The sequence below is a fragment of the Bradyrhizobium sp. 154 genome (assembly GCF_023073875.1).
In the GTDB taxonomy this organism is placed as follows: domain Bacteria; phylum Pseudomonadota; class Alphaproteobacteria; order Rhizobiales; family Xanthobacteraceae; genus Bradyrhizobium.
In genome coordinates this window covers 1-51,848 of sequence record NZ_JADPKG010000026.1, presented here as the reverse complement: position 1 = coordinate 51,848, position 51,848 = coordinate 1, and the positions used below count along the sequence as shown (strand labels likewise).

Below are 51,848 nucleotides of genomic sequence, written 5' to 3'. Positions count from 1 at the left end.
GATGATCTGCTCTTCCGTAAAGCGGCTGTGCTTCATGCTCTGGTCCTCATATGGGCCAGAGCGAACTTCAATCTGGATTAAGTCCAGGGGGCAAGGTCAAGTGCGATTGGTTGCGGCGTCGGTTACTCGGCCGCGGAGGCTCTTGCTCGACCCGCGTTTACCCTAAGCACCACCAGAACGGCGGTTACACTTGTGACAGTTACAGCGGCCGACCTGGGCTTCAAGGGCGAGACGGTGCCGTTGCGGCAAATCTACGAACTCGCGCAGCAACTGGGCTTCGGGCTTGCACCGCCCGAAATCGCCCCGCAGCTTAGACTTCAATATCTGGACCAGCCTGTAGGTGAGTTTCTGGTGATCGGGATGAACCCGATCCGGACATGGACTGGTGAAGAAGTCATCCTGCCCGTGGCAAATGGCGGAGCGGGCCTCATTCTCATCGGCCACGATGGTCGCCTCGATGCGGAGATACCTGTGACCTCCCGCTTCGTGTTCCTGCGCTCCTTGCCCATGGCGCCAGCGGCGCTGATTCGAAACTGACTGTCCAAGATGGCCGAGGTGATAAAATGCTGGCGATCCAATGCGATGAAGTACGTTGCGGTTCCATTCTGTGCACTGCTGCTGTTCACGACCGCGATACTTGCGCGAGATGACGGGCGCTATGCGAACTCCCCGCTGAAGTCGTGGTTCGAGGGTCACCGCGGGGACATACGACATGGTAGCGGCCTTCCATTCCCACCGGCTGCCGGGACGTATTCTAGGATCCAAGGGCGCCCTAACCGCCCCGTCGGCGTTCTCCCTTTCTGAATCAGCGATCAAGGACTCGCGGACTATTCAGGCCATTCGAGCCGTTAGCCCGACCCCGAGAATTGAGTTCTGTGTCGGGATTTTAGGCGGCGAAGCGCGAGCTCGAACGCGGTCTGCTCCGCCCAGACCCGCAGCGTCGGCTTGCGGGCGTTCTCGAGCAAGAGCGCGAGCGCCGGCGCCCGGATGGCCGGTAGCTCCAACCCGAGAACTTCCAGCAGAGCATGACAATCGTCGACGGCCCGGTGCGCCTGGTGGAAGAAGCCGGCGCCGTTCAGCAGATATCCGAGCTGCGAGCCCGCGAAGCCGTGTTTGCGCCAGTCGATCTCGCTCGTGCTGCAGCCCCACGCCTTCTGCTCGAACACGGGCCAGTAGCGTTCGAAAAATTTCCGATCGAACCCGCTGTTGTGCGCGATGACCACGACCACCGAATCGTCGACGAAGGCGTTCACAGCGGCCTCGTCGATCTTGTGGCCAGCCACCATTTCGTCGGTGATGCCGGTGATCGACGTCACCTCCGCCGGGATCGGCGCGGACGGCTCGTTGAAGGCGGAAAACGTGTCTCTGACGCAGACGATCCGCCCGTCCGGCGTGTAGTCGAACTTGACCATCCCGAGCTCGCGCGCGGAAGCCTACGATATACTGCGCGGCATGGCCGGAAAGCTGGAGAAGGCGCTGGTGACCGCGTTCAAGCCGGTCGCGCTCACGAGGTGAGCGCGTCGACTGCGCCGCAACCTCGGCTACTGCGTCGCTCGGTACGGTCGCGGGAAAATCGATCTGCTTCAAGCCAGACTAATCGGTGCCGACTAATCCGCGCTGCACCAAACTTGCGTCAGAGCGCATTGCCGCATCTAGAATGTTCTGGAAAACTTCTCGCCGATGATTGGGTCGGTGCCACCGAATTGGTTCGGTGGCCGCTATGGCGGGAAAGATCAGTATGGGCGCGCGGCGCGAAGTGGTGTCAGCGGTTCCTTACTACGATTCGAGCTGCGTGATGTGTCGCCATCCTAAGCATGTGTGCACGCTATATCGACGCTGTTATCATCGCTCTAGTGCAACGGACCTGAATGCCTTGATTGCCAATGAATTCTACGGAGGTGAACCGCTTCGCTGGTCCGCACCGCGTGAACTCGGAATGCATGTGCCCGACGAGCCGGTAGTCTGCTCCTCCTGCAGGAGCGCGCCTCCTCGGATTACTTGCTGGCTTCAACGATCCGACGAACACGCCTGAGCCTTAGGTGCGCGGAGCGTAGTAACCGTATGTTCCGCTTTGGTGTGTAGCTGTTTACGCCGCAATCGTTGCAACGGCTGCGTTCGCGCTGAACTTCAGAACATGGTTCGAAAAGCAGGTTCGTCTTGATTTAACGCTCATGCCCGATGCTGTCCTGATTGGCGGCCAAGTAGCGCACAGCAGTTAATTTTGATCATCCGCGCATTTGCTCATGCACCTATGGCGGAATTCGGCAAGCTCTTACTACTTGCGCTAAGGCGCGCCTCAATTAGACGATGATCCGGGCTTTGCATCAGTTCGTTCCAAATTCGGGAACGCGGCGAAGCAAAAGTCCCGAGCGTTGCACATTTACAACCCGCACAGCCATTGGAGATACTAAGCTCATCAATCGAGACGGGCCGAAACATACTCTCATAGCTTACTTCATACGAATAGCGGGGACGGAAAGTGTTTGATGTCTATCGCAATGATAAGCGCGACTTTCTCGTTCTAAGCACAGGCGCTGCGATACCCGTAGTTTGCTCTCGGAATAAGTGGCGCAAGAGCAGAAAACGAGTTCTCAAAGTCAGCGACGAGATCAAGTCAGCCGTTCAAAGACAGGGCTATTACGTTCGCAGCTTGCGGGTCACCAAGGAGCGGATGATCTAGGTCGAGCAGGCCGGCGGTTTCTCGGTGTGCTACCTCTACAGCATCACCCACCATCAAGCCTTCATTCTCGCGTCTTCCGCATGGTCAACCGATGCGTTGGCGCCTTGCAGCCGATGCCGGTGTCTTCCCGTACTATCCCGCGCCCATGATCCGCAACACAGATGCCGGGGACCGAGAAGTCGCTGAAGTTCGTACGCTTCATTTGTCCGGATGGCGCTGCGTCTGCTCCGGCGTGCTATGTCCCGCTGTCTGCGAGGTTCGGTTTGTGGTCGCTTCAAACACGGCGATACGCCGATCGAATTGCCATAGCTCGATGTCGTTGGCATCAACTAGCTGCTGAGCGCGTTCTCTTGCGTCCTGCTCGTCGGCACACTGCAAACTGGCCACGCTTATAACGTGGCGGTGCTGATCCAGAAGGTAAGCTCGGTAGTGCGCCATCCCCACGCTCCCCAACGCCGAGAGCAACATTACTCCAGTGACGCAAAGGAAAACCACGGAAATCTGAGTTGGGGAGTTCACGCTTGATGTCTATCGCTTTCAAAAAGTCCATGTGCCCTCGAACGCCCGCCGATTGCACACTCGCGTCAAAATGCCAGAGTGGTAGAATAGACCGCAAGAATTCGCACCAAACAGAGTGCATTCGTGAGTGCTGCAAGTACCGGCGACGCGCGAGCGATGAACATCTTGCGCGAACTGCACGAGGCCGAGACGGAGCTGGTCGGCAAGACCGTCGTCTTGGCTGACGGCAAGGCTGGCACAATTGATCGCGTCTTCCTCGATGATGAGCACGGACTTCGCATCTCGGTCGCGGGACATGAAGGTCGCTGGCCGGTTTCGACGATGAAACACATTGAGGGCTGATCGGCCGTGCGCCCGGTGGCAGCGTTACCCTCCCAGCAGCGCGCGCTCGACGACCTGCGATCAATCAGTGAATGGTTGACTTCACCGGGTCTGCCGATTGATCGAGAGCTGTATTCTCCTCGGCCTCTCGCACTCGGCCTCGAAGGGTCTCAAGTTCGGCAAGCTGAGAAAGAAGCGCCTGAGCGCGCAGGCACAGGACAACGCGGTTGTACGCCCGATTACGGTTACTCATTGCACGCCCCCGATGTTTGAAGAGTTGGCTCCTTGGGTCGGTTCTCATCCCCGTATTGCAAGGGTTTTCTCACCCGGCCAGATCAAGCGAGCTGGTCGAGCTACCGACGTTGCATTCCCGGAAGTGGGACGACAGCTCAAGCTCAGCCAAGTGTTCCCAGCATTCCGCGTCCGCGAGGAGTTTCCATTTGTTCATGCTGTTGTACGCGGCCTGTTGACGGCACAGCGAACCCATCGCGCGCAAGCGTCGCACCTTCTCCACTGCGAACCTCCTTCAGGTTTTTTCCAAAACATTGTTGGTCTCGGATGGAAAGTCTCGCAGATTAAAATGACGGGTGATAGTCCGGTGTTTGACTGGTTTAAATGACAGCGCAATCGTCTGACTTTTCAGCGGCGTAGTATTTTCAGAAAGCGCTTGATTGCATCCAATGCTTCGATCAAGGACGGCCGCACTGGTCGAGGTGGCAAGCGTGGCTTGCGAGGGGGCATCGTGATCACAACAAACAAAACGTTGATCAGTAGCCATAGCCCAAGAACTAAAAGGGTAGTCCGCACGCGAACGTCCCAAATTTAACTAAATATAGGGGCACCGCGCGGGACAGTAATGACCGCTTTGCCTCTCACGGCCAGCACAGCCAACCGATTGTCGGCCGTGCCACCATGGCTGGAATTGCATCATGCAAAAGGCCACCAACTGAGAGCCTCTGAGGTCCGTCGGCTTCACTCACGTTCATAGACGTATAAACAGCGCCCTTCAGCAGTCCGTCCACGCCTGAACACGCGTATTGCACGCTGCTAAGCGCATGACCGTCGCGGTCGCCTATTTGATCCTGGATTGGCGCACCAATAACGCTGCACTCGTAACGACCAACTGGATCTGCCACGGCAACTTCGTTTGCGGCAAGGAAAGCAAGCACGAAGCAGATAAAGGCGGACGGTATTCGTAGGACATGGATATCAATCATGGGAATGCTCCATCGGAAAAAAGGACAGTATGAATGCGGATGCATCCTAGCCCTTCTGCAACCGCAAGCAAGCTTATGCCGATCGTCCCTACGCCGAAGTTGATCGAATGCCGCCGGCCGCGGTCATTGCGCTACCGCGATGCGGAATAGAGTGGAGGCGAACGCATCTGGTGGCTGAAGACGGCTGCCTTCGAAGGTGAGTTTTAATGTTGGAGGCTTGAAACTTGCTGGTTTCTGCTGGGGTTTGTTTCAGCCAGAAGAAACACCGTCGCGGAGGAGGAAAACATGAACCAGCTAAATCGGCCATTGAGCAGGAGCGCAGTTATAGCTGGCAGCGTCGCTGCTGGTCTTCTTGCGCTCTCCGGTACGGGCGCCTCGGCTGCCATTGCGTGTAGGGGAGACGTTTGCTGGCGTGTTCATACGCCCTATCTCTACCCGCCGTCTTCGACAATAGTCATCCATCCTGACTATTGGAGGCCCCCAACTCCGACAATTGTCATTCGCGAGCACTGGCGTCCGGTGGAGCGCTTCACGCGGGAGTACATCGTGCGGGAGTATGGCAGCTTCGACGATCCCGAATGGTAGCCCAAGCCGCATAAAGGCAGACTGGAAGCCCCAGTACGTACATGGCACCCTGGGGGCGGGACTCCGATTGTCCTGGGTTGTTGCCTGTCTTAAGCTCGACCGGTGTGCTGTTGCGCCACCGATGCCACGATAGTTCGCCGCAGGCAAAGAAAGGCCCCAGTCCGGGGCTGACTCGAGACTGGGGCTAGCTGGTCTACTCGGCACCCATTGTTGGGGGATGCTCGCTTTAAAGGGGGCGCGCTTTGGTTCAATCTGAGCTCTCACTCGGATCGGCTGTCTTGCTCAGCCGCGGTCGCGGTGGTGATGCTCATGATGATGGATGAGGCCCCTCCAGACTTCGCGATGGCGGTTGACGTCAACGACGTCGAAAGCAACGCCGTCAGCGCCGGCGGGGTCACGACGGCGAACTTGCCGCAGTTCTTCACGCGCGGCCGACCGAAGCACTCGAAGCGAAGTTAATCCATCTATTTGCGCAGACAGCTCAGCCGCCAAGCCGCCTGAGTGGAGTTGCTCATGAGTACTGAGCCGAATCCCGACCGCACCGTGATCCTATTGTTCGCGATCGCAGTGACAATCACAGCCTTCGCAGCATTCGTCACCACGTTTGAGCGGGTTGGGAGCACCACACATGATGCCAAGACTCTCTCCGGCACCACAGGCTTCGCCAGCCCTCGGCGGCCTCTCGATCGCGGAGCGGGGCGACCAGCAGTGCGGAAGCAAGCAGGGCGCCGCTTCCGTGCGCTGCGGCATAAGATCCGCTGCCGGACTTTCGAACGACAGCCGACCCGAAAGGCAACGAAACAGACGAGCAACGACAGTATGGTGTCCGCCTTTCCACGTTCACGCTACCGGTCGTCTTTTGAGGCTTGCATGTTCCTACCTCTAATTGCATACTTTCCCGTTATCGCCTGCACATCGTTTCAATAGAATTGTTCGAGGCGGTGATGAGTAATCGAGGTCAGGTTTTCAACTTTTCGGCTATTCTGCGCGAACGGGTCGAGGGGCTGCTCGCATTTTTCGGGGAACTGCAGACGCTCCGAGGGCGCCTACGCGCCGCTAACGCGAGACGGATTGGCAGTGGTCGGCGTATCCGGAAGTCGGCCCGCAGAAGGAGAGTTCTTCGGCGGCCGTAACTACCGTTCAATGCGACAAGTGGTCTTGTTTAACGGTACATTGCGGAGAGCGGCTAGTGCTCACCTTTCAGGAAAAATACTGCGCCTCTGTCACTAGCCTGTGCAAGAATCTCCCATTCTGATGCGAACCTAAGCCATGATTCCCGATCGGCCTCGTTCTCCGCCAGGCGGGCCGATTGGCGGCATTCCTGCGCCTCCTTTCGCAGCCGCTCGGCATCTGTAGGCTTCAACTATTCACCATCGGTATGGCACGCGTCTATTGTTGGAAAAACGCCGCTTGCCGTTAGCGGGTTTCTAAAGGTTTCCGCTTCATCTCGGCAGCGCGCACTTCTACAGACATGCGGCTCGTTCCAAGAGCTTCGACGATCTCTTGCCAGGACTTTCCTGCCTCTCTCATCTCTAAGAGTTTGGCTTCATCCTCGCGCGTCCATCGGCGACGTTGGGTCGTCAATTCAAGTATCCGTCTTAGTGATCATTAGGCTCACAGCTCTGCTGAGCTTGATCGCTCTACTACGGATGGCTTGGACGGACCGCTTCAGCGACCTAGCCAGGTCGTACCAAGAAGCTTCTTCAGACATCATGGTAAGCAGTTTTTGTCCTCTTCAGCCATCCAGCGCTTGCTGCCCTGTGCTCGGGAACTCAGTGGAAGAGCCGACTTCTGACGCTCGTTGGTCCCACACTGATCTATTCAACAATGCATGATTCCTTGCTCCCGACGCTTAGGCTGCTATTGCTTGTGGCAGGCGGCACGATTTTGTTGCCCACGCTGACGTCGCTCGCGGTTGGAACGGACATGCCTTCCTTGTGGGCTGTGCAAGGGCTGTTCTCGTTTATCCTCGTGATGGTATGCAGTGCGCGTTCCAGAATATCGCAATTTCATCGTGTAAACCTTGCCATCTTCGTTGCAGCGGTAGCACTGCTTGCCGCCTTCGTGGGCGCGCCCGTGCATGCTGTTTACCGCAATACTCATGGCTACGAAGAAGGTCGAAGCTTCTACAAGTCGGCCGCCCTCGAGGTGACGCGGCTTTGGCACCTCAACACGAGGATGCCACTTAGAGCCATCAGTGGAGATGATGCGTTGGCATTCGGGGCCGCTTTCTACAGTGCTGACCACCCCTACTACGCACCTCCCGCTGCATTGCAAGTATCGCGTACCACGATCCGAGAGCGCGGTTGGGCTGCCCTCTGCTTTGCCGACCAAACAGATTGTATCCAACGGATGAAAATCATAGCAGAGCGTGCCGGCCCTCACATCCACACTCGATTTGAGGTGCAATCCCATCTTTTGGGTATCCCGGGCGTAAAGCGAGAGGTCGTCGCGATCATCGTTCCGCCCTACGAGGACGAGCTCTCGCCAACTCCCGCCGGCAGCTCGGAAGACTTCAGCGCCATCCGTCGGTCATCCGAGCAGCGTTCCGGCGACCAGCACCGGAAGACCAACCAAAAACAGCCGGCTCGTTTCCGGGGTAACGAGCCCCATCCCGCCGAGGGCCAGTAGCGATATGGCGAAGGTGCGACCGCCGTCGGCTGCGATACGGAACGATGTTCGTCTCGGGGCCAACCGCGCATTACACACCACAGGGTCGGCAGAATACCGCCAAGCCCGGTCGAGCCGCCAAGCACCCCATTGACGAAGCCAATGCCAGCGTCCGCGGTTCGCCCCGCCCCCTTCAAATCGGGCATTTTCGGGCGCAGCAAATTGTAAAGGCTGAAAGCGGTCAGCAGCAGCCCGACAGCCGTCCTCAGATGCAAGGCCGATGCAAATTCAAGAACGACGATGCCCACGGGGATCCCGACGGCGCTGCCAACGACGAACGGTAACAACCGCGACGGAAGGATTGTGCGCCGCAGCCGCCAGGTCGAGTAGCCCTGCACCAGAAGCGCATAGGCCAAGATCAATGTTGTCGTCTGTACGGGTGTCAGAGCAAAAAGCCAGATTCCGGCGGCGACCATGCCGAATGCAAAGCCCGCGAGCCAGGTCACAAAGGCGGCAGCGAAAGTACCTAGCAGGAAAATCGCAAGATCGAACGAAATCGCAGAACTCATGACGTGCCCCTTAATGTGGTCAATTGATTGTCGACGGTGGACAAGCGATCAGCCGTGCGTCTCTTTGTTTCGACGCAGCAAAGAAGAAACGCTGTTACGGGGAGGACAACATGAACCAGCTGAACCGGTCGTTCGGCAGGAGCGCAGTTTTAGCCGCCAGCGTCGCTGCTGGTCTTCTTGCGCTCTCCACTACGGGCGCCTCGGCTGCCATCGCGTGTAGGGGAGACGTTTGCTGGCGTGTTCATGTGCCCTATCTTTACCCGCCGTCGCCGACAATTGTCATGCATCGGGACTATTGGAGGCTCCGACCCCGACGATTGTCATTCGAGAGCACTGGCGTCCGGTCGAGCCCTTCACGAGGGAATACGTAGTTCGAGACTATGACGATTACGGAGGCCCCGACTGGTAAATCTACGAGACTTCGCTCTTCAGCGGCCTCTCAGCTTGTGAACGACTTGTGCGGATTCGCGCGCGCGTATCTGGTTGGTGGGTCGCGTTCGAATGCTGGGGGGCGAGATCGATCCACTGGCAGTGCAACTGTCCAGCGGCTGCGCCAACGCACGCTAGAGTCGACGCGCTCAATGCCGGGGACTGTGTTACCAGGCCGCACAGGGATTACTCATGATAGGCCCCTATTCGAAATGAGCACAGATGCACGGGCCTGGATCGTAATCAGTCGCCGCTTACGGCTGCTGCACGGGTGAGCCGCGCAACGCGCCGCACTCTATCCCAAACTTCTATAATCGGATGGGCTTCGAGAAACTTCTCGGCTCGGTGCCTTGCTTCGTCATCGCCCGCACATTCCAGTTCGTAAATGGCCAGCGCCACTCCGGACAAATCTACTGCGTACGCTACGTAGCGCATTGGAACGGTCTCTCGAACCCGGCGGAATGCCCGCGAGTAAAACGGCGCAATTCTGACTCGGGATCGGGAGAATAGTTCCTGGCTGGCGGCTCAGCTGGTTCTTCTCCGTGGCTAAGCCCTGATCTATTCGAACCAGCCTCTGTCTCGCGGTGTGGCAGGGTTCGCCAGAGCCTCCCCTTGCCTAGATTGCACCAACGGTCTCGCTCGGAATCACTCCTCGAGAACGCGATCGTTTCCTCTGGGTCCCGGAACGGTCTGACGCTCTGGGGCCAGAGCAACAGCGGAAGATGGCCTCATAGCCGCGCGCCATATTAGAAGATCTGGGGCGGCATTCCTGGCCCGCGATTGATACCGACGTATCAATTAATAGAACGCGACAGCAACACGTTTCTCTTTGCGCCAGACAACAGCGCAGCGGCGCAAGTCACCGTCGGGAATAACAGTCAGCGCGAATTCGTCGGGAATTTTTTCATCTGCGGCAAGATCGAGGGCTGCGCCGAAGGCAGATATGCTGCGAATAGTGCAATCGGTTTTCGAACGGCCGAAGCTGATCAAGCCGACTCTTGCAACTTCTTTCGAACGAGGGCTGTTGTCATCCATAGTGTCCTCCAATTTCCGAGGAGCGCAAATTACGCATGGCAATGAATCGGCGGTGATGGTGCATGCCTTCCAGTGTCACCGAAGAGTTGGTTCACAGTTGTGCCAGTCAGTCCAACAACGCCCCGTCGGCAGCGGCAGGGCTTGCTTGCCTCAAAGAAAATCCCGCAGCCGAGCGATTTCGGATATCTCTTCTGCGGTCAGTACGGCCGTAATAAGTTGCGTTTGCGGAGCAGTATGTATCTCATAGAGATGACGCTGGCTGGCGGGCTTCGCTAGGAGACCCCGGATGCATGCGTCCAAAGTGCCCTCGATTACGAGATATGGACTAAGCGATGCCGCTGCGCGTTGATTTCCAATTGAAGGCCATTTTTTTAGTGCTGCCGCGGCAGTGAAATCGATTTGCGCGCGCTGCTTCGAGCCGACCGGCGCCCCTGACGCCCCTCTCCGGCAATCCGCCGATTCCGTTCTTTTCGCAGCTCTAATCATTGCGCGGGCCAGGGTCCGGACCGGGATGTTTGCGCTTTAAACTTTCCGGCTTCGTCAATAACAATTTTAGAAACACCACCGCCGGTGCTGCGGGACTTCCCCCGAACTGAGCAGCAATCTCTGCGCTCGGCACTTTCACGGCCGAGGTTTCAAGTTTGCCTATGTCGTTTTCAGTCGGAGGCCGGATGTTACGTTGAGGCATTGTCCTCTCCTCCAATGCAAACGGTCCTCAGGCTTTTCCTAAAAGGAAGACTGCCGGAGCTGAAATGGCGCTGGAACATTAAATGTCGTAATTAAATCTGAGATAATATATGATGTTTTAATTGGATAATAAAGATAATAATCGATGGATTAACGCAGGCTCGAATGCCCGACGCCACCCCTTTGTATTATCTTGCATTTTTGGTGCCGCGCCGGGTGAAGAGAGGCGCTAGTTCCCTTCGCAGCGGAGAACGGTATTTAATTTGACAATTTAAATAGGCTCGCACCATAGCGTCTCGGGCTGGCAGCGGGACAAGTTCTACCCAGCCGCCTATGGCGATGGTTGCAGGAGGAGGTCTCGGTAACCCTCTCTTGGGAATCGCGCGGAATCGCGCGACAGGATGACCGCCTATCTTCTCCGCGCCCGCTTGTCCCTTGATAGGCTAGCGCACTTTTTTCGTCGCGCTATGCGAGCCTCTTACCGCGTGGCAATCAATCCGCTCGCAGTCGCAACTATCCAACGGTTACCCCAACGCACGATAGAGTCGATCCGCCCGATGCCGGGGATCACGTCGCCCCGTGCAGCCATTCGAATCCCATCGGGCCCTTCGAGCACTGCCGTTCCGCCGCGAACGTCAAGGACTGCCCAACCTCCAATAGTGTTGGTCTTGTCTCGGGGACCGACAGGAGCTGCCCCGTAGACCCGAGCGAGCCGGTCACAGACACGTCCGCCTCGACAGCCGAAGAAGCTTGGTTCGAAGCTTCCGCCGATTGCGCCCCACTCGACGCTTTGGGCAGGGGCTTCGGAGCAAGGCCCGCGCTTATTGTGGAGGGCTGACCTACACCAGGCGGTGTTCGCGAGGCTGATGCTGATGCTATCTTTCGGGCGCTTTCGATCCTACCGCCTGACTTCGTGTCCGGCATGCGGCGCGAAACCGTTTCTACCTGAGCAATTGGGTGGAGAACCGAGATAGTTGCAGGACCGTACCAAGCCCCAGCCCATCCCAACCCGAAGCCCCCAGCCAATGCGGCCACGACGAGCCAAATGGTGCGATTTGGATGGCCGCTTGGCGCCAATAGCGCCAGGATCTCATCTCGATTCGAGGTCGAGAAATCTGATTGGTCGAGAGTGACGGGCCAGGTCGCGAGCTCGCAACTGCCTTGATCCACGACCGTCTCGAACCTCTCCAAGGTATTCGCATGATGCAGTGGCATGCTCGGGTCCCTTGTGGCCCCCAATGATCATGCTGGGAACTAAACCAACCCTTAACAGCCGATGCATCTCGGCACGAATAAGACAGTGGTGCATCGCGCAGAAGACCAAAGGAGTGATCTACCGGATGCCCCCGCAGCGCTCAATTGACTGCCGACTTTTGAACCGAAGCCTGGTCGATTAGGAACTCATCCAACTTCCCGCCGCCTCGAAGCTGCGGCCGCAGCCACCGAGGCAGCCTGCCGCGACCGGACCATGTCTCCGCCGGGTTCTTCGGATTGCGATATTTGGGACGAACGGGCGGGTATGGACGGCGCTTACGATCGAGCCGTGTGGCCTCGCCGGCCAGTCCCATCCTGTGGAGCCGTTCCTCCAACTTCGCTTTTTGCACCAACATTTTTTGAGTGAGGCTGGCGGTGACCTGTTCGTGAAGTATCCAGAGCTCGTCAAGGGAGAGCGAATTTAAATGCGCGGTGTCCATGGCTCGATCCAAATTCTTGGGAGAAGGCCCAGGCAGACAAGTCGGGAATGAAGGAGCAGACAAGCCACCAGCTAAATATTAGCCGTACAATCCACATTTAAATGCGGAGGTAGCAGGGAGAAAGGCACCACGGCGGTAATATCGTGGCGAAGCTTTTAATGGTGCGAGGGGTAACTCTCGCTAGCGGCTCGCAGACCGATATCGTGACATCCACAAACTTAACGCCCTGACCGGTTGGGCTTTCGCTGCTGATGACGCTGGGGGCTTCTCAATCTTAAGCTCGAGCCGCACGGTTCGGCACGCCGCGAGATTACGCGGCTGAGCCATCGATGAGTTCTAGAGCGCTGGTATAGCCGAATTGCCACACGTACAAAGGTTCCGCGTACGTGCACTCACTTTTGGCACTGCCTCACACCCACGTCGGATTACGATTGCGGTCCCGTTGGGGGACTGGCCATGCGGTACAAAGTCTTCGTGGTGGAGAGCGGCAGGCGAGTCATTTGCGCCGCAAAGCTCGACTGCATTGACGAACAAGCTGCGAGACGTCGAGCCGAGCAAATGTGCGGCGAGCACGACGTTGAGCTTTGGGAAGCCGATCGGCTCGTTGCTGTATTTCGAAGTGCCACGTCGGCCGACACGAAGGGCGGCCGCTCTCCTGAATAGATGGCCGGTCTAGCCTCCGCGGAGTTAGTGCATGCTCTCATCGATCGAGGCGCGATTCGCTCTTCTCATACTCGCGGGCCAAAAATCGGTTTCCCTCTCTTATCGGAACGGCGCCGCGGTCGCTGGTGCGCCTCAAGATGGTCGACGGCGTTTTCGTGCCTGGCACGTCGTGTAGCAGAAGTCGCGGAGCGTTGCACATTTACAACCCGCACCGCGGTTCGAGGTTGTAAGCTGGTCGATTAGAATGACCGAAACGTATTTTGTGTTTACTTCGATTGGATTAGCGGGGGCGAAAAGTGTTTGATGTCTATCGCAATGGGAGGCGTGACTTGCTCGTTCTAAGCACAGGCTCCGCGATACCCGGGCCTTACTCTGCAAATAAGTGGCGCAAGAGCAGAAAACGAATTGTCCTAGGCCAATGTTGCCGAACTTCGATAGCGTTCGTGACGCAACTTGCATACTGCAACACCGACTGCTCGCAACCTCATAACTGTTTGTAAACTGCTTCGGCGTAAATTCTCGGACACGACAATCTACAGATAGCCGGCGTGGTGGTCGTCATTATGGCAAGACTAGTCCAAGTTGGCCTGCCCCGTTGTATTTCGCGTACAGCTCTATTTTTCATAGTCTCGTGTTTTTCATGTTCGGCAAAGCGACGCCGATCCGTAATTGAGAATTGCGACCATGTCTTCAGTGCTAAAATTCCGGCAGCCATACAAGGCGAAATCTGAGACAAGTCCCCAGAGACTGCCCGGCATTGTGGCGAATGTCGCCGCTCTGTTGTCGCAGGTTCAAGCTCTCGACATTCAAACAGCAGATGACATCCGTCGGGCTGTTTTCATTCTTGAGCTCGCAAATAGCTGCATCCGATTGATCGTGGGGCAGACACAACTGAATGAAGCGACGAGAACGACTCTACTGGCTCAGTCGACGAAGATCGATTTGCTTATTGCAGAGACGCTCAGGGAGGCGGCGCATTTATTTGGAGAAACTGATTTGAAATTGGGGATTGCAGATGATGGAGAACAACCGAAAAACGCACCGTGTTCGCTTTGAACACAAGCATACGGTCAGCATCATGGGTGTCGATGGGACGTGGCGACGAAGCTGCACTCTTGTCGATGCCTCTGCAACCTGCCAAGCTTGAGGTCGACGGCTCAACAGACCCCCTGAAAGCACAGGAATTCTTCTTGGTTCTGTCCTCCACGGGTCTGGCATTTCGGCGTCGCCGACGTCCGACCCGTTGTCGTGACGATACGCCCAGCCCCTATCAATCGTAAAGCTTCGTGCGTCCCAAGCCGGTCACTTCGCATGCATGGTCAATCGTGCAGGTGAGCCGCTGGGCGAATGGCATCGTGCTCGGTTCTGCTGCTTTCGGAGCGGATAGACTGACTTGTGACTGTTGTCCGCCAGTTTCCTCTCGTCGATTGTATCTCACGTGGCCCTCCATTCGCACAAAGCTCGACTGGGCAAGAGTTGATGGTGCGACGAGCAACGTCAATGCGAACATCCGAGGGCGCTCGCGTACGACAGCGCATGTCAGCGGCGCTTTGAATGTTTCCGGACACCAAAGGGTGACGAGGAAATTCTTCGCGAATGCGCCAGCCACAGTGAGGCATCGCGCCAAGGCTAGTCTGCTAGTGTCGGCAGCAAATTCCCCAAGCGTTCGCCGCTGTTCACCGGCGTCTTATTCAACCATTATTCAACGAACGCGGCTGATGGCTACCTAAGTGCCTGAGTTTGCTGGCGCGCCGTCCAGAACAAAACCGCGAACTCATACACAATTGAAATTGCTTGTGATTTTTCTTGTCGTCAATCATTCGACGCCGGTCGGCCCGCTGTCGTAGGGGATTTCAGCCCGCCTCACGACGGCGAGCGCCTTTTGCTCCGGGATCGTAGTATTGTCGTCGGAAGCCGTCGAAGCTTCGAGACCGAGGATTTCGCGCAGCACTCGATCGCGGCGCTCAAAGAGATGCACTCCAGATCAAGCTGATGATCGCGGCAGCGGTCGGACGGCACGACAAACGGAGGACATTATGGCGTGGCGTGACGACAGGGCACGGGCAACTCTCATCCGCGAGGCAACGGGCAGCGTGCAGCCGGGCCGGAGCCCCCGGGCCTTTGCCGAGCTTCTGTTCGGCTACACCAATGTCGAGGATCTCGCCAATCACGATGCCTCGTCGCTGGCCTTCCTGGCGGAACAGGCCTGGGAGCACGTGCAGCAGCGCACGGCCGGCAGCGCCGATATCCGCGTCGTCAATCCGATGATGCCGGACGGGCGCGAGATTTCCGTGCTCGAAATTCTCAACGACAACATGCCCTTCCTGTTCGATTCCACGATGGCGGAGCTCGCCGAGCAGGGCATCGAAGTCACCCTCGTCGCTCACCCGATCATCGCGGTGGAGCGCGATGACCAAGGCAAGCTCCTGCGCTTTTACGGCGAATCACTGCCGGCGGGAGCAAAGGGCGCGCGCGAGAGCCTGATTCATCTCCACATCACTCGCCTGGACGCCGATGCGGATCGTCAGAAGCTGATCGACGGCCTCGCCGGCACGTTGAACGACGTCAGCGCCTGCGTCACCGACTGGCGCGCCATGCGCGAGCGCGTTGAGGCGGCAATCAAGACGTTCTCCTCCAATCCGCCGCCGCTGCCGATCGACGAGGTCGCCGAGGCCAATCAGTTCCTGCAATGGCTGTGCGCGGACAATTTCACCTTTCTCGGGGTGCGCGAATATCGCTTCTCGCCGGACAGCGATGCGTCCGACGACATCACGACCGGCGAAGGCCTCGGCATCCTCCGCGATCCCGATGTGAAGGTGCTGCGCCGCGGCAGCGAAATGGTGGTGATGACCTCGGAAATCCGCGAGTTCATGCGCGAGCCGACGCTGCTGATCGTCATCAAGGCCAATGTCTCCAGCCGCGTCCATCGCCGCATCCGGATGGATTATGTGGGCATCAAGCTCTATACGCCCGACGGCCGGCTCGAGGGCGAACTGCGTGTCGTCGGCCTGTTCACCTCGGGCGCCTACACCCGCTCGGCACGACAGATTCCTTATGTCCGCCACAAAGTTTCACAGGTGCTCCAGCGCGCCGGCTTCGACCCGAACAGCCATTCGGGCAAGGCGCTGGCACACATTCTCGAAGACTATCCGCGCGACGAACTGTTCCAGGTCGACATCGACACCCTCTACAATTTCGTCATGGAGATCCTGATCCTCTATGAGCGCCCCCGCGTCCGCGCGCTGGCACGCATCGACAAGTTTGATCGCTTCGTCTCCATCCTCGTCTTCATTCCGCGCGACAAATACGATACCGACGTGCGCACGCGCGTCGCCAACTTCCTCGCGCAGGTTTACAAGGGAACGCTAGCGGCATCCTACGTGTCCTTCCCCGAAGGATCGCTTGCGCGCGTCCACTACATCGTCGGGCGGTATGAAGGCAAAACGCCCGTCATCGAACGCGCCACGCTCGAAGCCGGGATCAGCGCCATCGCCGCGACCTGGGCCGACAAGCTGAAGGCAGCGCTCACCGCCTCGACCGACGGCATGCGGGCGCGCATGCTCACCAACCGATATGCCCGGGCCTTTAGCGGCGGCTATACCGAGGTGTTCGGCGCGAAGCAGGCGATCACCGATATCACGACAATCGAAAAGCTCACGCCAGCCCGCCCGGTGATGATCTCGGTTCACCGTCTGGAAGGCGAGGACGATCCCAGGCGCTTCGGCCTCAAGGTGTTTTCGGACGCCGCACCGCTGTCGCTGTCTTACCGCGTGCCGGTAATCGAAAATCATGGTCTGCGCGTGGTCAACGAACGCACCTATCAGATCGTGCCGGGTACCAGGCCGGAGCCGGTCTGGCTGCACGACATGACGATCGAGACCAGCGACGGCGAGCCGATCGAGATCAACCCGGACTTCAGCCACCGCCTGGAAGCCTCGATCATGGCGGTGGTCCGCGATCGCGCCGAATCCGATGGATACAACGGATTGATCCTGCGCACGGTCCTTGGCTGGCGGGAAGTCTCGACCATCCGGGCGCTGTCGCGCTATCTGCACCAGATCCGCGCGCCGTTCACCCAGGATTATATGTGGGCGACCTTGCGCAAGAACGCCGCGATCACGGCCACCCTCGTCGCGCTGTTCCAGGCCCGCCTCGATCCACGCCTCGCCGCCACGGATGCCGAGCGTTCGGCACGAGAGACGGCCCTCCTTGCCGAGATCGAGGAGCAGCTCAAATCCGTCGCCTCGCTCGATGAAGACCGCATCCTGCGCCGCTTCACCAATCTGGTCCAGGCAACCATTCGCACCAATCTGTGGCAAGTCGGCGAGGATGGACATCCGCGTTCGGTGATCTCCTTCAAGTTCGACGCGCGCAGGATCGATGACCTGCCGGCACCACGACCGCTCTACGAGATCTTCGTCTATTCACCTCGTGTCGAAGGTATTCACCTCCGCTTCGGCAAGGTTGCGCGCGGTGGCTTGCGCTGGTCCGACCGGCCGCAGGATTTCCGCACCGAGATTCTCGGCCTGGTGAAAGCGCAGCAGGTCAAGAACGCCGTGATCGTGCCGGTCGGCGCCAAAGGCGGCTTCGTGCCCAAGCGCCTGCCGTCGCCTTCCAATCGCGACGCCTGGCTCGCGGAGGGCACCGAAGCCTATCGCATCTTCGTTCGCTCGCTGCTCGAACTCACCGACAATCTCGACGGCGACATCGTCGTGCCGCCCGAATCCACCGTGCGCCACGACGGCGACGACCCCTACCTCGTCGTCGCCGCAGACAAGGGCACCGCCACCTTCTCCGACGTCGCCAACGCGATCTCGGCCGAGAAGAACCATTGGCTCGGCGATGCCTTCGCATCCGGCGGCAGCCAGGGCTACGATCACAAGAAGATGGGGATCACGGCGCGCGGCGCCTGGGAGGCGGTCAAGCGCCACTTCCGCGAGTTCGGCACCGACATTCAAACCACGCCATTCACCGCGGTCGGCGTGGGCGACATGTCCGGCGACGTTTTCGGCAATGGCATGCTGCTCTCGCCGGCGACAAAGCTTGTGGTGGCTTTCGATCATCGCGACATCTTCATCGATCCCTCGCCTGATCCCGCGATCAGCTTCGCTGAGCGCAAGCGCTTGTTCGATGCGCCGCGATCGAGCTGGCAGGACTACAACAAGTCGCTGATCTCGCAGGGCGGCGGCGTGTTCTCGCGCCTGCTCAAGGCCATCCCGCTCGCCCCGGAAGTGCGCACCCTGCTCGATCTCGACAAGCCACAAGCCACGCCTTTCGAACTGATGACGGCAATCCTGAAAGCGCGCGTGGACTTGCTGTGGTTTGGTGGCATTGGCACCTATATTCGCGCGTCGGCGGAGAGCGACGATCAGGTCGGGGACCGCGCCAACGATCCGATCCGCATCGCGGGTGGCGACGTGCGCGCCCGGGTGATCGGCGAAGGAGCCAATCTCGGCGTCACCCAGCGCGGCCGCATCGAAGCGGCGCAGAAGGGCGTCAAGCTCAACACCGACGCCATCGACAATTCGGCCGGCGTGAACACGTCCGACGTCGAGGTCAATATCAAGATCGCGCTGGCGCGTCCCGAGCGCGAGGGACGCCTCAGCCTCGCTGACCGCAACAGCCTGCTTGCCGCGATGACCGACGAGGTCGGCGCGCTGGTGCTGCGCAACAACTATCTGCAGACGCTGGCGCTCTCGCTGGCCGAGCGCAAGGGCGTGGCCGAGACCGGCTTCCTCGCCCGCCTGATGCAGTCGCTCGAGCAGCGCGGCTTGCTCAGCCGCGCGGTGGAGTTCTTGCCCGACGACGCAGCGCTCACCGAGCGCACACGGCGCGGCCAGTTCCTGACGCGGCCCGAGCTGGCCGTGTTGCTCGCCTACGCCAAGCTGACCCTCTACGATGACCTGCTCGTCACCAGCGTGCCCGATGATCCCTATCTTGCCCGCGAGTTGTCTCAGTATTTTCCGCGCGAGCTTCAGGACAAGTTCCCGACAGCGGCCGAACTGCATCGGCTGCGGCGGGAGATCATCGCGACCAGCCTCGCCAATGCGGTGATCAACCGCGGCGGCCCGGCCAGTGTCGTACGCCTGATCGACGAGACGGACGCCGATATCCCGACCATCGTCATGGCCCATGTGGCGGTCGATGAATGCTACGGTCTTAAGGGGCTCAATGACGCGATCGGTGCACTCGACGCCTGCATCGACGGTCAGGTGCAGCTGTCGCTCTACGCTTCCGTGCAGGACCTCCTGCTCTCCCGCATGGTCTGGTATGTGCGCAATGTCGATTTCAGGGGCGGGCTGGAGGCCGTGGTCGCGCGCTTCGGCCCGGCTATCCGCCAGATTGTCGCCGCGCTCGACACTACCCTGCCGCCGGACTTACTGGCCGCACGCGCCAAGCGTCGGCAGGACCTGACGGACGCTGGCGTCCCGGCCGGCCTTGCCGGCGAGCTCGCCGATCTCGACGCTCTGGTCTCGGCACCCGATATCGTGACGGTCGCCGAGCGCACCACCCGCCCCATTGGCGACGCCGCCGCGACGTTCTTTGCCGCCGAGGCGAATTTCCGTCTCGACCGCATCATTGCCGCCGCGCGCCACGTGCCGGCAAACGACTATTTCGAACGTCTAGCCATCGATCGCGCCGTTGAGCAGATCGCTGGCGCCGAAAGAAGACTGGCCGCGGATATGCTGGCGACCGGCCAGTCCGGCCAGCAGGCCGTCGAGACCTGGCTCGCGGCTCACCCCGAAGCGACGCGCATCCGCCGCTCGGTCGAGGAGATTGCTGCCAGCGGCCTGACGCTCGCCAAGCTGACGGTAGCGGCGAACCTGCTGGGGGACTTGGTCAAAGCCTGAGGACGTTGCGAGGCAGCGATGTAACACGTGCAATGCCAGCGCCACTTGTCGCCGGCGAAGGGAGGAATCCAATGATCCACGCCACTTGCCATACCGCCGACAATGTCCGCTGCATCGAGTTCGATGCCACACCCTGGTTCAACGAGGCTGACGCTCCGAGCATTATCGACTTGGCCCAACGAGGATGGGCCAGTACCGCGATTGCAGATTCCCTCGAGGGCCGACGCGGATACGAACGGCTGCACGACCTCGTTGAGTATGCGGCGAAGCGACTGCAATCAGAATCCCTGGAGGACCCGACCTGGGAAACCTTCGAGTGCGTCGTCGACGGACCGGAGGCCGTGGCCTGGCTCGAGGAAAACCGACCCGACGTGATGACAAGGATCCGGTGAGCGACGAAAAGCGCTGCAACGGCGACGCTTGATTGGCGGCATTGCGATTGCAACGACTGCAAATCAATTCAGGCGTAAAGCTTCACTCATCCAATTTCTTGTTCAGTTCAGGATCGAGCTTGGTCCGGTCGACAGACTGATAGAACGTGATAGGTCTGCATTTTCCGTCGAAATCCGCGAGGACGACGGCGGTCCACGGACTCGTGGTCTCGCCCGAACCGTCGCGGGGGTCCGGCATGACCTTGCGAGCAGCGACCACATACCAAGCGCGACCAGCCGTTGCCGCCTTCGCAGCCGCAGCGAACTCATCCAATATTCCGCGCAGATTTTTGCGCATTTCTTCTTCAGTGTCCCCGCGGAGGTATTTTCGAGACGACTTTCCTGCCTCCCCGTACTCATGATGAATGTTCAACTGCAGTCGGGCATCGTCCACTTCGATCTTCGTCACCCGCGTCACCGCTCCGCCTTCGCGAAGATAATCTCGCACCCGGACATCGCAGGCCAAAAATCTGTCCGTGGGCGGCTGAGCAAGGGTAGCTGCAGGCGAGACTGCGGCAAGTTTCTTTTTTCGAGGAGCGGCATCCGCAGGCATCGTGGCGATGGCCGCGCTGAGGAGCGCCACGGCCAGCACGACTGGAAGAGGGGCATTCATGAGTGCGGTGCCAATTCGGTCTTTCTAAAACGCACGGGCCTCGGCATTGGTTCCGCGACCGCGGCCAGGTCGGAGCAATCATGAAGGCCTGGAGAAGCGGGTGGCGGCAGCTCAGGAACTTTTTCCTCAACACAGTCTTGTTTGTTATTGTTCGACGACCTTACGGAGGCGGCTTTTTCGACCGTCGGCCGGTCATGGACTCGATACTCATCAAGATCTTCGCCACGGCGCTTGCCTTCAGCCAGGTCACTACCCGGCCGGATGGAGTCAAGACGGAGTTCGATGCGGTGCGCGACCGCTTCGAGGTGGCGCAGCTTTTGAGTGCCGGCTGCGCCCACATGCGCAAGGCTTTCGACATCGAGGACATCAACCTGGACGATCTGATTGCCACTGCCATGGATGACAAGGAGGCGTTGAACAGCGAGATCAAGGCGCTCAAAGGACTGAATCTGGCCAACCTCCAGGTGGCCTATAGGCAGTTCTGCAAGGTCGAAAACGTGGAAGAATCTCCGGTCGATCTTGGTCAGGTCATCGCCTTCTACAACAGCGCGGTCAAAGATCTGCCCGACGCGGCGCAGCTTAAGCACCTCAGGCTTCCTGGCACCAGCACAGTCCTAGACAACAAGAGCGAGCGCTTTGCCGAGATTTACGTGCCGAACAACCGCCGCATCTGGGTCAAGCTTGCGGATGTCCCGGAAGCGGTGCGCAACGCATTTGTCGCCGCCGAGGACAAGCGCTTCTTCCAACACACCGGCATTGACGAGCGCGGACTGGTCCGCGCCTTCATCGGCAACTTCACGCACCCGGGCCGGCCGCAGGGCGGCTCGACCATTACGCAGCAGGTCGCCAAGAACTTGCTGGTAGGCAACGACATCACTTACGAAAGAAAACTGCGCGAAATGATCGTTGCCTCGCGAATGGAGCGCGCCCTGACCAAGGCGGAAATCCTCGAGCTCTACCTCAACTCGATTTATCTCGGTCGCGGAGCCTGGGGCATCGAGATGGCGGCGCGCAGCTATTTCGGCAAACCGGCCAAGGCGCTCTCCGCTGTCGAGGGCGCCCTCCTCGCAGGGCTCGCCAAGGGACCGAACTACTTCAACCCCGACCACCATCCCGAGCGCGCGCGCGAGCGCCTTGCCTACGTGCTTGGCCGCATGCGGGACGACGCCATGATCGACGCCGCCGCGGCGAAGGCAGAATTGCCGCAGCTGGTCGAGTACCGGCCGACGCGACGGGACTTCGGCTTTCACTTCGTCGATCACATCGCCCGCGAGGCAAAGTTGGCCGCGGGCCTTGATACTCTCACCAACTCCTCCTACACGGTGCGCTCGACCGTCAACTCGGCCTTGCAGCGCGTAGTCGAAGCGACATTGCAGGAGGGCCTCGCGCGGTACGAGCTGAACACCGGCCGTTACAAATTTGAGGGACCCGAGGCGAACATTTCCGATGACGTCCGTCGTATTGCGGCAGACCTGAAGACCACGGAACCGGCTTGGCTCGCGGCGTTGAAGGCGACGCGGCTATCTCTCTACGACGTTCACTGGCAATCGGCGGTCGTCCTGGAGAATGCGCGTGGCAAGCGTGGCCATGCGATCAACGTCGGCCTGACCGACGGAAGAATCCTGCCGCTGAACACCTGGGGCGCCGCGATTCAGCGCGGCCTCAAGCCGTACGATGTAGTCTACGTGCAACCGCGCGAAGCCAAGGGCAAGGAAGCGGCGCGTGCCGACCTGCGTATTCGACCGACGGTGCAGGGAGCGGCGCTCGTACTCGGTAACGAAACCGGCCGCATTCTCGCGATGGCGGGCGGCTTTTCGTATCCGGCAAGCCAGCTCAACCGCGTCGTCCAGAGCTTGCGCCAACCCGGCTCCACCTTGAAGCCGCTGACCTATCTCGCCGCCCTTCGCAAGGGATTGCAACCCAACACGCTGGTGATGGACGAACCCATTACCCTGACTCCGATCGGCGCGACGGTCCACGCGCGCCGGGGCGATTTCTGGTCGCCGAAGAACTATGACGGCGGCGCTTTGGGCGCCATTACACTGCGACGTGCGCTGGAAACCTCCCGCAATCTCGCCACCGTGCAACTGCTCGCGTCCGGGCTCGACGACAGTGCCGAGCGAGGCCTCGACCGAGTCTGCGAGCTCGCGATGGAAGCGCAGCTCTACAAGGACTGCATGCGCTACTACCCGTTCGTGCTCGGTGCCCAAACCGTGCGGCTCATCGACCTTGCCGCGTTCTATGCAGCGATCGCCAACGAGGGCGCCCGGCCCCGGCCCCATGCGATCGAAACGATCGAACAGGACGGCCGACCAATCTACCAGCACGATCCGCGTGCGCTGGACTGGATCGGCTCGGCCGACCGCGCATCGTTTTACCAGTTGAAATCAATGCTGCAGGGCGTGCTCGCGCGCGGAACCGCGCGCGTGGTGAAGCATCTTTCGCCCTTTGTCGGCGGCAAGACTGGCACCACTGATAATGCGGTCGACGCCTGGTTCGTCGGTTTCACAAATGACGTTACCATCGCCATTTGGGTCGGCTACGACAACAGCGATGGCGGACGCCGCTCCCTTGGCCCCGGCCAGACCGGATCAGAAGTGGCCCTGCCGATGTTCGAGCCGATCGTGCAGGCAGCCTGGGAGCTGCACGCCCCCAAGACGGCATTGAACGGCCCTTCGCGCGAAGCAATGCATCAGCTCGCTACTCTGTCGATCGATCCCTATACCGGCGATCCTTCACCGGCCGGCTCGGGCCGCGCTTTCACCGAGTATCTCAAGAGGGATCCGTCGGGCAGAATCGATGATACGCAATTTCGGATCGTCTCGCGTGCAGAAAGCTACGCCTATCGTGGCGGTCGTGACGAAGACAGGCCATTCCAGCAGTGGTCCTATGAGAACCGCCATTACGGCGATAACCGGTCGCCCTTTCCATTCCCGACCTGGCGTCTTGGTCCGCGCGAATATCCCTCCTGGCGCGGACCTTCCTATGACGAGGACCGCCTCCCGCGACCGCCGCTCCGAGTCGATCCCGATTATTTCTGGCGGCGGCTGAATTGAGCATTGACCCATGAGACTCCACCGTGCCGCTGTCCTCATCGCTGCCTGCGTGGCCGCTTGCACAGGTGCGGCCGCGCAGGAATTCCAGCTGGAGGACGTGCCCGCACCCGCCAGCGTCCCGATCGATCAGATCAAACCGCGCACCGTCATCTTCGCCGACCAACGCAACGACAAGCTCGCCGATCCCTCGACCGAGCTCATTCCTTTCGACGATTGGGCCCGCTCACGTCCGGTTCAGCGGCGCTTCCTCTCGCTCTTCCCGAGCTTCGTTGAGCCCACGCTCAACCAGCAAACGAAGCTGAAGCTCTCGGTCTACCAGGCGGAGGCGCGGTTTCGACTTTCAAGACCGGCAGCGGCATTGGATCTGTCGCGGTATGCAAATGTCGCGTTCCTTGAGCAGATCGATCCGGCCGTCAAGCACTGGCCCATCACGGCGGGCGATGATGCTCCCAACAAAGACGCGGGCGCCGCGCATAACCGTCCGCCGGATCGCCGCTGGTGCGAGGACGCGAACGCGATCTGCGTGCGGTCCCGCTACATGTTCGAAGGGAAAATTCCGGCGGGCATTCAGCTTGCCAACAAGCTGCGCGAGGAGAGCAAAAAACCGATTCCGGATTTCATCGAGTTCCAGAGTGAGATCATGCTGGTCACGCAGCCGCGCCTTGCCGAGCTGCCGAGCCTGACAGGGCTCGACTCCACAGTCACCAGCGCGCTCGAGCAGAACATCTTTTGGGTGAACCAGGTCATCCAGTTCGGCAAGCTGCTTGCGGTTCTGCAACAGCATCCGACCGAGCGGGAAGCCGCCATCGCAACGGTCTACATCCTGATTGCGGTCAGGAACGACGTGCTGAACAAGCAAAGGGAATACAGCAATACACCCGTTCTGCGAAACCTCGTTCCCGCGCAACTGCTCATGGGCAAGAGCTCCTTCAACAGCGGCGATTCGCTGAGCGCCGGCCTGCCGAAATACGCCAGAAGCCGCATCAAGGCGATCGCCAACATGATGGAGCGGGAATAGATCGTGTGCGGCAACGACAAATCGCGTTTGCAGTCGACAGGCGTCTGAGAAACCCCGAAGAACTGGCAAACAGGTCTCCGAGCCAGGGCAAGACTCCTGCCGCCACCGCTTGCAAGATCAGTCGCTCAAGAGGCTGGCACTCCCGATCGGGACTCCCATCCCAAAATATCGCGGAATATCGTGCATTTGGCGCTCCCTAGGGGAATCGAACCCCTGTTTCAGCCTTGAGAGGGCTGAACCGCAGAAGCGAGTTCGCGGCCGACATTGTCGCCCGAGTCCCCGAGCGACCCGGAGGCGCGTCCGGCCTCGATCTACCAAGGATTAGATTGTTGGCCCGGGCTTTTGTCAGATTGCGTGGCCAGTTCCACTTGATGGGTGGGGCCCACGACAACGATCGAGGAGTCAGGTTCAAGCGAATGAGCGAGCAGCAACGACGCCTCAAGAGATTGCCAATCAAGGATTCACCACGAAGCCATCAAGGATTCGGTTACTAAGGCGAAAGCTGAGGCGCTACCGATGCGCTACGGACCGGGATTCGATGCGACGCGACCCTTTTAACGCATTGATATCGTGCAGACTTCTGGTAGCGGGGGTCCGCTACATCGCTAAACCCACTATTTCGGAGGTCCTGTTTTCTTACCGGCGAGCAGCCTAACTCGGGCCGTCGGGACTTGGTAGTCCGCCAAAAGGCCGCCGATTCTTTACCTCCCCGCGCCCCATAGTCTTCCTGACGTGGCTCATTGTGCCGGGTGTCATCTACGCGTGGCGCCGGGGCCACAGGCAGCTTGCTTGTAAGGCCAGCCTTTTGATGTTTGCTGCACTCACAATTGATGCACTCGGCGTTCGTCGCGGTCTAAAGGTTGAGTACTTCGTATTCACTGATCCCTTGATCATCATCGCCGGAATGCTGCTGATGGCCCGGATCGACTTTGTGCGCTCCCATCGGGCAACGTTCCCAGTAGGCGCGACGCTGATTGCCTTGCACATCGTTGTAAGCAAGGCCGAGCCTATAAAAATGCTCATTAAACGCAGCGGGCCGGAAAGCATTTGTGAGTGGCACCAGGAATACTTGCCAACCTCCGCCTGCCCTGGTGTGCTTCCCTATCGAGTTCGAGGCCCACCAGCACGTAAAGACTGATCGTATTCGTCTCAACTCGGACCGGTGCCGGAAACGGACCGTGCACCTCTCCAGGCCAGTCTTGCCTTTCAAAGTCAAGCGGGGCCGGTTCCATGCAGACAACAGCACCTCCCGCCGATGCCGCTTTGCGTGGATTGAAAGCCGCGCAATACGTCCGCATGTCAACGGATGCCCAGAAATACTCGATCGAGAACCAAATGGCGGCGATAGCCGCGCACGCCGCGCGGCGGCACATCAAAATTGTCCGCACTTATGCCGATGCCGGCCGCAGTGGGCTTCGCATCCAGGGACGCGCCGGGCTCCAGGATCTTATTCGGGACGTCCAGCTTGGCCGCGCCGACTACGATTGCGTGCTGGTGTATGACATCACACGATGGGGACGGTTTCAGGACGTGGATGAAAGCGCCTATTATGAGTTTATTTGCAAACGCGCGGGCGTCCGTGTCCACTACTGCGCCGATGAGTTCGAGAACGACGGGAGCTTGGCCTCCATTGTTCTCAAGAACATCAAGCGGGTCGCGGCTGCCGACTACAGCAAGCAGCTGTCAAAGAAAGTCTTCCTCGGACAGTGTCAGGTCGTAAGCCTCGGCTACTGGCGCGGCGGTCCGGCCGGCTATGGGTTGCGCCGCATGCTGCTTGACGAGCATGGTAAGCCTAAAGGGGTCCTGGAGTACGGGGAACACAAGAGCCTAAAAGCTCAGCGCACCGTGCTAGTGCCCGGTCCCGCGCCGGAGCAGAAGGTCGTGCGCCGCATCTTCAAGGCGTTCGTCGACCGGAAAAAGAGCCGAACACAGATCGCGATCGACTTGAATGCGAACAGCATTCCCAACGCACGCGGCAAGCCGTGGACCTCGCTGACCATCAGCAACACCCTCAAGAACGAGGCCTATGCCGGGCATCTGGTTTATAACCGTCGCTCTCAGAAGCTCGGCGAAAAGCAGGTGGCCAACCCGCCTGAGATGTGGGTTCGCCGGGACAATGCCTTCAAGCCTCTCATTGCGCCACGTCTCTTCGCTAAGGCGCAGCGTCGACTTGCGCAGGTCGAGCATGGACGCGTCCTGTCCAACGCACAGATGCTCGAGCGCCTACGCACCCTGTTCCGCCGGAAGGGCCGCTTGTCGCTGAAATTGATGATGACCACAAAGAGTATCCCCCACAATAAGACCTACGCTCAACGTTTCGGATCGCTGGCGGAGGCATTCAGGCTGGTCGGCTTCGAACCCAATCCCCGCTATTGCTTTCGCGAGACCGCGGCAAAGGTGGACCGACTGATCGCCTCCATCGCCCGCGACATCATCGGCGAGGTGGAAAAACGCCGGCGCAGCATCACTTTTCTTCAAGAGCTCCGCCTGCTGACTATAAGCAGCAATGTGACTGTATCGGTCACCTTGGCGCGGGCGGTATCTGACGGAGAACAATATTCCGGACCTACTCCTCGATGGGAGGTACTAAGGCTCAAGTACAAGAAATCTGATCTCGTCCTGATCGTTAGACTTGATGCCGCCAATGAGCGGATCCAGGATTTCTTCCTGCTCCCCACAGCTAATCTGCCCAAGACAAGAGACGGACGCGTGCGAATTTCGACGCGGGTCTTTGGTCAAGGTAGGTGCCCCACATTTGCGACTGTCATCAGCGCCCTGCATCAGCGGCTGGATGGACCTCAGTGCGGCTTTGAGTTGCATGAACGCAAGGTCAGCCGCCGGTCAGCCATTCAAAACCGTGCTTCCACAACAACGCTAAGCCAGCAGAAGAGACCACGGACGCGAACGCGGCCCAAAACGCGGAGCGACTGCGCGCAGCACTGATCGACCGCAAGTACAGGAATGCCCCTAGTAGTGTGCCATAGTTCCTCCTGAAGTCTCCATTGAGCTTTGCAATCTTTGACAGCTCGGAAGTTGTCTCGATTTCATCGGCCATATGCGCTGACCCTCGTTACTGAACCAGCGCCTTATGAACCACTGTTTTGCCCGACGGATCAACCGAAAAATTTCGGTATTTCAAAAATATTTCTCAGGCCGGCTCTTTGGTCGTTGACCAACCTTTTGGCGTCATGCCAGGGGACGCCGCTAGGCCTAGCGGCTTGCCTCCCAGCCCGTTCGCCGGAATCTATGTCGCATGGGCACCAAGTCGCGCGAAGTCAACTGGGGCGGCCGGATCATGGGCGCGAAGATCCATGCGCAGGGTGCCCGCAAGCGTGCCCAGGAGGCCGAACGTGAGGCAGATCGTGCGGAGGGAGCAGCCTGGTCTGTGCGCATGGAGGGCTACGGCGGACCTGCCCAGCCCTCCCCAACGGTCGGTCAGTGCCTCAACGGCGGCCTTGGTTGGCTGGAGGTCGAGTGCGTCCGCTGCAAGGACGCGCGCGAGCCTGCCTCTCGACGCCATCCGCCGGCCTAAAGATACGCCGCTCTGGAAGCTGGAAGCCTCGCTGAAGTGCCGATCGTGCCGCACACCGCGATACGCGCCGCCCGCGCGCATGATCAAGTTGATCGAGGCGCGGCAAATCACGCCTTACAAGTGGGTGCATCCAACTGAAGAACGTTAGGTCGAGTTGCAAATCGGGTTAGGTGGAACCATCTGCAATCTATATTCGATCACCACCAACCAAGCCGCCATCAGCGCGCTGTTTCGCGTGATCAATCAACACGGCGGTAATTTAGCGCCGATGCTAGGCGTATTCCCGGACTACAAGGCACCCATCGTCCGGACCGGGCGCGTCGTCGATGTGAAGCAAGTCGGGCGCGGGCATCGCGTGCCACAGCGCTGCAGTGACCGACCGGTCCTTGCGCCAAAGGCGATGCCCGACATCAGCATTGGTCCGCGAGGATCCTCAACTCAGGAGCCACGAGAGGGCGCCACATGATGATGAAACCAGCCTCGTCGGTGGCGAGGAAAACCCCTGCGCGCGATCTCCTCCGGTTCGCGAGGCGCTTGACGGGAATCTGCGGCAGGATGTTTTTGTCCAACACTTCGCCTGCACCATCTCGGCGTCTGCGGAGTCCGAAGTTGCTTCACCAAATGTCTGCGGACACACACGATCCTTTCAATGCCTAAGATCCTGCTACTCGCTATTTAACCTGCTCTTCCCCCTTCTTGCTCACGTGCCAAATGTGGATGTGATAATGGGGCTTATCGAGTCCAGGATGACCGGAATTGAAGTAGGCGGTTACGTGGTCCCCCTTTCCGGCGAGGCCTTCAAGATCGAATCGTTTTCGATTCTCAAGGTCCTCGATAGGGAGCATGTAGATCGTGCTGCTCAATCTGCCGTTGCGGTCGAAAGCACGGTATGGTCCGTTCGGGAGCGTGTTGGGCTGAACGTAAAGCGCGCCGATACCGGGGAAGAAGGGCGGAAAATCTACGAGCGAGCTCACCTGCTTATATCCTATGCGCTCGCTCTTCCGTCTGTCGCTGATGTGCACCGCCACTCGTTTAGGCTTGCGCCTGTGCATGTAGCTCGTGCTGCTCAATCTGCCCCTAAGGTCGAAAGCACGGTCGCTTATGTGCACCGCCAATCGATTCGGCGGACTGGGCGTGAGCGTCTCGGTTTTGCGTGCTGTCTGCGCGTTCGCCGCCAGAGGCACGGCGAGGATGGCCAGGGCCAGAAAGCCTATGGCACATACACACTTCATCATTGTTATGCCCCTACCATTGCTGCTCGAAGGCCACCCTGTAACGGATATGAGATCGGTCAGCGGCCTCTCCGCTCCCGCCACCAGCGCAGGAAACCCTGAAACAAGCGTTCGCGCTCGGTGGCGGAAGGAACAATGCCCGACTGATCCAAATACCGCTCAAACTCCGCCCGCGAGTCGGCATCGGGTGTTGCCAAGTGGTGCTGCTTCAGCCAGCGTTCCGCGGGAGCGAAGCGGCTCCACCCGGGCCACACCGCCGCAAGATTGATCTGTTTCCATTTCGGGTGCCGCGCTGGACCCTCAAACTCCGAAATGCGCGAGAAGAACGCGTAAACGAACGTCTCCAAGCGTTGGTATCGCTCGCTTGTCCGAGGCGAGTTGGAAGCAATGAGGACCGAACCAACCGCAAGCGTCTCGATGCGCCCGTCAGAAGCGATCAGGTTCGGATAATCCTGGTGGGTGAAAGTCCCCGGCAGATAATCCCCTTCCAAGGATGAAGTGTATGGCACCGGAACGAGATGGAAGCCGTCCTCGCGCCCGTATCGTTCGAGCCAACGGGCGGGTTTGCCCGTGATGAACAAGGTGGCCGCAATGTCGCCGCTCCGCATGCCTTCCGCAGCTGCATTCTGATCAACATTAATTTCTGTCACTTTCACGCCCAGTCGACTGAGGATGTCCCGCGCCAAGACTTCCGTACCGCCATCCTCCTCCCCAAGGTTGACGCGTGTTCCAGCGAGGTCAGCAACAGTGCGGATCTCTGGGCGCGCAAGGATGTGGAGTTCTTCGTGGAAGAGGGGGGCGATGTAGACCAAGCTCTTCGAGATATCACCCAACTCCTTGCTGGCGCGCAGGCGCTCGAGCAGAATTGTGGGCGTAATGCCCATGTCGGCGCCCGGTAGGGTTAGCACGTCACGAACGTTCTGAATGCCGCCCTTGCCGACCATCGGCAGAATCCGCAGTGCGACCTCCCCTCTCGGACCAGTCTCCTGTCCGGTCGCGAGAACCGTCGAGATCTCATGAGCGATTGCAAAGTCGGTCGCGTTTGGGCGACCCGTCACGATCCCAACCGTATTTGAGTTAGGGGAGCGCTTGGCTTGTGCCAGGCGAGGCATGGCCTGCATTGGATAGGGCTGTATCTGTGGTTCAGCTTCAGGCTCACTCGTTCGCGCGATCGATGGCATAGCCTGATGAAACACGCAGGCCAATAGCAAGAAAACAACGATCGCCATTCGCACAGGCAGAAGCTTGCGATGCGATCTACAAGCTTTCTGGCGGTCCTCGACAATGGCAATGAAGATGCCTCTTGATCCTATTTTCATCGTAGGGTCTCCGCCTAGCCCTGTCGCGTCGCATGTGCCTTTAGGTCGGCCAAGCTGCCTTAGACCAATCGAGCCTGCACGTCGCGCCTCCCCGATATTTCATGACGCTTATCGTTGCCTCGATCTGCGCTCGCGCCTGTGTGATTCCACCCTCGATCAGGCAAGGTCAAAATTTGGACGCCCATACGTGGTCCGACACTCTAACGTGGGCTCATCAGCCGAATAATACCTCTTTCGAGGTATTTGCCCGACCTTCCGTGTCATGGCCGGCACGTACCTTGTGTGATGCGCCTCGTTCCCCACGCTCAAGCTCTTTCTCAAGCGCGGAAGTCATATTGGATTGAGCCGACGACGATCTGGGGTTTGAGGAATAGCTGACTCGCTGATTCCCATCGGGATCTTCGCCTCCGGCGCCATGTGTGGACGGCTCCGGGTTGGCAAGGAGAATCTTCACTTTGCGGCGTTGGTCGGTGCGGCCATGTGTTCGGCCTGTTTGCGCGGTTCACGTGACCGCTGGCCATAATGCCCTCCGCGGATCAGGTCCCGATCAAAAGCACGCATTTCAACGATGCCGTGGCCCGTGTGGGTTGTCCTGATCGCCGGATCGACCGGCGCTGCATTTAAGTGCTGTTCGCCCTTCCAACCGTTAAGTCACACCGGCATGTCCGGCGTGATCTCGTTTTACGCCATGAGAGCGGCGGGTTCCTTGTAGCGTTCGTTCCTCGCCATTATCGCCCAGGCTATCCTGGCGAGTTTGTTGGCGAGCGCGATGGCGGCGACCTTGGTTGCTCGCCGGGCCAGCAATGCGGAGAGCCAGGGTCGATGCCCCGTTCCATGGATGTTGGCATAGCGTATCACGGCGAGTGCGCCTGCCGTGAACAGGCTGCGCAAATAGCGATCGCCCTGCTTGCTGATACTGCCAAGCTTGTCCTTGCCTCCGCTCGAGTTCTGCTTCAGCACGAGTCCAACCCAGGCCGAGAAGTCCCGACCTGATCGGAAGGCCTTGGCATCAGCAACGCTCGCGACCAGCGCCGTTGCCAGCGCCGGACCGACACCAGGAATCGCGTCCAGCCGTTTGCTCGTCGCGCTTGATCTGTGCCAGGCGATGATGCGTCTGTCGAACTCCAGGAGTTTGGCCTTCAGTGCCCGCAACTGACTGCCGAGAGCCTCAAGACACGCGCGGGCCACCTCCGGGAGCCGGCGGTCAGCTGTATCGGCGACGACTTCCAGCAGTTGCTCGACACCTCGGCGACCGACCGGGGCGACAATCCCGAACTCGGCAAGATAGGCCGGATTGAATTGATGACGGCAGTCTGCTGGCGGATAAAGAGACGGCGCGCGCGATGAAGCATCAGACAGCTCTGTTGCTCGACCGTCTTGGTCGGCACGAACCGCATGTTGGGTCTCGTGACCGCCTCGCAAATGGCCTCTGCGTCCGTGGTGTCGTTCTTCTGCCGCTTGACGTAGGGCCTCACATAGGCCGGAGGCATCAACCGCACCGTATGCCCCAACGCCTGCAGTTCGCGGGACCAATAGTGGGATGACGCGCAAGCCTCGATCCCCACCAGGCATGGCGGCAACTTCTCAAAAAACGACAGCATGATCCGGCGCCTGAGTTGGCGCCGGATCACCACCTGGCCGGCTGCATCGACGCCATGCACTTGAAGACCGACTTCGAGATATCCAGACCGATCGTCGAAATTGACTGCATAGGCTGCTCCTCCGAATCGTAGGAGCCTCAAACGGCGCCCAATCCTTGGCACTCTCGTGCCCGTGGAGGAGCCGTCCACAGCATCAAAAGCGGACGTCATAATCAAGGAATGGGACTTGGCTACTTACTTACGGCTGTTAAATCTGTGGCCTGATTGCCCGACTTCTCCTCTTGTTTCATGGCGCGAGCGCGCGCGTTCGGATTGCGGCGTTCCCATCCCGAGTGCAGGCTATAACGCACGTTGGTGGGGCTAGAGTCCCGATTACCGAACGACGTAAATCGAAAGACATAAAGCCAACGCTGAATTGCAGGCGCCTGTTTCTGGCGAGAGTATTGCGGGGCTGAACGCGCGAGAGCAGTTCGCTTCCAAGCAAAGCAAGGAGAACATCATGCAAGACAGACGCACGCGGAGAGAACTCAGTGAGAAAGAACTAGAGCAGGTCTGTGGTGGAAAATTAACAACTGCGAACCCGGGCGGGCAGCCCCACGGTGCATCGCAGATGACCACTACTTCAGGGAATGGTAATGCCCCTCCGGGCCAAAATAAAGACCTGCCCCCGGGACTCCAGTAGTCGGCGGGATCGAACGCCGATCAAGAATTCGTCCAATACAGATCCAAGGAGAATGTCATGGATACTCCGTTGAAAAAGATGGACGATTTGAGAGAGATCGCCGAAACCGAGTTGGATTTTGTCCACGGTGGCGCACCGCCGGCCCAGGGAAGCGGCAAGAATGAAGGTGACCACAAGGTAGACGTCTTCGCAGGGAATCCGCACGACCGCCCCGGCGCGAACGCCAAGTAAACACCGTAGTTTTGATCGCGAGGGTAGCCAAGGAGATCGCCGACTTCCAGTTCGACGGCACGCCGATCAACCAGACGCTCGTCAATGATCTCGCCGGCGGCGGCTTCATCGCACGGCAGCGCAACGTCGTTCTGGTCGGCGGCACCGGCACCGGTAAAACCCACCTGGCCATCGCCATCGCCAGAAGCTGCATCCGATCTGGTGCCCGAGGCCGCTTCTACAACGTCGTCGATCTCGTCAATCGCGTTGAGAGCGAAACCCGCAACGGAAGGCAAGGACGGCTCGCCGAGCATCTGGCCCGGATCGACTTCATCGTGCTGGATGAACTCGGTTATTTGCCCTTCTCTCAGTCCGGGGGCCAGCTTCTCTTCCAGCTCGTCAGCCGGCTCTATGAGCGCGCCTCCGTCATCGTGACCACCAATCTCGCCTTCGGCGAATGGCCGAGTGTGTTCGGCGATGCCAAGATGACCACCGCGCTGCTCGACCGATTGACCTATCACTGCGACATTGTCGAGACCGGCAACGATAGCTGGCGGTTCAAGAGCCGAGACGACGTTTGTCGAGCAGCAGAATGGTGCGGTCGTCCGCCGCCTCATGGGCTATGGCCGGTTCGATGGCGTCGAGACGGCGCGTATGATGGGCCGCCTCTATGCGGCGGCACGGGCTCTATGTCAACTTCTTCCAGCCGTCGTTCAAGCTGAAGGAGAAGCGTAGCGAAGGGGCTAAAGTGATCAAGCGGTATCATCTCCCATCGACGCCCTACGACCGTGCATTGGCGCATCCCAGGGTGACCGCAGCCGTGAAGAAACGGCTCCGCGATCAGTATCGCTCGCTTGATCTGGTCGCACTGTTGGCGGAGATTCGCGCAACCCAAGAGGAGCTAGCAATCGCGTCGATCATCGTGCCGGACAGGCGCGCGGCCTGCAACCCGCTCACACTAGCGCCCTGACAGCGACCGCGGCGACGTTCGCGAAGCCGCTCGGCAAGACGGTGACGGTCGGCGAGCCGCGTGGAACGCACTGGCGAACTCGTCGGCCCTATAAGACCAGAGGTCGCATGCCGTCCAAGCTCGACCCGCATCTTGCTGCGATCGAAGCCTGGCTCGCAGAGCAGCCGCAGCTCACGGCGCTCGCAATTGTCGGCCGGCTGAGCGAGAAATACCCCGAGGAGTTCGGAAAGAGACAGCATTCGATTGTGCAACATCTGCTGAGGGTGCTCAGACGGACGGCTGCCGAACGGTTGGTCGCCCAAGGCCCGCTCGGCGACGCCATGACCGCTGCCCCATTGCCCGGGGTTGTGGACGGCTCGGGCTATGTAGGGCCCGGCCCGCCTACAGCCCCTCTCGTCGAGCAAGCCGGGAAACCATCTGGCGCGGCCGATCAATCGACATCCGACCGTCATCGGCAATGGTGCCATTAGGGTAACATTCGCGGATGCGGCAATACGAGGCGCCAAATTTGCAAGCCGATTGACACGCTTGAGGATGTAATTCCCCTGCATCGTGTGGCCTCGGCGGTGGCGCACCCCGCGTCGATCTTCGCAAACCTGTTCGCAACGAGCGAGCAAGTTCATCGCCTTCACCGCGAATGTCACTGCCCCTCGCCGTGGAAGTCCTTCAACCTTTTGAAGGCATTCTCGATGTGCCTCCGAAGCTTATAACCGTGCTTTGAGAAGCGAACGGCCGTGAAGTTGAGCGGCCCCTTCTACAGCTCTCGCGTCCAAGCTGCTGTTTGCTATCAGAGATGCGTCGCTTCGTTTGACTGCGGCCCTTGCTTGGACAGAGTGCGGGACCAGCAAGTTTGGCGCGACGGGCGGTGAGTTGGCGTTTTCGCTAAGCTCGTTGCTAATGCCCCAAATGGCGGCTTGCGTCCGATTGTGCACGCCGATTTTGCGAAGGATCGCCTTTACATGAACCTTAACCGTCGATTCCGCGATGTCGATCTTCCGTGCGATGCATTTATTCGAATCGCCTTCGATGACGCAGCGCAAAATCGATTTTTGCCGCGGAGAAAGCTGTTGTGCACTGCGTTCATCTGGCGTGACTGTCAGGTCCTTGCGCGCGGTTGCGCGATCATTGTGTCCGCCCTTGAGATCGAGGGATAAGGGCAGGAATGCCGGAGGAAACACTGTTTCGCCCATGATCACGAGTTCGATCGATCTGGTGAATACGTCACGGCTCATGACGTCAACGAAATACCCATTAGCACCGGCCTGAAATGTTGCAGCCACTTCATCTGGCCGGTATCGATCGGCAACCACAACTACGCGCCCATCTGGGTGACCGCGTCTGAGAGGCTCGATTTGCTCGCGGACAATCTGGAAATCGTCGCCGGTATGTACAAGGACAAACAACTTTTGGCCCTGTTCGAATTTCCTTACGTACAATCGATCAGCACATGTCACTGAACTCACAGTGCCAAAATCCGCAGAGCGTAGGAATTCAGTAAGAGCGTCTTTTCGTAAGCTGTTTCCTCCAATGACTATGGTCGTTAGAGAGCGTTTCCTCCTGATAGATCTCCTGCTCATAATTGATCTCCTGCAGGCAATTCAAATGTCGCAAACGACAGGATGCCGGTCGGTGGCAGTTATTGGTATATTTATATTCCAGGCGGGCTGGCTGAACCTGCATCTCGCGAATCGGAGGCTCCTTTGCCTACGATAGACAAGCGCCATTACCGGCAAGATACCGATGAAACGGGAAATCGCCGCAGCTTAGGCCCGCAGCACTGCGCTCATGTGACGTAGCGCGACTACATAGTAGGCCGAGCACGCGCTCTGTATATGCAGCCGCTATTGCAGAGGCAGTCGCATAGAAACCATGTGAGAGTCTGTATTGCTCAATACACTTTACCACTTTATTTCGCGCTGAACCAAAGTGGAACCGAAATCGGCGGCAAGCTCCCGGGCGCACCTGTTCGAAATACGAGGATTGGGCGGGCGTGCAGTTCACAATCAATTAGCTCTCTACGGCAGGACGCTCTTACGCGGCCCAATCGACTTCTTGAACGATGTTAGGATCGCTGATCGTTATGGAGTAGTCCAAAGGATGTACTTGCACGGATGCGCTCGCTGCTCAAAGCTTGTGCAAGCCGACCGGCCGAGGTATTTGCCATCGGATCTTTCGGCGGCGAATGCCAATACTGATATTCGTTTTCCAAGGATAGACTTACGATGATAAGGCAGCTGGCTAAGAATAGAGTGCTTGCCGCCATGTCGCCAGCCGAGATTGAGCTTCTCAAACCGGAGGAAGCCGAGTTCTCGCGCGGTGATGTCCTGTTCGACTGGCATAGTCGGGTGGACCGGATTTACTTTCCTCATACAGCGCTTGTATCGCTTTTGACCCACCTGAAAGAGGGCGGGACGATTGAAACGGGTACAATCGGTTGTGAAGGGATCGTTGGGTCGTTTGCGATTCATGGCGACGGCATTGCTCTGACGCGGTCGATTGTGCAGATTCCGGGACGTTGTTCCGTGGTCAAACTCAATCGGATGAAGAAGGCGGTTTCCGAAAGCGAAGGAATCCGTATGCTCGTCGGTCGCTTTCAACAGGCCTTCGCCGCACACGTTCTGCAGCAAGTTGCGTGTAATGCAGCCCATGATGTGCTCTCGCGATGCGCGCGCTGGATCCTTATGGGCCTTGACCGAACTGAGGGTGACGTTGTCCATCTCACGCACGAATTCTTGGGAGAAATGCTTGGTACGGTACGACCGACCGTGTCGTTGGCTCTCAAGAAGCTTCAAAACGATGGGCTCATCGAGACGTCCTACGGGAGGATCCGAGTGCTGGATCGTTCGGGGCTCGAGAATGCGAGTTGCGAGTGCTACGGGGTCATCCGAGCGACATATCGGAGACTGCTACCCCTGACGTATGCGTGAGGCCATCGCGACGGAGTTGCGAGCGAGCGCTAACACTGACTCAGCGCCGCGAGAGCATCCCTAAGCAGCTCCGAACAAACTTGCCACCCGGTTCGCCGGGTCTCGGCAGCACGCGCGCCGATTTTATACGTCGCTGGACCATAATCTGATCCTGCGGCCGTGAATTTTATGTATCTACGCAGCTGGGCTCGCGAAGCCTTGGCGGTAACACGGTCAGGGCTTGACGTAAGTCCAGCCCTGCTCCTCCCGCTCCATAATGCGTACCACGCCGGAGTTGACGACTTGAGCCTGTGGAATGAGCTGTATCTCCTTGTTCTCATGCTTGCGCATGTTCTCCCGCGTGTTGCCGCACGCTTTGAACATCACATCCGGCGTGCTCAACGACATCGTTTCAATTCGGTCCTTCACCGGCGAGGTATCGGTGCGGAGCATGTGCAAGCCGGGCCCGAAGGTGATCACTTCGATCTTAACCTTCTCGCCCATGTCTTTATAATGTTGCACAACGTTTGTAGCGTTGTTCAGGGTCAGATTCATCGCCGCCGCATCGTTACTATTCACCTGCAAGATGAGGCGATGTTCTTTGTTCTTAGCCGTCGATCGATTCTCTGAGCTCGATAAGCGGCGCACGTCATTTTTCGTCGCAACCACCGCTTTTTGTTTTCGCAGAAGGGGCTCCGGCGCCCGGTCGCCAGGTCGCGCAGCTTCCTGCGCCGTAGACAAAGATACCGCCACAAGAAGCATCGCCAGGCTTGTTGTTCCATTTAGCGCAATTTGCGGTAACATAACCACCTCCCATTAGCTTTCCTTGTGCCAATATTAGCTGTTCGGCTTTGCGATGGCGGCAGGCCATTTGCATGCCGTGGCAATCTTGGTGCGCACCGCCTCAAGTCCGACCAAGGAGAACGTTCCATGTTGAGAGGCCCCCAGGCGGGAAGCAATGTACACGACCAGTTCGCCATCGTTTGGGAGCGACTGAAATAAGGCCCTCGGATCGGCCTTGAACGCAATACCGGTCCCGAATGCAGGAGTGGCCGCAGCGATTTGGACGGGCTGGCCACCCTTGGTGCTGTAGGAGACGACGTAATCCTCAGCCCGCCCGGAGATCGCGGGGCCGGAGACAGCGAGTTCGCTCCGTTCACCCCGGCAACGCATGGTCAGCTGCAGCGGTGAGCCGCCTGCGACCTCGCGCGACGAGGTCGTCGCGGTGGCGATGGGCGTGTAATCCACAGGCGAAATCGTCTGACTGACGACCCACTCGCTTACCGCCACTGTGGGCCCGGCCGGCGGCCCGATGCTTCGCGCGAGCTTGTCCAGACATTCCACCCGCTCCTCGCGCTGCATCAGACTACAGGTACGAAGTTGCGCCAGCGGATTCTCGGCGCTCTGCGCGGGTGCCACTCCTGTAACGAAAGCGAGCGCGGAAGCCGCGGTAAAGATCGCGCGATTCATTTCGATGCCTGCGTAGCGCGAGAATGGTTATCCAGCCACACCTGCGCCGCTGGAAAGCGGGTAAGCCCGGGCACCGTCGCACCTAGATTGATCGATTTCCATTTTCGATCAAATCCGGGCTCCTGCAGTCTGTCGACGCGGGAGAACAGATGATCGACAAAGCGAGCGACACGCTCATAGCGATACGTGTTATTTCGCCAATTGTAGGCGACCAACGCAGTCGGCACGGCGATCGTGTCGACGTGTTCGCCTTCTTTAATAAGGCCGGGATAATCGGATGCTTCGAGAGATGCAGGAAGATAGTAATCTTCCAGCCTGCTTTCGTACGGTACCGGCAGGAACTTGAATCCAGGGTCCCAGCGTCCACGCACGAAGGGCTCGACCGGCTTGGACGTGATGAACACGACCGCAGCAATATCACCCTTGCGCATTTGTTCCAACGCGACCTGATGCGGAATGAAGGTCTGTTGCACGTCAAGTCCGAGACGGCTGAAGATCAGCGGCCCAGAATAGGCTGCGGCAGTACCTTGATTGTTGAAATTTACCTTCTTCCCGACCAGGTCTGTCAGACTGTGAATCTCCGGCCGAACGAAAATATGCAGTTCGGAGGGAAAGAGATTCAGCACGTAGGCGAGGCGATGCTGAATGTCCGGCACTTGCCTCTTGTACTCGTCGAGCACGTCGGCATTGATGATGGCCGCATCGATGCCATGCAAATAGAGCAGTGAGTTGACGTTTTCGGCGGCTCCTCGCGTCACGATAGGCAATACATGAAGATTGTCGCCGTCGTCAGCAACACGAGCGATCTCTGCAGCAAGACGGATAGGCGCGCCCTCGAGGAGGCCTCCGGCAAGGCCGACGGTCCAGGCATTCATCGTCACTCTCGGTTCCGGACGAGTGGGTGTCTGCGCTGACGCAGCAGTGTCCATCTTGGCACCTTTCGTTCGCGCATCCAGGCCGGAGGGCTGCAGCAGGAACAAAGGAGCGAGAGCAGCGAGCAATAATTGTGGTCGAAAGAACTTTAGCATGTGGTACTCCTTTTCGTGAGAGAATGACCAGCGCCGCAGCTCCTCTACCGAAGCGCTTCCAATCGCTGTTTCGCTTGCGTGTTGCCGACCGCCTCCGCCCTTGCGTAAAGCTCTCGCGCCTTTGACACGTCCCCAAGGGTGCCAACTGTTGACCATTTGGGAAGAACGTGGGGGTCGTAGGTCTCCGCTAGTGCGAAGGCTGCCTGTGCGTTTCCTATTTCAGCCGCGCGCTCAAGCACAATCCGAGCGGCGCCTATATCGCCCTGCTCAAGCAACATCCTCGCGCGTGCGACCAATCTTCCCGCGGCCGCGCCCTCATCGGCGCTGTGGGGCCGCTCGTTTCCGACACGTGCTGACTTGATCTGGTCTGCTTCGAGGGGTTTTGCCCTGTCAGCCTCAAGCTCATTACTAGCGCTTGGAATCGGCCGCGCGCTGGCGACCACTGCGGCTGTAAGCGCGTGGTTGTTCCTGCGCTCGGACGCAGGATCGACTTGCTTCACGCTTGCTTGTTCTTGTTGCAGCGACTTGTGCGGCTCCGTAGTCTCCGTTTCCGCCACTTTCTTTAGCTGCTCAACTTGCCCGCTCTCATTGCGAGCTCGGGAGTCGTATTCATCTCTCGCGGCGTGCGCCGCCTGGAACTCTTTCGCCAGCGCCTCCGCCTTGTCATGCTCCTGCTGTAGCGATCGCTTCAACTGCGTCGCATCACTCTCTGCAGCCTGCTTCAGTCGGCTGGTTTCGTCCTGTGCCTTAGTTAGCAAGGCCGTTTGCGTCTCGACGTCGCGCTTGGCCGATGCCAGCTCCTGTTCGAGCCGCGAGGCTCGTTCGCGTTCCTGCTGCAGGGATGCTCGCAACTCGGCTGCGCCATTGTCCGCTGCCCTCTTCTTGAGGTCTTCCAATTGCTCATCGATTTTACGTGCCTGCGCCTCGTAGGCATATGTCTGGGTGCGCGCTGTTGAAAGCTCCTTCGCCAGCGCCTCCGCCTTGTCATGCTCCTGCTGGAGCGATTGCTTCAACTGCGCCGCGTCACTCTCTGCATGCTTCAGTCGGCTGGTTTCGTCCTGAGCCTTAGTTACCAAGGCCGTTTGCGTCTCGACGTCGCGCTTGGCCGATGTCAGCTCCTGTTCGAGCCACGAGGCTCGTTCGCGTTCCTGCTGCAGGGATGTTCGCAACTCGGCTGCGCCATTGTCCGCTGCCCTCTTCTTGAGGTCCTCCAATTGCTCATCGGTTTTACGTGCCTGCGCCTCGTAGGCATATGTCTGGGTGCGCGCGGTTGAAAGCTCCTTCGCCAGCGCCTCCGCCTTGTCATGCTCCTGCTGGAGCGATTGCTTCAACTGCGCCGCGTCACTCTCTGCATGCTTCAGTCGGCTGGTTTCGTCCTGAGCCTTAGTTACCAACGCCGTTTGCGTCTCGAGGGCGAGCTTGGCCGATGCCAGATCCTGTTCGAGCCGCGAGGCTCGTTCGCGTTCCTGCTGCAGGGATGCTCGCAACCCGGCTGCGCCACTGTCCGATACCCTCTTCTTGAGGTCTTGCAGTTGCTCATCGGTTTTACGGGCCTGCGCCTCGTATGCGTATGTCCGCGTGCGCGCGGTTGAAAGCTCTTTTGCCAGCGCCTCCGCTTTGTCATGCTCCTGCTGTAGCGATCGCTTCACCTGCGTCGCATCACTCTCTGCAGCGTGCCTTAATCGGCTGGTTTCCTCGTTTGCCTTAGTTGCCAAGGCCGCTTGCGTCTCGACATCGCGCTTGGCAGATGCCAAATCCTGTTCGAGCTGCGACGCTCGTTCGCGTTCCTGCTGCAGCAACTTTCGCAACTCGGCCGCGCCACTGTCCGTGACGTGCGGTGGCGCCGCGCTCTCTTCTCTCTTGGCTGCTAGTGCTGTTTGGGCCTCACTTTCGCGCAGATTTCCGGTGAACTCCTGGTCCAGCGAATCAGCCCGCTGATGCTTCGGCTCGAGAGGCTGCAGCAATCCAAGAGCGCGCGTTCCAACGGTGAGTTCGCAGGACCGTCTCTCCGCCGAGCGGCGTTCCGGAGATTGTCCTATATCGCCGACGGCCGCTTGCGAAATATGCATTACTTTTTCGCTGCTGGCCCGACTGGAGAGATAAGAGTCCTTTGCGGTGACCAACTCAGGCGGCAGGAGCTCTGCTCCGTGGTGTTCTTCCGGCGCCTGTCGCGAGATTGGATTGTTTGCCGCCGCTTGCATAAGCCGGGTCGAAGCGTTGCCGACATTGGACGATCGCGAACCGGCGGAGGCGGGCCCTTGTACCTGCGGGGACTCCGAAGACGCGCGCGTTTCCGCCCCTGATGTGGCCGCCAGGACGCTTACAGCAATGAGGACCACCGCTCGCCCATGAGGGAAAACCTGGCGCGCCGGCGGTTGTGCAAGAAGAATATGTGACTCGGCGGAGTCACGCGATGCTGCGCAAGCGTTTGCGTCTTTAAGAAGATCATTCTGCTCTTTTTCCGGAGCATACCTAATCAACTTCCGCATGGCGAACCGCCCCAACTGCGATGCCCAACGATACTCTTCGCAGCTTTGCGCCGCCATTCCTCGCATGGAGGAGGGGCAGCACCTTTTCTGTTCCTCGGATGGCCGACCCTTGTCTATCCTTTTGGGTTAGGGTCGTGCACGATAGACCGTTGAGGCGGGATGCATCCGTTGGCGATTGAAGGTGATGTGCTCATGGTTCGGGATGGCTCAGGGCAGGACCTACTCCATCACACACATCATCCGGAGATCGCGAGCGATCCGCTCAAAAGTCCTAACGGCGAAACGATCGTCGGCAATGCGACACCAGGTTACAGAAGGTGCCTAGTCGTTGCGTCGCCCCAACGGGAGCTCCGCTTCTGCGAACGAAAGGCCTTGCTTCGCTGGAATGCGCAATAGGTACCTTGTTGCGCCCACTTAGACCATGTTGGCCGCTCTTCTCGGCGTCCCTCAAGCGTTGCGGCCATACAGCGAGGAAGCCGCTCGAATGCGATATCGACTACAGCCTGTCGTTCGTCGATCAGCTCGTTTCGTCTACCTCGTCAGGATGTTATCAAAACACAACATTGGTTCGACACTCCGTTCTTCGACGTCAGCCGCGTTAGCACAGTCCTCTGCGACCGGGACTTCAGCCAACCCAGTACAATCAAGCGCGATACCCTGATTTCCAACGAGAGCCAATTGCGTCCTGTTTGCTGCACCAAATTTCCTCATCAATTGGCCTACGTATACCTTCACAGTTGCTTCCGTCATCCCGAGCTCCCGCGCGATCATCTTGTTAGAGTCTCCGAGGCGGACACGCTCAAGCACCTCTCCTTCTCGTCCCGTCAGCTTGCTTTTCCTCCTGCGCCCATTCTGATCGGATTTCAGTGCGGAGCCAGCGCTGCAGTAGTGTGATCGCGGTCTCTCTTCCTGTGATTGGTTTTGCGCTGATTGCCGCTGAAGCTGACGAATAGCGGCTTGTGGATAATACGAACCACCATGTAGGATAAATGATAATGCCTCGCATGCGAGATTGGCGTCTATACCGGTAGGGACAAAGCCTGTTATCTCAGCGGCGACTGCGGCAGCGATCTCTTGAGGATCATCTCTATCCGAGATAATGATTAAGGGTACATCACCTGATTGCCCACGCAGCATCATAAATGTTTGCAAGTTTCCAGGCTCAGCGACGGAGTCGCCGCCCACGTTGACAATCAGCATCCGAATGTCTGTTTGTGCGTGAAGTGCTTCGCAGGCCTGATCGACATCGAAAGATGTCAACCTCAGATCTTCCGAGTTTGCCCAATGCTGAAAGAAGCTTATCAAGCTCGCGCGTCGCAGGCTTTTTGAGTCTATAATCGCAACTAGCGGTTTCCCGTGAGGGATAGACATTCCGCAACTCATGCGTCTGCGCCCCACACACTTACATTGCGATTTGTAATTCAGATAACTCAGTTGGCCCGAGTCCCGCAATCCCCTTCAAAATGGGTAGAGTCCATCACCTCAGAGGGGGATGGGATATGAAGCCCCATCAGACATGAAGCTCCCATCAATAGAATGGTGAACGCGGCCGCGAGGCGAGACGCGCCCTAGATCACGTATCAGGGGAGCCAGATCAGGTATGAGGCCAGCGAACGGCGGGCGCGTTCAGGTCGATGCGCATCGGAGCCATCGATCGCACGATGCGGCGCAGCGCGGCGGCCAGCGTCCAATTGCTCGGAGGGTCATCATCCGAACGCGCATCGCAACAGAAGGAAAATGGTTTTAAGTCAAAGGTCGTATCGCCGTTCTCGGGGCAACGGTCGTACACGACGATATTGCCCATTGGACGATTCAAATGTCGTACGCTTCATGCAGCGTTGCGCAACACTGAAATCTACGTACAATTTTGTGTCGCAAGAAGACTGCCGACACGGGCAATCTATTGCGTCAGACCGACTGAAACAGGAGGCTGCAATGACCATGACTAGCAACAATGGAATGCGTGAGTTGGCCGACAAGGAACTGGATGCAGTGTGTGGCGGGGGCGGCTTCAGAACGGGAGACATTTGGGCCTTCCAGAAAAACGTTGCTGTGGTGAACAAGAGCAAGGACGTCTTGATCTACCAGTCCAACAACAACAATACTGGTATTCAAGTCGGGTAAGTGATTGCCCGCTCGTCCCGATCGAACTTGCGGAGGAGCGGGCTCTTCAACAGGAGAATCCCAATGGCTTATAAGCGCGCGCTTTATGAGTTGGACGAGCGCGACATTGACATGGTCTCTGCGGGTCAGAGCATCCACATCGCGATCGTTGTGAGATCGTCAGATCGAACCATCACCCAAACTGGCGGGAGCCAACTCGACGTAATAACGAATAACAGGACCATCATTGACGCTATGTCGATCGGCAAGCCCAGTAGGTAGTGGGTTTCAGTTCACCAACATAGCCTCTGATGGACGGAGACGTGTCCCGAGGTACATAGCAATTGGGTTCTGGAGCCGTGTCATCGCAGCTTCTGTTATTTCGCCAGGAAGCAGTTGAGTTCCAACACGACCATCGGCAGTGGGGCCGGGTCGCGTTGCTCCAGACGAGATCGACGAAGGTTATAAGCTGGCTGATTGCGGCGGTAGTCGCACTTACGGCCGCATTCCTATTTCTCGGACAATATGCTCGAAAGGAGACCGTGGCGGGCTACCTGACGCCGGTCGCCGGCACGGCGAAGATTTTCGCCTCCAAGTCGGGAACAATCAAAGAGGTCCATGTCAAAGAGGGTCAGGAGGTCAAAAGAGGGCAGAGGCTTTTAACCATCGAAACTACTCAGATTGCGGCAAATGGGCAGGACGTGAACGATGTGATGCTCGGCACACTCGGGGCGGAGCAAGTATCACTAAGAAATCAAATCTGTGCGGAACAGGACCGCATTAACTCCGAGGAAGCGCGCCTATCAGCCAAAATTGCAAGTCTCGAAACTGAAGTATCGCGGTTCGACGCTCAGATAGAGAACCAGCGCGAACAAATTCGGTTGTCCAGCGAACTCGTTTCGTCTGTAACGAGCCTGGCGGCCAGAGGGATAGTCTCAGACGTGGAATATAAAAAGCGGGAAATCGCCGCGCTCGAGCAGAAGCAGAAGCTCGACTCCTTGAAGCAGCAGGCAGCCGCTCGGCAGAATGAGCTTACCGAAGCCCGTTCTTCCCTCGAACAGCTGCCGACTATCACGGAAGGAAAGATCCAGAACCTGCGCAGCGCACTTGCCACGACAGAACAGCGCATAGCCGAAATTAGTGGACGCCGGGCGTACGAGGTGCGAGCGCCAGCGGCGGGACGCATCTCAATTCTGCAAGCGACTGTTGGTCAATTCGCAGATCCGCAAAGACCGCAAATGCAGATCGTCCCTGACCACAGTGAGCTGCAAGCAAACCTGTTTGTTCCGGCCAAGGCCATAGGCTTTGTTCAGCCGGGGCAGGACGTCAGAATACTATACGAGCCGTTCCCCTATCAGCAGTTCGGTACATATCGCGGCCGCGTAAGTGAAGTCTCACAGACGATGTTGACGCGCGCTGAGACCTCCGCACCCATTGAGCTCAAGGAGCCTGCCTACAGGGTCACGGCGAGACTCGATCGCCCAGACATTGACGCGTATGGCAAGCGTATACGGCTTCAGGCCGACATGCTTTTGAAAGCAGACATCATTCTTGAAAGACGATCTCTGATCAGATGGTTGCTCGATCCATTGCTCAGCGTCAGAATGTCAATCTCAGGATGCAATCATGGTGCATGTACTAAACCGTAGGCATCACCTACCGGTAATCCGACAAACAGAAGCAGCGGAATGCGGTCTCGCGTGCATTGCTATGATAAGTTCATATCATGGCCACCAAATTGATCTGAACACGTTGCGGCGACGCTATCCCGTCTCGCTAAAGGGTGTGACGCTAAGAGCCGTAATTCAGGTGGCCTGCCAGATGCAACTAGCTAGTCGTCCTCTGCGCTATGAGCTTGATAAGATCAGGGACCTGCACCTGCCCGCGATCGTGCACTGGGACATGAACCATTTCGTAGTCCTGAAGTCGACCACGAGGCGAGGTATTGTGGTGCATGACCCGGCTTTGGGAGAGAGGTTCTTTCCGACTGTCGAAGCCTCCAAGCATCTGACCGGCGTTGCTCTTGAGCTATCCCCAACCGAGGCATTTCTTCCTAAAGACGAGCGAGCGTGCCTTCCATTTTCAACCTTCTGGAGCCAGCTGCGCGGTAACGCACATGCACTGGCTCAGGTTTTGGTGCTTTCAATAGTTCTTGAAGCATTTGTGATTGCAAGCCCTTTCTACCTTCAGCTCAGTGTCGATGAGGTCAGCGCCAGGGGCGATGCCGATCTGATGACGGTCCTGGCTCTTGGATTTGCTCTCCTAACTGCCATCAAAGTTGTTTCCACTATTATCCGCTCCTCGATCATTCTAGTTGTCCAGAACGCGTTGCACTTCCAAATCGGCGCTCGTCTGTTTCACCACCTGATCAGATTACCGATCGCCTATTTCGAAAAGCGGCACATCGGCGATGTCCTCTCGCGTTTCACGTCCATTGAGCCAATTCGCACGGCACTCGCAGAAGGCGTGATAACTGCCGCCATTGATGGCGTAATGGCGGTTGCAACGCTGGCAATGATTTTTGTCTATAGCACTCAACTCGCGGTCGTCGTTCTTGTTACATTTGCAAGTTATGCGGCAGTGCGTCTAAGTCTCTATCGCGTGCTGCGAGAGCGCAACTTAGCCGTGATAGAAGCCAAGGCTCATGAAAACTCGACGTTCATCGAGACCCTGCGCGCGATCCAAAGCCTGAAGATTTTCAATCGTGAGACAGACCGCGAGACCCAGTGGCTTAACCGTTATGCGGATGTAGTAAGCGCCAATGTTCGGCTGGGTCACATCAGAATAACTTTCACAGGTATCAACGACACGCTGTTTGGACTTGAGAACATTCTCAGCATTTACCTCGCCGTCCAACTGGCTCTAGGCAATCACTTGACGATCGGCATGATCTTCGCCTTCATTAGCTATAAACAGCAGTTTATCGAGAAGGCCGTTCAGTTCGTCGAAAAGGTTCTTGATTTCCGAATTATCGAACTGCATCTGGAGCGCTTGGCTGATATTGCCCTAAACCCCCTTGAGCGGGGCCATGATCGGCCGTTGGCCTATACCCCGCGCGTTCAGGGCCGGATCGAATTGCGAAAGGTCTCTTTTCGATATGCTGAAACGGATCCTTTTGTACTTGAAGACATCAGCTTTATCATTGAACCAGGGGAATTTATCACGATTATGGGTCCTTCAGGCGGAGGCAAGACGACCCTAGTCAAGGTCATGCTCGGGTTGCTGGAACCGACAGGCGGGGAAGTGCTGATCGACAATGTTCCTCTCTCGACGATTGGTGGAAGAGCCTATCGTGAGCACGTCGCCGCAGTGATGCAGGAGGATCAACTACTCTCAGGCTCTATTGCCGATAATATTTGCTTTTTTGACGCCACTTTCGACGAAGAGCGGATGATTCAATGCGCGCAGCTGGCGGGTATACACGAAGAAATCATGGCGATGGCGATGACCTACAACAGTCTAATCGGAGACATGGGTAGCTCATTATCAGGTGGACAAAAACAACGACTAATGCTCGCGCGGGCGCTTTATCGACAGCCTAGCATTCTGTTTCTGGACGAGGGCACGGCCCATTTGGACGTGGATAACGAAAAGCGTATCAACGAGAGCCTTAAAAGCTTGCAAATGACTCGGATAAATGTGGCGCACCGGCCGGAGACAAGCAGCGGAGCAGATCGAATTCTGCGAATTGCAAGGATGTTGACGAGCGATCTGAGGCGCGGTGAGCACTGCCAACCGGATGAAGCCGTCATCCCTAACTTCCTAAAGCTAGAAAAGCAGGAGCGTAGCGCTCCAGGTTAGGCCCAGACCCGCTTACGATTACTCTCGTTGTTCTGCGGCGGCATTGATGACCAGGCAGCGGATCCTGGGCAATTACGTTACTGCCCGAATGCCTCGATGAGTTCCACGGGAGCAATCCTGTTCCCGTGTAACAGCCGATGAGAGGTAAGCCCCCCGGTGGAAGGCCGCCTTGCCGGATCGTGCTCAAGCGTGAGATGCTTTGCTCATTAATTTGCAAACAAATGAGCAAAGTGACGACGGTAACGGTTCTGTCCCGTCCAGAGCGGCAATGGACCTAAGCTTCGGATCGTTCAGGAGAACTTGTGCGGCATCGATCATGAAGGGGACGGTACTCGCGTTGCACCAAACGTGCCCTTTTCTCATCCGCTGGAAACGCCCGGTTTCAACTAGGACATTGGCAACCACATATGACCCGCGTCGGGTCAAAAGGGCCGCCTTACTTCCGTTTTGGGTCTTGGTTGTGTGCAAACGGATAGGTCGGCACGCGGCCGTGGTCGCCCATCATTGCGGGCAGCCGATGTTGTCGCGTCGGATCGTCCAATGGCGGCCAAAGTGGGTATCACGACGCGGTATTGCGCTTTTGGACGCACTTTCCGGCCTTCAGGAGGTACGCATCCGGCGTAGGCCGCAGGCTGTTTGGATCATTCCCGTTGCCAGCGCGTGAGCAGCTTGGGGTTCTCTTTGTAGAACCTGACGAGCTCGATCAGGTTTTCGATGCCAAAGTCGGTGAACGCCTGAACACCATCTTCGCCGACGCCATAGACCCAGATCAGGCCGTCCTCGATCTCCATTTCGATGGCAATGTCGCGCAGCCAGTCTTCGTCTTCACCGAGGTCCTTTGCGACCTGGGTGATGGTGGTGACGTGATGAACCTTGTTGACGTGCGTGGTCATGCCGCTCGAGCGGAGAACGCTGATGCCGGCGTCCAATTCCAGGGCAGAAGCTCGTCCAGCCGGTGAGCTGGGTGGGCGGCGATGCGGGCAAGGATATCCGTGAGCCAGGCCTGTGGATCGACGCCATTCATTTTGGCCGTGATGATCAAGCTATACATGGAAGCCGCGCGCCGTCCGCCGCGATCAGAGCCGCAGAACAACCAGGATTTTCGTCCAAGGGCGATGCCTCGCAAGCCTCTTTCGGCGGCATTGTTCGAGAGACAGACTCGGCCGTCCTCCAGGAACCGCGTGAAGCTCGCCCACCGCTTCAGGATGTAGTTGAACGCCTTGGCCAGATCGTGCCCACGGGACAGCTTAGCGAACTGCTCCCGCATATAGACCTGCAGGTCCTCGACCAGAGGCCGGCTCAGCGTCTGTCGCATCTCCAGACGCTCTTCGGGGCTCCTGCCATTGATGGAGCGCTCGATTTCGAACAACGCATCGATCCGCCGCACGACTTCGACCGCGATGGGCGAGAGCGGGATCTCCTTCTTGCCGGTGGCCTTGCGACGCGCATTCTCTTCGATATCGGCCATGGCGAAGAATGGGCGCCGCGCATGGACCCAACACGCCGCTTCCCGGATCGGTCCAGGGTGGCGTCCCGCTAGATAGAGCTGGTTGTACCCATCATAGGCGTCGGCCTGCAGGATGCCGGCATACCCCGCCAGATGCGCCTGAGGATGCTCGCCCCTGCGGTCGCGGGAGTAGTAGAACATCGCCGCCGGCGGCCCGGCGCCGCCAAACGGCCGATCGTCCCGGACGTAGATCCAGCACCGTGCCGTATCGGTCTTGCCCTTGGCCAGCACCGGCACCGTCGTATCATCGGCATGCAGGCGCTCGGCCGCCATCACATGGGCTTCGACCAGGCGCAGCAGGGGATCCAGCGACGCCCTGACCGATCCTACGGCGTCCGCCATGGTCGACAGCGCGATCGGCACGCCTTCCAGGGCGTAGCGCTCAGCCTGGCGGTTTAAGGGCTGATGTTGGCCGAACTTCTCGAACATGATCATGGCCAACAGGCTCGGGCCGGCCCATCCCCGTGCGACGGCATGGAATGGCGCCGGGGCCTGGCTGATCTTCTCGCAGTCGCGGCAGGAGAACTTCTCCCGCACGGTCTCGATCACCTTCCACTGGCGCGGTACCACTTCCAGTGTCCTCGTCACGTCCTCGCCGAGCTTGCGCAAACGATTGCCGCCACAGCACTCGCAAGCCGTCGGCGGCTCGATCACCACTCGTTCGCGCGGTAAATGCTCAGGGAACGTCTGGCGTTCGCCGCGCTTACGCGTAAATCCGCGCACCGTCATCGCCTTGGCCACAGCGCGCTCTGCCGCCAGTTCGTCTTCAGTGGCGTCACTTTGCAACTCTTCGAACGTCAAGGCCAACTGCTCGACCAGGCGCGACGAACGCTCCGACCGCTGGCCGTAGATCTGATGCTTTAGCTTGGCAATTTGCAGCTTCTGCTGGGCAATCAGCGCTTCGTCCTCAGACGCTTTCGCACGGGCGACCGCAAGTTCAGCTGCGATCTCCAAACTCTTCGCGCGCTCGGCTGCCAGCGCCGCTTGCAGGGCGGCAATGTCATCCGGAACAGCGTCGCGCTCAGCATCCATGCCACACAGTGAATCACAGATTGGAAGCGTTGGGACTCCCCAAAAATGCAAAATCTGCTGGATTTTGTGTTCAACCAGCGCTTCTCGGTCGCCAGCTCAGTTGTGGATTCCGCCAGTCGATCCCTTCCAACATATAGGCCATCTGCGCCGCTGAGATCGATACCGCGCCGTCCGACGCCGAAGGCCAAATAAACTTGCCTCGGTCCAGGCGCTTGGCATAGAGCGACATACCCAACCCATCATGCCAAAGAATCTTGACCAGATCGCCGCTGCGGCCCCGGAAGATGTAGAGATCGCCGGCATGGGGATCGCGCTTCAGGCTCTCCTGAACCGTAAGAGCCAGGCTTCGCATGCCGCGACGCATATCGGTGTGGCCGGTTGCGATCCAGACTCTGACGCCGTTCGGAATCGGAATCATCGTCGTCGCAACAGCTCAAGAACCTGCTGCAGCGCCTCAACGTCCACGTCACGGTCAACGCGAACACGACAACCGCTCCCGAGATCAATCTCGATGATTCCCGCCCTTGCACGCTGCGCAGGCGGTGAAGACGCCAGTTGTGGTGCGCCGCTCGAGATCGGAGCCGCTACAGGTGTGATCTCGACGGGAATAAGAGCAGGCGCAGCATCTCCGCCCAGTCGCCCCTGGCGCGCTTGTCGACGCCAGGTGAACAGCAGGCTATGAGCCACCCCGTGCCGGCGTGCCACTCCGCAGACCGTCTCGCCGGGCTGCAAGGTCTCTTCGACAAGGCGGACCTTCTCGTCGTAACTCCATCGCCGCCGACGCTCGGCGCCCAACACATTGACCTGCATTCCCGACGTGACCTTAAAGCTAGACTTAAGGTCAAATCCTCAGGCAGCCTCGCAAACTACACAAGGCGGTCGCCGCCGGCTTTCAATTACCCACAAATTCTCCTCCGACCATGACACCTAGCGCTATGTCGGTGAGGCGTGACAGCCCGCGCCACATGACGGTATTGCCGGGTGGCGG

36 protein-coding genes, 1 tRNA gene and 6 pseudogenes are annotated in these 51,848 nt (G+C 58.6%); 19 read left to right on the top strand and 24 right to left on the bottom strand.

Translation table 11 applies throughout. The features are described from left to right. Positions 1 to 102 precede the first annotated feature (102 nt). Positions 103 to 537 (top strand): annotated as a pseudogene (locus IVA92_RS04690) (hypothetical protein); the annotation flags it as partial. Positions 538 to 902: 365 nt separating this feature from the next. Here the strand turns inward: IVA92_RS04690 and IVA92_RS04685 are convergent. Continuing rightward, positions 903 to 1,421 (bottom strand): annotated as a pseudogene (locus tag IVA92_RS04685) (3'-5' exonuclease); the annotation flags it as partial. 1,058 nt (positions 1,422 to 2,479) lie between these two features. Between IVA92_RS04685 and IVA92_RS04680 the strand changes: the two are divergent. After that, positions 2,480 to 2,680, top strand: a complete 201-nt coding sequence (locus tag IVA92_RS04680; RefSeq protein WP_247278644.1) for a hypothetical protein — start codon at positions 2,480 to 2,482, stop codon at positions 2,678 to 2,680. A 198-nt stretch (positions 2,681 to 2,878) separates the two neighbouring features. On the opposite strand, the gene IVA92_RS04675 is transcribed toward IVA92_RS04680, so the two are convergent. Continuing rightward, positions 2,879 to 3,118 carry a hypothetical protein gene (locus IVA92_RS04675; protein WP_247278643.1) on the bottom strand — a complete coding sequence of 80 codons (240 nt, stop codon included), beginning with the start codon at positions 3,116 to 3,118 and terminating at the stop codon, positions 2,879 to 2,881. Between the two features lie 237 nt (positions 3,119 to 3,355). On the opposite strand from IVA92_RS04675, the gene IVA92_RS04670 reads away from it, so the two are divergent. Then, positions 3,356 to 3,541, top strand: a complete 186-nt coding sequence (locus tag IVA92_RS04670) for a PRC-barrel domain containing protein (protein ID WP_247278642.1) — start codon at positions 3,356 to 3,358, stop codon at positions 3,539 to 3,541. A gap of 301 nt (positions 3,542 to 3,842) precedes the next feature. On the opposite strand, the gene IVA92_RS35935 is transcribed toward IVA92_RS04670, so the two are convergent. From IVA92_RS35935 to IVA92_RS04640, 6 genes are all read right to left on the bottom strand, one after another. Continuing rightward, positions 3,843 to 4,034, bottom strand: a complete 192-nt coding sequence (locus tag IVA92_RS35935; protein WP_122406599.1) for a hypothetical protein — start codon at positions 4,032 to 4,034, stop codon at positions 3,843 to 3,845. A 358-nt stretch (positions 4,035 to 4,392) separates the two neighbouring features. Beyond that, positions 4,393 to 4,737 carry a hypothetical protein gene (locus tag IVA92_RS04660; RefSeq protein WP_247278641.1) on the bottom strand — a complete coding sequence of 115 codons (345 nt, stop codon included), beginning with the start codon at positions 4,735 to 4,737 and terminating at the stop codon, positions 4,393 to 4,395. Between the two features lie 3,053 nt (positions 4,738 to 7,790). Then, on the bottom strand, positions 7,791 to 8,501 hold the full coding sequence (locus tag IVA92_RS04655) for a sulfite exporter TauE/SafE family protein (RefSeq protein ID WP_247278640.1): 711 nt from the start codon (positions 8,499 to 8,501) through the stop codon (positions 7,791 to 7,793). A gap of 1,227 nt (positions 8,502 to 9,728) precedes the next feature. After that, positions 9,729 to 9,965, bottom strand: coding sequence for a PilZ domain-containing protein (locus tag IVA92_RS04650; protein ID WP_247278639.1), 237 nt, complete (start codon positions 9,963 to 9,965; stop codon positions 9,729 to 9,731). Positions 9,966 to 10,443: 478 nt separating this feature from the next. After that, complete coding sequence (locus IVA92_RS04645) at positions 10,444 to 10,653, bottom strand: hypothetical protein (RefSeq protein WP_247278638.1); 210 nt, start codon at positions 10,651 to 10,653, stop codon at positions 10,444 to 10,446. A gap of 1,354 nt (positions 10,654 to 12,007) precedes the next feature. After that, positions 12,008 to 12,346 carry an H-NS histone family protein gene (locus tag IVA92_RS04640; RefSeq protein WP_247278637.1) on the bottom strand — a complete coding sequence of 113 codons (339 nt, stop codon included), beginning with the start codon at positions 12,344 to 12,346 and terminating at the stop codon, positions 12,008 to 12,010. A gap of 959 nt (positions 12,347 to 13,305) precedes the next feature. On the opposite strand from IVA92_RS04640, the gene IVA92_RS35930 reads away from it, so the two are divergent. From IVA92_RS35930 to IVA92_RS04620, 4 genes are all read left to right on the top strand, one after another. Next, positions 13,306 to 13,509 (top strand): hypothetical protein, encoded by a 204-nt coding sequence (locus IVA92_RS35930; protein WP_247278636.1) that lies wholly within the window; start codon positions 13,306 to 13,308, stop codon positions 13,507 to 13,509. A 184-nt stretch (positions 13,510 to 13,693) separates the two neighbouring features. After that, on the top strand, positions 13,694 to 14,065 hold the full coding sequence (locus tag IVA92_RS04630) for a hypothetical protein (protein WP_247278635.1): 372 nt from the start codon (positions 13,694 to 13,696) through the stop codon (positions 14,063 to 14,065). Positions 14,066 to 15,045: 980 nt separating this feature from the next. After that, positions 15,046 to 19,860, top strand: a complete 4,815-nt coding sequence (locus tag IVA92_RS04625; RefSeq protein ID WP_247278634.1) for an NAD-glutamate dehydrogenase — start codon at positions 15,046 to 15,048, stop codon at positions 19,858 to 19,860. 71 nt (positions 19,861 to 19,931) lie between these two features. Beyond that, the gene (locus tag IVA92_RS04620; protein ID WP_247278633.1) at positions 19,932 to 20,252 is read left to right on the top strand and encodes a hypothetical protein; all 321 of its coding nucleotides are present in this window, start codon (positions 19,932 to 19,934) and stop codon (positions 20,250 to 20,252) included. Between the two features lie 82 nt (positions 20,253 to 20,334). On the opposite strand, the gene IVA92_RS04615 is transcribed toward IVA92_RS04620, so the two are convergent. After that, positions 20,335 to 20,904: a hypothetical protein gene (locus tag IVA92_RS04615; protein WP_247278632.1), complete on the bottom strand. Its 570-nt coding sequence runs from the start codon at positions 20,902 to 20,904 to the stop codon at positions 20,335 to 20,337. 2 nt (positions 20,905 to 20,906) lie between these two features. Here IVA92_RS04615 and IVA92_RS04610 point away from each other — a divergent pair, with 2 nt between their 5' ends. Both IVA92_RS04610 and IVA92_RS04605 read left to right on the top strand, forming a co-directional pair. Beyond that, the gene (locus tag IVA92_RS04610) at positions 20,907 to 23,960 is read left to right on the top strand and encodes a transglycosylase domain-containing protein (RefSeq protein WP_346658113.1); all 3,054 of its coding nucleotides are present in this window, start codon (positions 20,907 to 20,909) and stop codon (positions 23,958 to 23,960) included. Between the two features lie 10 nt (positions 23,961 to 23,970). Further along, a complete protein-coding gene (locus IVA92_RS04605) occupies positions 23,971 to 24,978 on the top strand; it encodes a hypothetical protein (RefSeq protein WP_247278631.1) in 1,008 nt (335 codons plus the stop codon). Positions 24,979 to 25,165: 187 nt separating this feature from the next. On the opposite strand, the gene IVA92_RS04600 is transcribed toward IVA92_RS04605, so the two are convergent. Then, positions 25,166 to 25,256, bottom strand: a tRNA-OTHER gene (locus tag IVA92_RS04600). A gap of 530 nt (positions 25,257 to 25,786) precedes the next feature. Here IVA92_RS04600 and IVA92_RS04595 point away from each other — a divergent pair. From IVA92_RS04595 to IVA92_RS35925, 4 genes and pseudogenes are all read left to right on the top strand, one after another. After that, positions 25,787 to 26,116: a hypothetical protein gene (locus IVA92_RS04595; RefSeq protein WP_346015455.1), complete on the top strand. Its 330-nt coding sequence runs from the start codon at positions 25,787 to 25,789 to the stop codon at positions 26,114 to 26,116. Positions 26,117 to 26,208: 92 nt separating this feature from the next. After that, on the top strand, positions 26,209 to 27,921 hold the full coding sequence (locus tag IVA92_RS04590; RefSeq protein ID WP_247278630.1) for a recombinase family protein: 1,713 nt from the start codon (positions 26,209 to 26,211) through the stop codon (positions 27,919 to 27,921). Positions 27,922 to 28,231: 310 nt separating this feature from the next. Beyond that, positions 28,232 to 28,658: pseudogene (locus tag IVA92_RS04585) on the top strand (hypothetical protein). 30 nt (positions 28,659 to 28,688) lie between these two features. Continuing rightward, a pseudogene (locus IVA92_RS35925) lies at positions 28,689 to 28,826 on the top strand (SOS response-associated peptidase); the annotation flags it as partial. A gap of 355 nt (positions 28,827 to 29,181) precedes the next feature. Here the strand turns inward: IVA92_RS35925 and IVA92_RS04575 are convergent. The 3 genes and pseudogenes from IVA92_RS04575 to IVA92_RS04565 all read right to left on the bottom strand — a co-directional run bounded on the left by IVA92_RS04575 (position 29,182) and on the right by IVA92_RS04565 (position 32,772). Then, complete coding sequence (locus IVA92_RS04575; RefSeq protein WP_247278629.1) at positions 29,182 to 29,745, bottom strand: hypothetical protein; 564 nt, start codon at positions 29,743 to 29,745, stop codon at positions 29,182 to 29,184. A 56-nt stretch (positions 29,746 to 29,801) separates the two neighbouring features. Further along, on the bottom strand, positions 29,802 to 31,061 hold the full coding sequence (locus tag IVA92_RS04570) for a TAXI family TRAP transporter solute-binding subunit (RefSeq protein WP_247278628.1): 1,260 nt from the start codon (positions 31,059 to 31,061) through the stop codon (positions 29,802 to 29,804). Positions 31,062 to 31,742: 681 nt separating this feature from the next. Then, positions 31,743 to 32,772: pseudogene (locus tag IVA92_RS04565) on the bottom strand (IS110 family transposase). A 629-nt stretch (positions 32,773 to 33,401) separates the two neighbouring features. Between IVA92_RS04565 and IVA92_RS04560 the strand changes: the two are divergent. The 3 genes and pseudogenes from IVA92_RS04560 to IVA92_RS04550 all read left to right on the top strand — a co-directional run bounded on the left by IVA92_RS04560 (position 33,402) and on the right by IVA92_RS04550 (position 34,994). Then, positions 33,402 to 33,575: a hypothetical protein gene (locus IVA92_RS04560; RefSeq protein ID WP_247278627.1), complete on the top strand. Its 174-nt coding sequence runs from the start codon at positions 33,402 to 33,404 to the stop codon at positions 33,573 to 33,575. A 23-nt stretch (positions 33,576 to 33,598) separates the two neighbouring features. After that, positions 33,599 to 34,276 (top strand): annotated as a pseudogene (istB, locus tag IVA92_RS04555) (IS21-like element helper ATPase IstB); the annotation flags it as partial. Between the two features lie 355 nt (positions 34,277 to 34,631). Further along, entirely contained in the window at positions 34,632 to 34,994 is a 363-nt protein-coding gene (locus tag IVA92_RS04550; protein ID WP_247278626.1) for a hypothetical protein, read from the top strand. A gap of 234 nt (positions 34,995 to 35,228) precedes the next feature. On the opposite strand, the gene IVA92_RS04545 is transcribed toward IVA92_RS04550, so the two are convergent. From IVA92_RS04545 to IVA92_RS04510, 8 genes are all read right to left on the bottom strand, one after another. Further along, complete coding sequence (locus IVA92_RS04545) at positions 35,229 to 35,927, bottom strand: response regulator transcription factor (RefSeq protein ID WP_247278625.1); 699 nt, start codon at positions 35,925 to 35,927, stop codon at positions 35,229 to 35,231. Positions 35,928 to 36,602: 675 nt separating this feature from the next. Next, the gene (locus IVA92_RS04540; RefSeq protein ID WP_247278624.1) at positions 36,603 to 37,241 is read right to left on the bottom strand and encodes a hypothetical protein; all 639 of its coding nucleotides are present in this window, start codon (positions 37,239 to 37,241) and stop codon (positions 36,603 to 36,605) included. 423 nt (positions 37,242 to 37,664) lie between these two features. Continuing rightward, the gene (locus tag IVA92_RS04535; RefSeq protein ID WP_247278623.1) at positions 37,665 to 38,234 is read right to left on the bottom strand and encodes a hypothetical protein; all 570 of its coding nucleotides are present in this window, start codon (positions 38,232 to 38,234) and stop codon (positions 37,665 to 37,667) included. 33 nt (positions 38,235 to 38,267) lie between these two features. Next, on the bottom strand, positions 38,268 to 38,900 hold the full coding sequence (locus tag IVA92_RS04530; RefSeq protein WP_247278622.1) for a hypothetical protein: 633 nt from the start codon (positions 38,898 to 38,900) through the stop codon (positions 38,268 to 38,270). Continuing rightward, the gene (locus tag IVA92_RS04525; RefSeq protein ID WP_247278621.1) at positions 38,897 to 39,928 is read right to left on the bottom strand and encodes a TAXI family TRAP transporter solute-binding subunit; all 1,032 of its coding nucleotides are present in this window, start codon (positions 39,926 to 39,928) and stop codon (positions 38,897 to 38,899) included. Before IVA92_RS04525 ends, IVA92_RS04530 begins: the two co-directional genes overlap by 4 nt. A gap of 44 nt (positions 39,929 to 39,972) precedes the next feature. Next, a complete protein-coding gene (locus IVA92_RS04520) occupies positions 39,973 to 42,417 on the bottom strand; it encodes a hypothetical protein (protein WP_247278620.1) in 2,445 nt (814 codons plus the stop codon). Positions 42,418 to 42,948: 531 nt separating this feature from the next. Further along, positions 42,949 to 43,677 (bottom strand): response regulator transcription factor, encoded by a 729-nt coding sequence (locus IVA92_RS04515; RefSeq protein WP_247278619.1) that lies wholly within the window; start codon positions 43,675 to 43,677, stop codon positions 42,949 to 42,951. A 334-nt stretch (positions 43,678 to 44,011) separates the two neighbouring features. Beyond that, positions 44,012 to 44,221 carry a hypothetical protein gene (locus IVA92_RS04510; RefSeq protein ID WP_247278618.1) on the bottom strand — a complete coding sequence of 70 codons (210 nt, stop codon included), beginning with the start codon at positions 44,219 to 44,221 and terminating at the stop codon, positions 44,012 to 44,014. Between the two features lie 131 nt (positions 44,222 to 44,352). Between IVA92_RS04510 and IVA92_RS04505 the strand changes: the two genes are divergently transcribed. From IVA92_RS04505 to IVA92_RS04495, 3 genes are all read left to right on the top strand, one after another. Beyond that, positions 44,353 to 44,541 carry a hypothetical protein gene (locus tag IVA92_RS04505; RefSeq protein WP_247278617.1) on the top strand — a complete coding sequence of 63 codons (189 nt, stop codon included), beginning with the start codon at positions 44,353 to 44,355 and terminating at the stop codon, positions 44,539 to 44,541. A gap of 521 nt (positions 44,542 to 45,062) precedes the next feature. Then, positions 45,063 to 46,169, top strand: a complete 1,107-nt coding sequence (locus IVA92_RS04500) for an HlyD family efflux transporter periplasmic adaptor subunit (protein ID WP_247278616.1) — start codon at positions 45,063 to 45,065, stop codon at positions 46,167 to 46,169. Continuing rightward, on the top strand, positions 46,147 to 48,321 hold the full coding sequence (locus IVA92_RS04495; protein ID WP_247278615.1) for a peptidase domain-containing ABC transporter: 2,175 nt from the start codon (positions 46,147 to 46,149) through the stop codon (positions 48,319 to 48,321). The genes IVA92_RS04500 and IVA92_RS04495 overlap by 23 nt, the downstream gene beginning before the upstream one ends. Before the next feature lie 641 nt (positions 48,322 to 48,962). Here the strand turns inward: IVA92_RS04495 and IVA92_RS04490 are convergent. The 3 genes from IVA92_RS04490 to tnpB form a co-directional block, all read right to left on the bottom strand. Further along, positions 48,963 to 49,214, bottom strand: a complete 252-nt coding sequence (locus tag IVA92_RS04490) for a hypothetical protein (RefSeq protein ID WP_041751139.1) — start codon at positions 49,212 to 49,214, stop codon at positions 48,963 to 48,965. After that, positions 49,211 to 50,860 carry an IS66 family transposase gene (locus tag IVA92_RS04485; protein WP_247278614.1) on the bottom strand — a complete coding sequence of 550 codons (1,650 nt, stop codon included), beginning with the start codon at positions 50,858 to 50,860 and terminating at the stop codon, positions 49,211 to 49,213. Before IVA92_RS04485 ends, IVA92_RS04490 begins: the two co-directional genes overlap by 4 nt. A 70-nt stretch (positions 50,861 to 50,930) precedes the next feature. Then, entirely contained in the window at positions 50,931 to 51,278 is a 348-nt protein-coding gene (gene tnpB / locus IVA92_RS04480; RefSeq protein ID WP_247278613.1) for an IS66 family insertion sequence element accessory protein TnpB, read from the bottom strand. Positions 51,279 to 51,848: the final 570 nt, after the last annotated feature.

Bases quoted from the DNA above. Each gene is read 5' to 3' on its own strand.
- IVA92_RS04525 (WP_247278621.1), bottom strand. From the start codon at position 39,928: ATGCTAAAGTTCTTTCGACCACAATTATTGCTCGCTGCTCTCGCTCCT.
- IVA92_RS04605 (WP_247278631.1), top strand. From the start codon at position 23,971: ATGAGACTCCACCGTGCCGCTGTCCTCATCGCTGCCTGCGTGGCCGCT.
- IVA92_RS04615 (WP_247278632.1), bottom strand. From the start codon at position 20,904: ATGAATGCCCCTCTTCCAGTCGTGCTGGCCGTGGCGCTCCTCAGCGCG.
- IVA92_RS04570 (WP_247278628.1), bottom strand. From the start codon at position 31,061: ATGAAAATAGGATCAAGAGGCATCTTCATTGCCATTGTCGAGGACCGC.
- IVA92_RS04640 (WP_247278637.1), bottom strand. From the start codon at position 12,346: ATGGACACCGCGCATTTAAATTCGCTCTCCCTTGACGAGCTCTGGATA.
- IVA92_RS04670 (WP_247278642.1), top strand. From the start codon at position 3,356: ATGAACATCTTGCGCGAACTGCACGAGGCCGAGACGGAGCTGGTCGGC.
- tnpB (WP_247278613.1), bottom strand. From the start codon at position 51,278: ATGATTCCGATTCCGAACGGCGTCAGAGTCTGGATCGCAACCGGCCAC.
- IVA92_RS04505 (WP_247278617.1), top strand. From the start codon at position 44,353: ATGACCATGACTAGCAACAATGGAATGCGTGAGTTGGCCGACAAGGAA.
- IVA92_RS04520 (WP_247278620.1), bottom strand. From the start codon at position 42,417: ATGCGGAAGTTGATTAGGTATGCTCCGGAAAAAGAGCAGAATGATCTT.
- IVA92_RS04530 (WP_247278622.1), bottom strand. From the start codon at position 38,900: ATGAATCGCGCGATCTTTACCGCGGCTTCCGCGCTCGCTTTCGTTACA.
- IVA92_RS04650 (WP_247278639.1), bottom strand. From the start codon at position 9,965: ATGGATGACAACAGCCCTCGTTCGAAAGAAGTTGCAAGAGTCGGCTTG.
- IVA92_RS04535 (WP_247278623.1), bottom strand. From the start codon at position 38,234: ATGTTACCGCAAATTGCGCTAAATGGAACAACAAGCCTGGCGATGCTT.
- IVA92_RS04595 (WP_346015455.1), top strand. From the start codon at position 25,787: ATGTTTGCTGCACTCACAATTGATGCACTCGGCGTTCGTCGCGGTCTA.
- IVA92_RS04645 (WP_247278638.1), bottom strand. From the start codon at position 10,653: ATGCCTCAACGTAACATCCGGCCTCCGACTGAAAACGACATAGGCAAA.
- IVA92_RS04625 (WP_247278634.1), top strand. From the start codon at position 15,046: ATGGCGTGGCGTGACGACAGGGCACGGGCAACTCTCATCCGCGAGGCA.
- IVA92_RS04490 (WP_041751139.1), bottom strand. From the start codon at position 49,214: ATGACCACGCACGTCAACAAGGTTCATCACGTCACCACCATCACCCAG.
- IVA92_RS04655 (WP_247278640.1), bottom strand. From the start codon at position 8,501: ATGAGTTCTGCGATTTCGTTCGATCTTGCGATTTTCCTGCTAGGTACT.
- IVA92_RS04510 (WP_247278618.1), bottom strand. From the start codon at position 44,221: ATGGGCAATATCGTCGTGTACGACCGTTGCCCCGAGAACGGCGATACG.
- IVA92_RS04485 (WP_247278614.1), bottom strand. From the start codon at position 50,860: ATGGATGCTGAGCGCGACGCTGTTCCGGATGACATTGCCGCCCTGCAA.
- IVA92_RS04575 (WP_247278629.1), bottom strand. From the start codon at position 29,745: ATGATGAAGTGTGTATGTGCCATAGGCTTTCTGGCCCTGGCCATCCTC.
- IVA92_RS04560 (WP_247278627.1), top strand. From the start codon at position 33,402: ATGGATACTCCGTTGAAAAAGATGGACGATTTGAGAGAGATCGCCGAA.
- IVA92_RS04630 (WP_247278635.1), top strand. From the start codon at position 13,694: ATGTCTTCAGTGCTAAAATTCCGGCAGCCATACAAGGCGAAATCTGAG.
- IVA92_RS04590 (WP_247278630.1), top strand. From the start codon at position 26,209: ATGCAGACAACAGCACCTCCCGCCGATGCCGCTTTGCGTGGATTGAAA.
- IVA92_RS04620 (WP_247278633.1), top strand. From the start codon at position 19,932: ATGATCCACGCCACTTGCCATACCGCCGACAATGTCCGCTGCATCGAG.
- IVA92_RS04495 (WP_247278615.1), top strand. From the start codon at position 46,147: ATGGTGCATGTACTAAACCGTAGGCATCACCTACCGGTAATCCGACAA.
- IVA92_RS04675 (WP_247278643.1), bottom strand. From the start codon at position 3,118: ATGGCGCACTACCGAGCTTACCTTCTGGATCAGCACCGCCACGTTATA.
- IVA92_RS04660 (WP_247278641.1), bottom strand. From the start codon at position 4,737: ATGATTGATATCCATGTCCTACGAATACCGTCCGCCTTTATCTGCTTC.
- IVA92_RS04550 (WP_247278626.1), top strand. From the start codon at position 34,632: ATGCCGTCCAAGCTCGACCCGCATCTTGCTGCGATCGAAGCCTGGCTC.
- IVA92_RS04540 (WP_247278624.1), bottom strand. From the start codon at position 37,241: ATGGACAACGTCACCCTCAGTTCGGTCAAGGCCCATAAGGATCCAGCG.